Here is a 57,671-nt window from a genome sequence, read left to right on the forward strand (position 1 = left end):
ACCCGAAGGAATAAAATAGTCTGAGGATAAGATGAGGCTTAGATGAGGCTTTCATACGATATAGAAATAATCTATACTCTCACAGGATAAAGAGAAATTTATAATATCTTAATTTTAGTTCCATATTTTTGCTGGAGGTAAGAAAAATATGAGAGATGGTCCGGACCCGTATGGGGTAAGAGATACTATTGAAACAGCTACCGGAAGTGCTAAGATCTACAGATTGAGTAAACTGGAAGAAAGGGGTTTTGAGGGAATTTCCCTGCTCCCTTACTCCATAAGGATACTGCTGGAATCCTTGCTCAGACATGCGGACACTGAAAAGCGTTTAATAACCGCTGAGGATGTGGAGGCTCTTGCTCGCTGGAATCCTGAAAATGTAAGTGGTAGGGATATTCCGTTCATTCCATCAAGGGTAATTATGCAGGACTTCACAGGCGTTCCGGCTGTAGTAGACCTGGCAGCACTCAGATCGGCAATGCAACGTCTGGGAGGCGATCCTTCAAAAATAAACCCTGTAATTCCTGCTGATCTTGTCATTGACCATTCCGTCCAGGTTGATTCTTATGGTACGGCTTATTCCCTTGAGGAAAATGAGAAAAAGGAGTTTGAGCGCAACACGGAACGTTATTCCGTCCTGCGCTGGGCACAGAAAGCTTTTGACAATTTCAGAGTTGTGCCCCCTGGAAGAGGAATCATCCATCAGGTAAATCTTGAATATCTGACCCCTCTTGTGCATCTTAAGGAGGAAAATGGGGAGCTATCGGCATTTCCTGACACCCTTGTAGGGACAGACTCCCATACAACAATGATTAACGGGATTGGAGTACTCGGATGGGGAGTCGGAGGCATAGAAGCCGAAGCTGTAATGCTCGGACAGCCTTATTATATGCCTGTGCCTGAGGTAGTGGGCTTCAAACTCTACGGAAAACCTGCACAGGGCGTCACTGCTACCGATATTGTCCTGACAATCACAAGAATCTTGAGAGAAGAAGGAGTTGTCGGCAAATTCGTGGAATTTTACGGTCCAGGATTAAACTCGCTGAGCCTTCCGGATAGGGCGACAATCTCCAATATGGCTCCAGAATATGGGGCAACCCTTGGAATTTTCCCGCCTGATGCCGAGACTCTCGACTACCTGAGAAGGACGGGCAGAAGTGAAGAACAGGTTGACCTTGTGAAAAAATATTTGGAAGCCCAGGACCTTCTTTACTCAGTTTACAAGCCCGATCCTGTATTCAGCCGCACCCTGGAACTTGATATGAGCACTGTAAAGCCCTGCCTAGCAGGCCCGAAACGCCCCCAGGATCAGCTATTTTTTAACGAAGTACCTGGGAACTTCCGTGAAATTATGCGACAGACCTTCGCCCGAAAGAAGGAATCAGGCCTTGAACTTTCCAGAGACCCTGCTTACCAGCGCTGGATAGGAGAGGGAGGGACACCTGTAGAAGAACCCGAGATTCCTGGCATAGAAGAGGAAATAGTAGAGTCTCAAGAGAAATCTTTCAGGGTAACACATGGTTCTGTGGTAATCGCAGCAATTACTTCCTGTACCAATACCTCAAACCCTTCAGTTCTGATAGGAGCAGGGCTGCTCGCAAAAAAGGCTGTCGAAAAGGGACTGCACGTAAAGCCTTTTGTAAAAACAAGCCTTTCCCCTGGCTCAAGAGTGGCTACGGAATATCTGAGAGCTGCATGCCTTTTGCCCTATCTTGAAGCCCTGGGTTTCCATCTGGTTGGTTACGGCTGTACAACTTGTATAGGAAACAGCGGACCTTTAACTGAAAGCGTTGCTAGAGAAATTCAGGAAAATGACCTTACTGTTGCAGCTGTACTCAGTGGAAACCGAAACTTCGAAGGGCGGATTAATCCTCTTATAAGGGCGAACTACCTGGCATCTCCGCCTCTTGTTGTCGCTTATGCAATTGCAGGTACTGTGAATATCAACCTTGAGAGCGATCCCCTTGCTTATGACCCCAACGGACGGCCTGTTTATCTCAGGGATATCTGGCCTTCAGAGGAAGAAATTAGAGAGGTTGAAAAGAACAGCATCAAACCTTCAATGTTCGAAAAGGAGTATTCCGGCGTTCTGGAAGGTCCAGAGCTCTGGAGAGAACTGGAGGTTCCATCAGGGACCCTTTATGACTGGAATCCGATGTCCACATATATTCAGGAGCCTCCTTATTTTGTGGATTTCCCGCTTACTTCGCCTTCGCCGGAAGATATAAAGAACGCAAGGATCCTCGCTCTTTTCGGGGACAGCATTACCACGGATCATATCTCACCTGCGGGAGACATTCCTGCAGATAGTCCTGCAGGCAGATACCTGATCTCTTGGGGTGTGAGCCCTGAAGACTTCAATTCCTATGGATCTCGCAGAGGTAATCACGAGGTTATGATGCGCGGAACCTTTGGGAATATCCGGCTCAGGAACAAGCTCGTGGACAGGGAAGGAGGCTGGACTTTATATCATCCAAGGAAAGAGGATTTCCCGGAGGAAGCTTGCGGAGGAATCCCTATTTTTGAAGCAGCTATGCTTTATGCAGAAAATAATATTCCTCTGATAGTTATAGCAGGAAAGGAGTATGGGACAGGCAGTTCCAGAGACTGGGCAGCCAAAGGTACATTCCTGCTCGGAGTAAAAGCCGTTATTGCCGAATCTTTTGAGCGTATTCACAGAAGCAACCTTGTAGGCATGGGAGTTCTTCCGCTGCAGTTTAAAGAGGGCGAGAATGCCGAAACTCTGGGACTCACAGGAAAGGAGAGCTATGATATTCTGGGCATTGAGTTCCTGGAGCCTCACGGAGAGCTTACAGTAAGGGCAAAAGACGAAAATGGAGTAGAGACTCTGTTCCAGGTAATCGTGAGGCTGGATTCGGCTGTAGAGATAGAATACTACAGGAACGGCGGGATTTTGCATAAGTTCCTGCGGGATTCGGTGAAGAAAAAATAATATGCTACAATACTAAAACTATACGCGGAGAACTCTTTAAAAGGTTCCACAAGCTTTACACAAAGCTTTTTATTTTTTGGAACCTTTTTAATCAATAAGAAACAAAGTTATTTTAATCATCTTACTTGTTTTGAAAAAGACAGCGTTCTGAAGACAATAGTTTTTAAACTTAATATTACTAGGCTCTGTAGAAATCCTCTGAAATAACCAATCTTAACAAATTAAAACTGAATTGCCTGATTCAATTTTGCTGAGAACTTTAAGTCTATTAATGACGATTAAGTAGGTTTTCTACAGAGCCTATTACTATGCAATTTAGAGCCGCAGCTTATTTAAGATGGAATATAATTATAAAGCTCTTGAGATACAATTTCAACAAATTTAATATACTTATTCGATATAATAGGAATGCATTGTCACCCTATTTTTGGGTCCTATAAGGCCCTTCGTGTTAAACTCTTCCATGTATAAGCAGAGGATTCCCCAAACTTCAAAGTTTTTTGAAAATCCTCTAGGCATAACTGTGAGGTAGAAAATGAGTAAAAATATAAGTTTCATTGACGGGTTGGAGGGCATTCTGAAGTACAGGGAGATAGACATTAACCAGCTGGTTGAGCTTCCTTATGATGCAGTTTCCTATCTGCTTATCCTGGGAGAACTCCCTGGAGATCAGGAACTTGCCGAATATTCAGCCCGCCTGCATGGGGAACGTGAGATCAACAGGGAGGCGATTGATGTTATCCGTATGTGCAATCTCAGCATTGACTCTATAGAAGCGCTGCGTACAATCGTTTCTTTCATATCACAGTTCGATCCGGATATTAACGACAACTCTCCTGAAGGAAATATGAGAAAAGCCATACGGTTAATTGCCAAGATTCCAACCATAGTTGCTGCATATCATAGAATTGCAAATGGGAGAGAACCCGTGCCTCCTGACCCCTCCATCTCCCATGGAGCTAACTTCCTTTACATGATAAAAGGAAGCAAACCAAGTGATTTGGAAGCTGAGGTCATGGAAAAAGACTTTATCCTCAGCGCTGAACACGAACTAAATGCATCTACTTTTTCTTCAAGAGTTACTGCCTCTACCCTTTCTGACCTCTATTCTGCTGTTGTTTCCGGACTCTGTACCCTTAAAGGCCCTCTGCATGGAGGGGCGAGGGCAGAAGTTATGGCCATGATTGAAGAGATCGGTTCCTCGGAAAACGCAGAAAAATTTGTTCTTGAGAAAGTTGCAAATAAAGAAAAGATCATGGGTTTCGGGCACCGCGTATATAAGACCTATGATCCAAGGGGCAAGGTGTTCAAACAACTCTCCAGGCAACTTGCAGAGGCAAAAGGGGATATGCACTGGTATGAAATAGCCGAGGCAATAGAAAACACAGTCCTCCGCGAGCTTGTAGAGAAAAAAGGGAAGCCAATCTACCCCAATGTCGATTTCTATTCGGGAGTTATTTATAAGTATTTGGATATTCCCCCTAAACTTGCAACATCCATTTTCGCAATCGGCAGGGTCTCCGGCTGGATAGCTCATTGCTTTGACCAGTATGAGAAGAAAAGGATCATAAGGCCCAGAGCTTTCATGCTTGATGAATGTTGAGATAATTTTTTGGTCAGGCGAAACCGTTCCCTAAACCGTTGTACTGCGACCGTTGCGCCGGTTGATCACCAACTGTTGCGCCACTTGACCACGCCGACCACGCTGTTTTAGTTAAAGCATGGTTTGATCAAACTCTTTCTGCAAAAGTTTTCGGTCAAGCTTTTTTTGAAAAGGCTTGTGGTCAAGCAATTTGTTAAATGGTTGTCAGACAATCTTTTTATTATCTGACAGCTTTTTGATATCCAGATACCCATGAGTTTTAGAGCTTTTATCGACCAGTTAAAGGAAAATGGAAGACTGGTAGAGATTTCTCAGCCTGTTTCTCCGAGGTTTGAAGCTTCAAGAATTGCAAAAACTGCAAAGAGCCCGGTTCTTTTCCATGATGTTTCGGGTTCGAAGGTCATCATGAACCTGCTTGGATCAAGAGAAGAACTGGCTTCAATGCTAGGAGTTCCTAAAAAAGAAATCATAAGGAGGCTTTCTGAAGTTTCTCCTGAAGGTGAGGTGAGGCTGGTGTCAGAATCTCCAACCCTTGAGGTTATAGAAGACGAGGTTGACTTGACAAAACTTCCTATCCTTACACATTTTGAAAAAGACGGAGCCCCTTATATAACCGCGGGGATTGTAGTTTCCGAGTACAGGGGTACAATTAATGCTTCCATTCACCGTCTTATGCTTGCAGGAAAAGATAAGCTCGCAGCCCGTCTGGTTCCTCCGAGACATACTTATCTACTGTATAAAAAAGCCGCGGAAAAAGGAGAACCTTTACCTGTTGCAATTGTGCTTGGCTGCGACCCTATAATTATTTACGCGACCTCAACAAGGGTTCCTGTTGGGAAAGAATTCGAGTACGCAGCCGCCCTGAGAGGAGCCCCTGTTGAACTTTTTGAGTGCTCAAACGGAGTAAAAGTTCCTCACTCGGAAATCGTGCTTGAAGGTTACGTTGATCCCGTGGAAATGGTTCATGAGGGACCTTTTGTGGACATTACGGGAACTTACGACGTGGTGAGAAAAGAGCCTGTTATCCATATAACCCGAATTATTCATAGAAAAGACCCGATCTACCATGGAATTCTGCCAGCAGGCCCTGAACATCTCCTGATGATGGGGGTGCCTTATGAACCAAGAATCTACAGAGCTGTCGGAGAGGTCACTACCGTAAGAAACGTAGTGTTGACAGAAGGGGGATGCTGCTATCTTCATGCAGTCGTTCAGATCGAGAAGCAGACTGAAGGAGACGGGAAAAATGCCATTATGGCAGCCTTTGCAGCTCACACCAGCCTTAAACATGTGGTGGTTGTGGACGAAGATATAAATATTTTCGACCCGAATGATGTTGAGTTTGCAATTGCCACGAGGGTCAAAGGGGATATGGATATTCTTATTATTCCTAATGTCCGGGGCAGTTCCCTGGACCCGCGAGGAGCTTCTGACGGAACGACCACAAAAGTGGGAATTGATGCAACAAAGGTTCTTACCGAAAAAGAAAATTTTGAAAGGGCAGTAATTCCCGAAGTTAACGAGTGAATCTCAATGTATCTTACAAAAGAAGAAGAACAGATCCTGAATGGAGAAGCAGGGGAGACTCTAAGGCAGGCTATCGGGATCCTGGTAACCCTTGGAGACATTTACGGTGCAGACCGGCTCATACCAATTAAAAGCGCACAGATTGCAGGGGTTTCTTATAAAACTATAGGCGACGCAGGTCTTGAATGGATTTCAGACCTCCAGGGCAGGGTTAAGGTTCCTGCGATCCTGAACCCTGCAGGGATGGATCTGGAAGACTGGGAAAGGCTAAGAATCTCTCCCGAGTTTGCGGAAAAACAAAAGTTGATTATCCAGGCATATGCAAAATTGGGAATTCGCTGCGAATGTACATGCACGCCTTATACCCTTGAGGGCTTTGACACTGGTTACGGCGATCATCTGGCATGGAGTGAGTCGTCAGCTGTTTCTTATGCAAATTCCGTGCTTGGAGCCAGGACAAACCGTGAAGGGGGACCATCAGCCCTTTCTGCGGCGCTTCTAGGGAAAACTGCAAATTATGGGTTCCATCTGGACGAAAATCGTGTGCCTGAAATCTCAATTCATGTAGAATCTCCACTTAAAGGATCGGATTATGGTGCACTCGGGTATATAGCCGGTAAACTTGCAGGAAGCAGAGTACCCGTTTTTCATCTCAGAACTACCCCCGACGCAGATGAATTGAAAGCGATTGGAGCTGCAATGGCAGCTTCAGGGGCAGTTGCACTTTACCACGTGGAAGGAGTCACGCCCGAGATTCGCAGGCTGAATTTTGAAGATCCTGAGGAAAAGATAACTATTGAGAGAAAGCAGCTTGATGAGGTTTATGAGACCCTGACTAAAGTTACCAGAGAGCCCGAACTGATAACTATAGGGTGCCCTCACTGCTCGGCAACTGAACTCGAAAAGGTAGCCAAACTCCTGAAAGGAAAAACTGTTTCGAAAGAACTCTGGATCTTTACTTCAAGGGAACTTGTAAAGCACTATCCTGAGTATATAAAGACTATTGAAAAAAGTGGAGCTAAAGTCGTCTGTGATACCTGTATGGTAGTCTCTCCTGCTACCAACCGATATTCCTGCGTTATGGTAAACTCAGGGAAAGCTCTTGCTTACGTGCCAGGGATGTGCGGGGCTGAAGCCGTATATGGAAATATGGAGATGTGTATTGAAGAGGCAGTCGGCGGCAGCACAGCAAAGAAAGAAGGTGGTTCCCATTAAACTTAAAGGCAGGGCAATCTCCAGAGGATGTGCAAAAGGGGAAGTACTGCTTTCCAGAGACCCTATTTCCTTCCTTGGAAGTATAGACTCGAAAACCGGGGTCGTAGTTGAGGAAAATCACGCCCTTGAAGGAAAATCAATTCAGGGTAAGGTTCTCATTTTTCCTCACGGAAAAGGCTCTACAGTTGGCTCATATGTTATGTATCAGCTGAAAAAAAACGGAACTGCGCCTGCAGCAATAATAAATCTGGAAACTGAACCTATAGTTGCAGTTGGAGCCATTATTTCCGAAATCCCACTTGTTGATATGCTCGAAAGAAACCCTTACGAAGTATTAAATAATGGAGATCTTGTTCTGGTTAACGGAAATGGAGGATATATTGAACTTATTAAACCGGAGGCAGGTAAAACTGAAATGAGCAAGACTGAAAACATGTAAAACTGAGAGCAGGCAAATTAAAAAGTTAATCCGCAAAATGAAAATGATGGTTCAGTTCTAAAAGCTGAAAATGAATAAACCTGAATATTAAATCTTAAGCTGGGAGTAGGAACTCCAAAATGAACCGGGAAAACCACAAGAAAGATAGAGGAAAATTCAACGCTGAGGAAACAGTTTCGCGTTTATATCCTTTTATAGTCAGAGTATTTGACGTGTATGAGATCCAGAACTCCGGAGAAACCCTTTATTTCTACGGAACTCCTAGAGTCGATGCTGAGACTCTCACCGGGGAACTCTGGGAGCCTTTACAACACTTTGGGTTCGAATGTGTGCTGAAGTACGAGCTTGGGGAGTATATACTGCTGGTCTCTCCTGAAAAGAAGGCAAAGGAAAAAATCTGGCTAAATCTTGTCCTTTTTATAACGACTTTTTTTACAACCATGGTTTGTGGAGCCTGGATGTTTGGAGTAAACCTTGAAGAAGAACCTTTCCAGCTTTTCCAAGGATTATCTTTTACACTTGCGATAATGGCGGTTCTCGGTTCCCATGAGATGGCTCACTATGCTATGGCCAGGTATCATGGAATGAAGGCATCCCTTCCGTATTTCATTCCTTTTCCCACTTTCATTGGCACTATGGGAGCGGTGATCCGCTACAAAGGACCTGTGCCCAGCAGGAAAGCGCTTTTCGACGTGGGAATCGCGGGGCCTCTGGCAGGTCTGCTTATGTCAGTTGCTGTTACTATTATAGGGCTTAACCTTGAGATGCCAGCAGTAAAACCCCTTCCTGATTCTATGATGTTTGATCTTGGGTTGCCTCCTCTTTTTGTATTTATCCAGACTCTTGTCGGAGCTACAGGGCAAAATCTGCATCCTGTAGCTTTTGCGGGTTGGGTAGGAATGTTTGTAACCCTGCTTAACCTTCTTCCGGCAGGGCAGCTTGACGGCGGGCACATCCTCAGGGCAATGATGGGAAAAAAAGCTGAAAAAATCTCATTTCTTATGCCACGTATCCTGTTCCTTACAGGGATTTATGTAATTTACTGGCTGAAAGAAGACGGTGCTATATGGATTTTCTGGGCTCTTTTCCTTTGGGTTTTTGCAGCAGCAGGGCATCCTTCCCCTCTGCATGACAAAGTAGAACTTGACAAAAAACGCATCCTTCTAGGGATCATTACCTTTATCCTGGGATTTCTTTGCTTTACTCTGATCCCCTTTAAGCCGATTTCCTGAAAAAAGACCTGAAATTTTAGAAAACGGAGGAAAAATAATGGACGTACACTTCCGGTACAACAAGAAGAACTCTTACAGCTTTGCAGTCCTTTCTCCTTTACTACCGGAAGCCGGTTTTGTAGACAAGCCTGTAAACGGAATAATGATCTACAGTTTTACAACACGCCAGGCAGCAAGAGTTTTCATGGAAGTGAAAAATGCAGGCACGGATTCGATTTTCATCGCAGGAGGCCCCCACCCTTCAGGGGCTCCGGAAGAGACGCTTGAATATTTTGACTATGTTGTGATTGGGGAAGGAGAGGAAACCCTTCCGGAACTTGTAAAAGTAATCCAGGAAAGGAAAAATCCAGGAAAAGTACCTGGCATTGCATACAGAGATAGAGAAACGGGTTCAGTTGTTATAACTCCGAAAAGAGCCTATGCAAATCTTGATTCCTATCCCTGTTTCAATCCTGAGAAACTCCGGGCTCCGATTGAAATTAGCAGGGGGTGCCCCTGGGGTTGCAAGTACTGCCAGACTCCCAGGCTTTTCGGAAGAGAAGTAAGGCACAGAAGCATAGATTCCATTGTAAAAAACGCAAGGCATTATAATGACCTCCGCTTTATAGCTTCCAATGCTTTTGGCTACGGAAGTAATGGGATCCATCCAAGGTTTGATAAGGTGGAGAAATTACTTTCGACACTTTATAAACTTCCTGATAAGAAAATCTTCTTCGGGACATTCCCTTCTGAGGTGCGTCCGGAATTTGTGACTGATAAGTCGGCTGAACTTGTGAGGACGTACTGCGCAAACGATACACTTAGCCTTGGGGCTCAGTCCGGCAGTGACCGAATTCTAAAAGAGATACGAAGAGGACATACCGTGGGTGACAGCATTTCAGCAGTTGAGTGCTGCCTGGAGCATGAAATTATCCCTGCAGTTGATTTTATCTTTGGTCTTCCCACTGAGACCGAAGAAGATCAGGAAAAAAGCCTTGACCTTGTCCGCTGGATCTGTAAGAAAGGAGGCACGGTAAGAGCCCATTACCTTACTCCTCTGCCAGGCACTCCATATGAGTCGGCTGTTCCGGCAGAGGTTAGTGACCGTGTAAGGCGAGAACTCGGAAAATTTGCCCTCAGCGGCAAACTCACAGGATATTGGGAGAAACCATTCAAAGTCTGAAAAAAGTCAAATTAAGGAGATCAAAAAAGTCAAATTAAGGAGATCAGGTTAAGTCGGTATCTTGAATCACGGTATCGGCTTTGAAACCAGACCTCATCTCTGATTCGTAAACTTCCTGGGAACAATTTGCACAAGTTATTTATTTTAGAGATATTCCGCATATGTTGTTTGTTTCTGATCTGTCAGTATCCTGGCTATCAACTCCATTAACCTGAGTTCGGATTCAGGTCAGTATTTTTTCTACTTTTTTCCAGTTTGTATTACATCTTAGGATATGCTTTACTCACTCCTCAATTTTTACTGAATTTATATCCTCCAAATTAATTTACTGGTCTTTCACTTTTTTGATCTTGTATTTTCGATCGATCTTGTGTTTTTGATCTATCTGGTCTTTTCGATTGATCTTGTACTACCGGCTGTTCTTTTAGTCAAACAGCATTTCGAGTTCTTTGTATTTTTTCAGTATAGTGCAACGTTTTGAGCTTAGGAGGCTTTCATACTGACATACTTATATAATAAGGGAGGATTCTTCGTTTTTAGTCCCATTAGTAATACTGCAATCAATGTATTTATAATTTGTTGCTACGAATTTCAAATTAATACTTACAGGTCGACAGTTAATCTGCAAAATTGAGCTCTTCCGCCTGAACCATATTTTGGAAGTATTCGTTTCTTTCCTCAGGGATACAGAAGATAATTTGTTAACTTTCAATCTTGCAGGTTAAAAATATTTTTAGGGCTGTTAAATGCCTAATAGAACTTCCGCTATCCATATTGACAATATGGGTCATCCACATTAGCTGTATGGGCTGTCTATATTGGCTAATGGGCGCAGAGCACACATACCAGTAAGTCTGTGAAAAATATAAAAATAAGACGGTACAGCTTTTGATGTAGCTGTTTTCCGTGGTGCTATGCAGTTAATTTGAATCTTTATTCTGGTGTTTTGCAGATCAGTTACAGAGTTATTCACTTTATTCGGGGGCTGAGGCTTTTTCCGCTCTTATAACCATTTGCAAGCCTTCTTGCATGAGTTCCTCGGCTCTTTCCTGCTTTTTTGCTTCGGCAAAGATCCGGAAAATCGGTTCCGTGCCTGAGGGGCGAATGAGAACCCAGCCATCTTCGTACCAGATCTTAATTCCATCAATAGTATCCATCTTATATCCAAGACCAGAGGCTTCGTTTTTTACTATTTCCATCGTGGTATGGATATTTACAGAGGGAATTTTGGTTTTTGCGTTAAAATAATGAGGCACACTTTTAGCAAGTTCGGAAAGCCTGTTTCCTTTTGCCAGAATTTCAAGGATTTTGGCACAGGTCATTGCACCGTCCCTACAATACTGATGTTTGGGGAAAATAAGGCCTCCATTGCCTTCACCTCCGAAAACCGCACCTACTTCCATCATTTTTCGGGCGACATTGATTGAGCCAACCGCTGTCCAGTAAAGTTCAACTCCTGCGTCTTTTGCTACATCAGCCATGCGTTGCGAAGAGCTAACAGGAGTTACTAAAGGACCTTTTTCACATTCAAGCATATATTTTGCCATCATAGCAAGCAAAACTTCCTCATTTAGAAATTCGCCATTCTCATCTATGAAGACTATTCTATCCGCATCCCCATCGTGGGCAGCTCCGAAATCGGCTCCAGTCATCTTCACAAGTTTGGAGAGCTCGGTTAAAGCATCGGGCGTAGGTTCAGGATTTCGCCAGGGGAAAATCCCATCGGGTTGAGCTCCAAGAGTCAGCACATTGCACCCCAATTCCCTGAGCAGGAATGGAAGAGTTAGCGAACCGGCTCCGCAGCCGGTATCAATAACTACCTTTAACCTGCGGCTACGGATAGTTTCGGCGTCTACCGAATTGATAATGTTTCTGATATAGTAATCATTGGCTCCAGAATCAGTTCTGAAACTGCCGGTCTTTTCCCAGGATACAATAGAATATTTCCCTGAATAGTAAATTTTTTCAATTTCTTTTTCACCATCCCTGGGAAATTCCGTGCCATCACCGGCAATTAATTTAATCCCGTTATATTCTCTTGGGTTGTGGGAGGCGGTAATAACAATCCCTGCATCGGCATAGTCGCGCACATAAAACTGAATAGAAGGAGTAGGTAAAGTTCCCACATCAATTACATTCAAACCTGTTGAAAGAGCCCCGGCAATTGCAGCGGATTTCAGCATCTGCCCCGAGATCCGGGTATCACAGCCTATAGCAACAGTGCCTTTCGAGCCCATATACGTACCAAGACTTCTAGCTAAATTGACTGCCAGTTCTGGATTTATATATTCGTTGGCGATACCACGTACACCGTTAGTTCCAAATAATGCCATGTAAGGTCTCCTTCTTTGTGATTTGAGTGGATTATGCCATTGAGGCAGATTTGCTTTTTATTTGCAGCTATTATGGTAAACAAAGCTCAGCTTCTAATCAGAGCCTTTGCATAGGAATATTAAAACGATTTTAAAATGCTGCTTTTCCTGAAAATTCTAGAACCATGAAATATATTAAGTATTCAACACATTGATATTTTTTCCAATCATGTCAGGTAGCTGACTATAGGCTTGGCAAATACATATATCTTATTAGCTAAAATCCGTTACTAATGGTTGCTGAAAAGATCGAACTGATAAAGGAGGCTATAAAAGCCAGAGGAAGTGTGGTCGTTGCATTCTCAGGGGGAGTAGATAGTACGACTCTTGCAGCCCTTGCTTTTGAAGCCCTTGGGGAAAAAGCAATCGCCGTGACCATAGATTCCCCACTCTTTCCAAGGAGACAGCTTGAAACAGCTGTCAAGACTGCCTGTGAGATCGGAATTGAGCATAAAATTCTTCCTTTCTCCCAGTTGAGCCTTCCTTATTTTTCAGCAAATACATTAAATAGGTGTTATTTCTGTAAAAAAGCCCTGCTTGAAACCCTTCTGGATTTCGCGGAAAAAGCGGGATACCACGTTGTGCTTGAAGGCACAAATTCCTCCGAACTGCAGGGAGAATACCGCCCGGGCTACAGGGCAGTACAGGAAGCGGGAGAAAAGATTTTTTCTCCTTTTATGGAATTTGATGTAACAAAAGAACAAATCAGGGAGATTGCGTCGAAGCTTTTTCTTTCAGCAGCCAGCCGACCTTCCGCAGCCTGCCTTGCTACACGTTTTCCTTACGGGCAGCCGATAACTGTCGAATCACTTCAGAAAGTCGAAAAAGCCGAAGATTTTCTCTTTTCCCTGGGTTTTTCCCAGTTCAGGGTCAGGATGCATGAATACCTTGCCCGGATCGAGGTGATTCAGGAGGAATTTGAGGATGTTCTGCGGAAAAGAGAAAAAATTGTGCGTCATTTAAAATCCCTGGGCTTTGACTACATAACCCTTGACCTTGAGGGTTTCCGAAGCGGAAGCATGGACGAGCCTTACATCCGGGAAAAAGAGATTATAAAACGCTGAGAGTCTCATCCTGATAAGATAAAGGGATTTTGTGAAATTAATCTGGGAAAAAATAAGCAATCGCGAGAAGATTAGAGAAAATCTAATTGTTAAACGTTTTATTGAAAAGACATGAAAGAAATTCTGATTCGAAAAGCTGGTAAATCAGACCTGCAAGAAATTCAGAGGCTTCTCTCAACTTATTTTCTCGATATGGAGGGGCTCAAAGCCGAGGATTTCTTTGTAGCTGAGATTGATGGACAAATTAGAGGATGCGCTGCTCTTATAATGTCTGGGTCTCAAGACAAGAGATTTCTGGAGCTTCATTCCATTGCTGTCCATCCCAACTTTCGGGGAAAAGGTATCGGAACCAGGCTTGTTAAGCGTCTCCTGACAACAATTGACGAGCCAGCCTGTGATCTCTATGTCAGGACGACTGCGCCCCAATTTTTTGAGAAGCTTAATTTCGAGAAAATTAAAAATCTCAAAAAGTTACTGCTCTGGGAAGATTGCAAAATGTGTGAGCATTTTGAAAAATGCACGCAGTTCGCAATGAGATATTCCTGCAACTAGACTTTGATCTTAAGTCTTTATTTTCTGAGTTAAGTCTAATTGGCAATCCTTAATATAAAAAGTCTGATAATTCATGATTTTGAGGATAGGGGGAAAGCAATCTTACCAGAACTTGCAGGACGAAACATTATTTACGCAAAAGCACATGAGGCAGCATATGCTTACCCTTGGAATAGTAAATACCTATGATAAGATTAAAATTCTCGATGCTCACTACCGTGCAATTGCAAGAGCTGCTCCGATTTGCCATGCTTTTGGATTCCACCTTGCTCTTTATGATTTTCCTTTTAAAATGACTGCAGAAGAACTGGTAGCCTACGTGATGGAAAAAACCACAATAGGGGAATCGGGAAGTTATCTAAAGATCCTTTATGAAAAGAACCACCTGTCGGTATCCGAACTTCCAAAAAAAGGTTTTCCATCCCATTTTGGAGAAATCGTAATTACTACCTCAAAACCTAACCCAAAAAAGCAGGTTACACCCGTAAAAATCGCCGAAGAAGCCTTTAGAAACCGCTCTTTTCTATTTCTTGTAGGGCTGGGACACAAAGGGCTTCCGAAAGAACTTTTCGAGAGAGGAAAATATCATCTTGACATTACCGGCAAAGGCCTTTCTTTTGAGACCTGTACTGCAATTGGGGCAATTCCGGCCTATCTTTCAGGGCTCATGGCAAGTCTTGAAACTAAAAAGTGAACTCCCATTATAATATTTTGAAGTCGAGTACAGGAGAGTCACTTCAATCATTTACTTAAAATATTTGGTTTCGCTAAAAATTTTAAGATAATTTAAAAGAAATTCCGGAATGAATATATATTGCAACTGACAATTAGTACTTGTTGTGGGTAAGTACAACGCTTGTCGCGCTATTATGGGGTTTTTAGCCCAGAGGAAATAGAATTCCGGCTTGCTTTCAGGTTTTAATCCAGAAAAATCGAAGGGTTTGACCTTAATGCAGGTTTTTGTCTTCAGGGATTTAGAGAATTAATTTTACTGAAATTCGTTTGAAAGACTGGGAATTCTAACCTGCACTCAACGCCGCATGTGAAAAGGATGGGAACTTTAACCCGGATTGCAGGGCTCTCGTATCCAGAAGGACTAACTCTGACCCGCATGTAAGCGCAAGATTTGAAGAGACAGGAGGAAAATTATGAGTGAATTAAAGCACGAAAACAGGAAAAGAAACGGATATGGAAATAAGTGCCGGGAAAGCAGTTATCATTCTGTGGTAAAAGGCTGTACTGACAACCTGGACTCAGACGAATTAGACCTTTACCGCTTTATGATAGGCGGGATGCAGGGGAAATAACCTGCACAACCTTTTTTTATTCCTCGTTCCTAAAAAGAAGCATGTACGATGTATATGCGGTCCGTGAAGATTTCCCTGTTTTAAAAGAAGTCGTGTACCTTGATAGTACGGCAACTACTCAGACACCGATACCTGCAGTCGAAGCCATGGTCGAGTACTTTTACAGGTATGCTGGCAACCATGGGAGAGGTGCACACCGTTTAGCAAGGGAAGCTACAAATCGTTATGAAGATGCAAGGGAAACAGTTGCGAGTTTCCTGGACGCAGAGCCTTCAAAAACCGTTTTTATGAAAAATACCACTGAAGGTATAAATCTCATTGCAAACAGCTATCCCTGGGAAGCTGGGGATCATATTATTACGACCCTGCTAGAACATCATTCAAATCTTCTTCCCTGGCTGCGCTTACAGAAAAAAGGCGTAAAAGTTACGGTTATAAGTCCTGACAGCGAGGGAAAGATCGATATCTCTTCTATAGAGGAGGCTTTTACTGAGAAAACAAGACTGGTTGCCATAACTCAGGTTTCAAACGTCTTCGGTTCCATTCAGGATGTAAAAAAAGTCACGAGACTTGCCCATCGAAATGGCATAAAAACCCTGATAGACGGGGCTCAGTCCGCAGGGCATATGCCAGTTAGTCTTAAAGATCTGGATTGTGACTTTTTTGCAACTGCAGGGCATAAAGGACTACTTGGACCGCAGGGCACTGGCGTACTTTATATTAAAGAACCAGATGTTCTCGATAGTGCCTCAGTGGGAGGAGGTACGATTTCGGATATTGAAGGGTGCACTTACGTACTGGAACCTTCTCCTGCCTGTTTTGAAGCTGGCACTCCAAACATTCCAGGAGTTATAGCCTTAGGAAAAGCAGTCGAATATGTAAAAAAAATAGGAGTTTCGGAAATAGAGTCGCACGAAATAAAATTGTCCACTGAAACTGCAAAAAGACTTTCCGAACTAGAGCATGTAGAGGTTTATGGGCCTGATGATAGGGCAGGAATAGTACCTTTTAATGTAAAAGGGCTTCATGCCCATGATGTTGCCCTGATTCTTGACCAGACCAGGAAAATCTGTGTAAGAAGCGGACATCACTGTGCAATCCCAATTGTACGTTTCCTGAAGGTGGACAGCACTGTAAGAGCTTCTTTTGCATTATATAATACAGAAGAAGAAGTAGATATACTGGTAAATGCAGTTGCCGGCCTTAAAGCTCTCGTTTCTTAAAAAAGCGTTTACAACCTTCGCATTTTTCTTATAACCATATTTCTTAATTTTATTATTGGTTTTTAATTCTGTTCTCAGTAAGAAAGAATATCCTCTGACTGTCTTCCTGACAAGAGACTCTTATAATACTTTTAACAAAAATCTGTACTTTGCTGCATGAAAGCTTATCATTCTTCACCTTATCATTCCCTACCTTCCCCACCAATAGTTAAGTTAATATTCATATAAAAATAATCCAAAGACAAATGAATAATTTTTTGAAGTTGTTCTCTATTTGGAAGGGCTCTAAAAGCAGTGCAATTAGACAGGACTGCGATGCAGTCTCAGAGGTAATAGGTCAAATGTTAATGATGACTGTAGTAGTTTTGGCTTTTTCTGTAATAGCTCTTATGGTATATTCTGATGGCGGGGCTGGAATCCCGGAACATATTCCGCACGTCGACTTTTGTGAAAGTATTTATGCAGTTAACAATACTGTGCAGATTGTCCATGCTGGGGGAGAAGCTATTGATAAATTCGCAATCAATATAATACTTTCCGGCAACTATGGGATGCCAGATGAGTTTAGCAGGACTTATAGTATGTCCGACTCCGAAGTTAAAATCCTGAAACCTGATGGAAAAGTCTCCATTGATGATGCTCTCTCTGATAATACTCTGACTCTTGGAGACCGCATAATAATTAATACTAAAGAAAGTAGAATTTCTCTCACCAGCAAGGATTCTATAGACCTGCTCATCGTGCACATACCATCTCAGCAAGTGATCCAGAAAACCGTACTCCAGCCAGTTCCAGTGAAAACTCTGGGTTGGATAACTCCTTATCCATATGGGAGTGTTTATGACAGTACTTTAGGGTGGTTACCCATGGAGCAGGTTGGAACAATAAATGATGGAGTTTTGTAGAAGCTCCTCTCCCAAATTCAGATTGGTACGAAGTGTATGAGTTTGGAATAGATGCGGATGAGATGGGTATTTCAGACTTTTCAAAGATCCTGTTAAAATAATCTACTCATCTCATGACTGCAGCGTCGACAAGTTAGAACTGGAAGTATCTACTGATGGCTCTAACTGGACGCAAATAGCTTCTAATCATAGAGGTAATATGGGAGTGTACAAATATAAGGGTAATAAAAATAATAACGAAGATTATTTTCACGCGTGTATACTTGCTAATGTTACCTACACTCTCTATGACCCAACTGATGATCAACCTGAGTATATAAAAAATACCGACGAGCTTGAAAAACTCCGGGTCAGGTTCTTAGCTTCTGGAAATGCAAACGAAAGCAGTGGAAAAACTGTTATGATTGATTATGTGGGAGTTTACATAGAATATTCCGGGAAAACTCTGACTTATGAATTAGAGGTTGAGGCAGGGAGTAGAAAAAACTTAAAATTCTCCTTTTATTGTTCAAAAGATCTGAGGAACACTTTATGAAATAGTTTTCTAAGTTAATTGCCTCCTTACGCATTATCATAAGCTTCTTTAATCCGAAACAAGACCTGTTTTTCGGTATTTTCGCTTCCCTTATAGAAAGAAGTGTGATAAATTTCTTTTTAGTTAAGTCCGTTCACTCTTTCGACTGAGTATGTATTTTGAGGTAAGAATTTGATTGAGCTTTGATTCCAGAATCAACTCCTTAAAATATAATTATGCTGCCATGGAAAGTAGAAAGTTTTTAAAAGAGATTGAGCTTATATATCTTAATTAAAAAACGAGGGATGTTTCATGGATGAAGTAAAACAAACGCTAGCGAAGAGTAAGTTTATTTCGGGGTTATTGGGGAAAAAAGGTGATTACACCTCCATTTCAGAGGTCATAAAGAAGGTTAAAGTTTACTTTGACAAGCCACTAAGAACTCTGCCAGCCTATGATCCTGAAAAGGATGGGCCTCTTGTAGATTTTATAGTGCCTGATGGATTCAAAGAAATCGAAAGGTACTGGCTTCAGGAGCCTTACAATTTTGTATCAATTCTGGAAGATCGCAGAACAAGATACTATAGACTTATCGAACCTTCGCTTACAAAGTTTGAAAAAGAGATTCTTGAACGGATTTATGAAGATTTTCAGGATATCCTAGTTTTAGGCTCTACAAATTCTGTTTCCGAAAAGGATGCGTTTCTTGTGGATAAAGCTCTCTTCCTTCTTGAAAATTACAGGGCTGAAATCTCAAACGCAGCCCTTCATAAGATAATATATTATCTTAAAAGAAATATGTTAGGTTACGAAAAAATTAATCCGCTTCTTTATGATCCTTATATAGAAGACATTTCGTGTGATGGAGCAGATATCCCACTTTTCATTTATCATACAAAGTATCTCAATATTGAGAGTAATATTCATTTTAAAGACGAAGAACTTGATGCCCTTGTAGTTAAAATGTGCCAGTTGAATAACAAGCATGTATCTGTAAGCCAGCCAATTGTAGATGCAAGACTTCTGGAAGGATCGAGACTTCAGGCTATTTTAGGAAGGGAAATTACTCCTAGAGGCAGTTCTTTTGCCATCCGTAAGTTCAGGAAAGACCCCATTACTCCGATAGACTTGCTTAGCTATAAAACGTGTGATCTTGACATGCTAGTATATCTCTGGTTGGTCATTGAGAACGGTCACAACATTCTTTTTGCGGGAGGAACAGCATCGGGGAAAACTTCTATGCTCAATGCTACGTCCCTGTTTATGCCTTCAACAGCCAAGATAGTCTCTATAGAAGATACGCGGGAACTCCTGCTCTATCATAACAACTGGGTTTCCGGGATTGCAAGGCAGAGTTTTGCCAGAGACTCAACGGGAGAAATTTCCATGTTTGACCTCTTGAAAGCTGCTCTCAGGCAGCGTCCCGATTTCATTATTGTGGGTGAAGTGAGAGGCAGTGAGGCTCTGACTCTTTTCCAGGCAATGTCAACAGGGCATGCAACAAGTTCAACTATGCACGCAGGAGATGTGCAGACTGTTATAAACAGGCTTACGCACGAACCAATAAATGTACCAAATGTAATGCTGCAGTCTCTTGATGTACTCTGTATTCAAAAACAAGCATACATCGGAGAGAAAAGAGTTAGAAGAACCCAGAGTCTCGTGGAAATTCTTAATGTTGACCCTGAGACAGGGGATCTTGGCATAAATGAGCTTTTCAACTGGGAACCTTCTGAAGATTATTTCATCAAAGTGGGAGATTCCCACATCATGCAGGAGATTATGTATTCTCGAGGTTGGGATACCACTCAGCTGAGAACTGAAATGGACAATCGAAGAAAAATACTGACATACATGTATGAAAAAAACATAAGGGACTATATCCAGGTATCTATTGTAGTCCAGGCATATCAGAGCTATCCTAAGATGGTTATGGAATGTATCGAGGACGATACCTTGCAGACTATGATAAAGGATATGGCTGCTCAAGAGGGGGGAGCATGATTTATACTGCTGTGGATAAACTTGCATACAGATACTTTGGAGATTTCTTTTACAAAAATAGAGAAAGCTTTAAAGATTTAAAAGTAAAGATACGCCAATCCCATATTTCCATGACAGTGGATCAGTACATGGCTTCTGCCTTAATGTATTCTATAATAGCAGGAACTGCTGGAGGTATTTTCGGCTTATCGCTGGGACTTAAAATTTTTGGTGATCCGGTTTCCCGCCTCAGCCTTTTCCTGAATTCTACAAATGCAGGTTATGCAGCAAAATATGTTTACCCTCTTGCAATTTTAACCGCTATTGTAGTGTTCATTATATGTTCTCTTATTGTTTTTTTTCTGGTATACAGTTATCCCTACTTTCAGTCAAATAACCGGCGAGCCTGTATAGATAAATCCATGCTTCCGTCAATAACCTATATGTATGCTCTGACGAAAGGAGGCATGTCGGTTTATGACGTGTTCAGATCCATTAACATGTATACCCATATATTTGGTGCGAGTGCGGAAGAAATATCCTATATTGTGAGAGATATGGACTATCTTGGAAAAGACTTCATAAGCGCTCTCAAATCTGCAAAAGAACGTACCCCTTCAGATGTTTTTAAGGACTTTATTGACGGGCTAATCATTATTTCAAGCAGCGGAACCATTAATGAGTATATAAAAAGCAAGGCTGATCAATATCAGCATATGGCAGAACTGGCGAATAGAAGTCTATTGCAGAGACTTGATGTTCTTGCCGAAGTTTATGTGACAGCACTGGTTGCAGGTCCTCTTTTCATAATGGTGACCCTTGTTGTACTGCAGTTCTTCAAACCTGCTTCAACCCAGGTTCTTTACATGCTTATCTATGTAATATTGCCTGTTGCAACCCTGCTCTATTTGGTAATTCTCGATACTGTGGGAGAACTTTCTTTCAACCCTAAGAAAGGTAAGGTCTCCAGTTTTTCAATAAACCTTTCCGACATCCCGGAAATCGAGTCAGGGCTCACCAAAGAGAAGGAAGAAGAGAGGAGTAAGAAGTACAGGATGTACAGGCAGCTCTCTATTATCAAAGATATGCTGCTAAATCCCTACAGAACTCTTCGGGACGAACCAAGATACACGTTTTTTATTGCAGTTCCGGCTGGTCTACTTTATCTCACCAATCTTCCAGAAAGTATTGCAAATCATCTCAGTTTTAGCCCTCTGTTGAACATAAATTTTGACCATGTCAGTGAAGGTGCTATCAAGCTGGCTACCTCAGTTGATGACTATATTATTATCTTTACTATCATTCTCCTGATTCCCTTCATTATTTTTTATGAGATCAAAGTCTGGAGAATACGCAAGATAGATGAGAGGATGCCTGACTTTTTAAGAAATCTCTCCAGCATGAACGACTCTGGAATTTTACTTGCGAATTCTTTAAAATTAATAGCAGAATCGAAAATGGGCATTTTAAGTAAAGAACTCATGAAGTTAAAGGAGGATCTATCCTGGGGTACTTCCACTTCAAGAGCTCTCATGAAGCTTGAGAACAGTATCAGAACAGCTTCTTCAAGCAGGATTATTCATATTCTGGTAAAAGCAAACGAATCTACAAGTGACCTTACAAGTGTACTCTCTATCACTGCTGCACAGGCTAAGATCGAACAGGGACTGAAGAAAGAGCGCTCATCACAAATGGTGATCTACATTGTCACTATCTATATATCCTTTTTTGTCTTCCTTTTCATAGTCTATATTCTGGCTACCGACTTCTTCCCGCAAACCGCCTCGTTCACAACTGCTTCCCAGTCAGGGGGAACCGGAGGAATAGGAAACAGCTATTTCAATATAGATGAATATAATATGCTCATGTTCCATTCAGCCCTGGTACAGGCTGTTACTTCGGGGCTTATTGCTGGAAAGATGGGACAGGGTTCTGCTTATCTGGGCCTGAAATATAGCGTCAGCATGGTGATAATTACTTATCTGGCATTTACTTACCTTGTTTGAGCCTGTTTAGTTTAGAGAATGAAGGGCTTCATTCGGAAAGCCCTGTCTCACTTTTTTATCTGCCGGAGCAAATGATGCTTCAAAATCATCTGCGTAGAAATAAGGTTGCATAGAAAATAAAAGTCTGCGAACTGTTACATAAACTGAGCCCTATTAATGATTTCCTCGAAATAAGGGCAGTAATTTTAGCCAGTACAGGTAAAATATTTTCCCTTTTACAAAAACATGGAGTTCTAAAGCTAGAGGCCGATATCACTCCAAAAGGCATGAGAGCGTTTTTCGTTTATTCTTTTTTCATGCCAGTTCATAGCTTGGATCTACCAGACTTCGATTATAGAAGCATTTTCTTCATATGAATAAAATAGTTTTAAATCTTTGACAAACTCAGGTTAAACAATGAGGAAGGAATCTGGACACAAACTTTTGAAGATTAGTGTAATGAGGAACCTTACTTTATTCCAACTATCGGTTAATCTACTTTTGATCACACTGTCTGGATTATTCGTTATACAGGAGGCCTTCATTACCAATAAATTTTGGCGCACGTAAACTAGTTTTTGTTATCATCCGCTTTACTTCTTTAAACGTTCCAGAGTAATCTGGACTCACACCTTCGATAACACTATCTCCCCTGATTCTTGCAATTGTCTTTATGCCGCAGTTAATATGCTCTTTTAAAACATGGTGAGTATAGTAGACACATGTCTTTCGGGTATCTTCGTCTATTTCTTTTGTAGGCTCAAATCCAAAATGTTCTCTGATAGCATCATCGGTTACAGGATATTGTTTGCCGGATAAGTTTTTAAGCTCTACAATAAGCGTATGTAACATCTTGTCATCCGGGGTTTCTTCGATCTTTTCAACTACTGTTTTTAGTTTTATCAAATTGGCTTTTTCTGTTTCTTCAGCAGTTGTCATAGCAAATTATCTCCTGTAAAGATTCTCTAACACAATTTGTAGGGGTGCGACATATACCGATTTCTGAAAAGAAGACAACTCAGGACTTTCAAAAAGAATCATTTTTAGCAGTATTAATATCTTTAATATTCGTAATTAATTAAACTACTAACAGGTATAAATAAATTAGTGCGTAAGATACAGGAATTATCATCGATAGATTTTATTTTCTCAAAAGCAATCTTTTTATAAGGATCTCTTTTGTCAATTCTCCAGATCAGTAACTTCTTGGTGTACAATAACCATATTATTTCTCTGCCTTATAAGCGATTTCACCATCTACCAAAACCATGTGAGTGGTAGAAAATGTATCAAATGGGTGACCATCCATAATGACAATGTCAGCATCCTTACCCTTTTCAATACTGCCAATTCTGTCATCTATACCCAGTATTTTGGCCGGATGTATGGTTATTGCTTTGAGAGCTTCATATTCATCCATTCCATCTTTAACAGATAGCGCCGCGCAAAGAGCAAGATACTGAATTGGAATTACAGGATGGTCTGTCATAATTGCAACCATTATGCCATTTTTTGATAATAACCCCGGATTTTTAAAACTTAAGTTTTTAAGCTCTATCTTTGTTCTTCCAGCGAGATTGGGTCCAATTATACATGGATACTTTTCTTTTTTAAGTTCATCAAGCATCAAATATCCATCAGTTACATGCTCTAATGTAAGTTTCAGGTTGAACTCTTTGGCGATTCTAATTGCGGTATAAATATCATCAGCCCTGTGTGCATGAGCTTTTAATGGGATTTCACCTTTCAGGACTGGAATCAGGCTTTCATACTTTATATTATATTCAGGTACTTCTTCATTTTTTGCAGCAGATTTCTCTTTTTTAGATATGTATTCAGCTGCCTTAAAAAGGACATCTCTTAACATAGCTGCTGTTGCCATCCGAGTTACTGGAGTCTTATTTTTTTCTTTATAAACTCTTTTTGGATTTTCTCCAAAAGCAATTTTCATTGCAACAGGTGCTTTAATTATCATATTGTCTATTCTTGTACCATAGGTTTTTATTGCAGCAAACTGCCCACCAATAACATTAGCACTGCCTGGACCTGTTGCTGTTGCAGTTACCCCGGAGCTTAACGCCTCACTGAAACAAATATCGAGAGGATTTATTCCATCAATTGCTCTGAGATGTGGTGTCACAGGATCAGTATCTTCGTTACCGTCTGCTCCTTCAAAACCCATAGAATCTTCAAAAATTCCTACATGTGAGTGAGCATCTATAAAGCCAGGGAAAACAAATTTACCAGCGACATCAATTATATCGTCTGCTTCTACGTCTTCTTCATTTATTGTGCCTATTTCTGCTATTTTATCATCCTGTATCAGTATGTCTGCATTTTCTAATATCCCAGCTTCTGACATTGTATAGATTTTTGCATTTTTAATTATTTTTTTCATAAATATTCCCTCCCCTGATTATAGAATTTATATTAGCTTCGATTAAATAAATTAATATAATTTCCTAGTAAAATATAAAATTAAATCTTCTAGAATGATGATAAAAGATAATAATCTAGAAAAATCCTGGAACATAAGTGACGAAAATACAGATTCAGAAATGAAACCGGAAAATACACTGTCAGCCTGACAGTAAAGAACGAAATCGGGACAGATACGGAAAACAAGAAAAAATACATTTCAGTATCCAAAAAAGGAGCATTCGAGTAAAAATATAAAGAGGAGACTAATATAGCTCCTTTTACTCTTTTTTCCTGCTATTGAACCTATCCTGAAACTTACATCCAATAGATCCTGCAGTTGTAAGAATGAAGAATGCAAGAGGAAGAAAAGGTAGATCACTTGCATTAGTATAGAAAGATTTGAAATCGGATATACTTTTAAAAATTAAGCCTGAAGCACCTTTCTGATATTAATTTCATCTTTATACCTTTCAAGAAAAAAATAAGTTTTAAGAAAGCTCAATGCAAATTTCTAATATTTCCGACGCATTAATATAATTATGAGATTTTCACAACTGACTGCTGCAGCCTTCGTCCTGACCCTGGTACTCATTGCAGCCGGGTGTACGGATCCAGAAGAAACTCCTCTTGGAACAGTTTCGGAACAAACGTCTCCCTCCACAGTAGCTGCTCAAAATACTGTCACTGTATCAGGCCAGAACCTTACCGTACATTTCCTGGATGTTGGTCAGGGTGACTCAATCCTCCTGGAGCTTGATGGAAAATTCATGCTAGTCGACTCAGGAGAAAGGGACCAGGGAAAAGTTGTCACAGCTTACTTGCAGAACCAGGGAATTTCAACACTGGATTATGTAGTTGCAACCCACCCACATTCGGATCATATTGGCGGTATGGATGATATTCTTAACAACTTCCCGGTAGAACATTTTGTTGACAGTGGATACCCTCATACTTCTAAAACCTATGAGAATATGCTGATCATTATTGATACGAAGGATATTCCTTTTGAGGTAGTTCAGGCTGGTCATAAAATTGACTTTGACCCTGCTGTTGATATAGAAGTGTTAAATCCTGCAAGCATATACTCCGACGAGCTAAATGAAAACTCCGTGGTTCTCAAAGTAACGTATGGCGAAACTTCGTTTTTGCTCATGGGAGATGCAGGTCTGGAATCAGAAGAATATATAATAGAAGCTGGATATGATGTAGATTCTGATATTCTCAAGGTTGGACATCATGCAAGCAGATCAGGCAGTGGAAGAACCTTTATTTCAGCTGTAAGTCCTGAAGTAAGTATAGTCGAAGTTGGAGCAGGAAATGACTATGGGCACCCTCATGCCGAGGTTCTTGACAGGCTGCAGAAGGTCTCAACAGTATATAGAACGGATCTGGATGGCACAATAGTAATTACAACAGATGGATCAACTTATACTGTAACAACTGAAAAAACCAGAAATACCTCCAGTAGAAATGAAGCTTACGCCTCTACAGATTCAACAGCAGAGGTACAATCCGAAGAATATGTGGATTCAAGCTCCACCGAACCAACCGTGTATGTGAGCGACCTGAATCTTCAGGACGAATGGGTTCAGATATCAAACACAGGGGCTTCTCCCGTTTCTCTGAACGGCTGGAAGATTGAAGATGAAGGCAGTAAACACACCTATACGTTTCAGTCTTACACCCTGAATGCAGGAACAACAGTAACTGTGTTTACCGGAAAGGGTGCGAACTCAGCTACTGAGCTTTACTGGCAATTAGACAACCCTGTATGGAACAACAATGGTGACACAGCATATCTCTACGATGATAGTGGAAAACTTGTTTCAAAACTGGAGAGCTGAAGATGAAGAACTTTAGAGAGAATTTCAAAGTTACCCTTGACCGCATAGAAGAAGGTAACGCAGTGCTGCTTGTAAGGGATGGTGAGTCAATAAAAATTAATATACCTCTTTTTTTGCTGCCTGCTGAAAGTAAAGAAGGTGATATTCTGGATATTACCATCACCAGAGATGTGCAGGAGATTGAGGATGCTAAGGAAAGAGTATCAGGCTTGCTTGAGAAGCTTAAGAGTAAGAATCAAGGAACGAAATAAAACTGTTTATTAGATTTGTTTCTCTGATAATAGCTTGGGTTATAGTATTTGAATTGAGACTTTAAAGTATCTACTCCAGTCTACATATAAATTTGAGATAAGACTCGCAAAAACAAGGATTAAAATTTTTTATCTTCATCGGTAATCTCACGAATAACCCTGCAGGGATTCCCAACAGCGACAATCCCAGGCGGAATATCTTTTGTCACAACACTTCCGGCGCCGATAACGGCATTATCTCCGATAGTTACGCCGGGCAGTACGACAACATTGCCACCTATCCATACGTTGTTGCCGACTTTAATCGGATGAGCATACTCCAGCCCTGCGTTACGACGCTCTGCGTCAAGCGGGTGTCCAGCTGTATAGAAACCACAGTTTGGAGCGATCATTACATTATCCCCAAAAATAACCTTTGCTGTATCAAGGATGATACAGTTGTGATTTGCATAGAAATTGCTGCCTATTTCGATGTTGTAACCGTAGTCGCATATAAATGGAGGCTCAATAAGAAAAGGACCTCCGATTTTGCCAAAAAGTTTCTGGATTAAAGCTTCCCTTTCCTCAGTTTTTGCTGGATGGAGTTGATTATATTCGTAGCAGATTGCTTTACAATAAGCTCGTTCTTCGATCAGTTCTTTATCATACATTGCATTATATAATAATCCCCGAGCTGCTTTCTCTTTTTCAGTCATTTCAGGCACTATTGTTTCCCTCCTTAGTAAAATGGTAATTCTGTTTATTTAATTGCTCTTGAAGAACTGTTTATTTAATTACTCTTGAAGAACTGCTTAGTTGTAAACTTAAAATCACACAATTCAAAGAAAAATCTGACCTTAAAATAAGAATTAAAATATAGGAAAAGAAGGTTAAGCTGGAGATCAGAAATAGTGATTTGGAGTCGATGAGCTACAATTCAATCTCCAGTATAACCTCAAGGTCATACCTTTTTACCTGGAATCATTGTTTACATTATTTTTCCAAAGATCATTGAGGATATTTTTATCAGCACATAAGCTATTGGCAAAGATGCTAGAAACAAGTACAGAAAAAACCCAAGTGAGCGAAGACCTCTCATTATCCGAACTTCAATGCTGTTCCCCCCGCGAATTACAGCACCATCATAACCTATTGCGTTGTCAAACCGCCTGAAATATGGATCATTCTGTTTCATGTATTTACCCCACTGTTTTTCTCCCCACTGTAAAGTTCTCTTTAATTTACTTTAATAGTAAATACAGATACTTCCTATAAATAGTTATCTTATTGAACTAATGTTAGTTCAATAGTGTTTCAGAGATATTGATAATACCAAATTAGTCAAATGGGTACAAAAAGCAGGCGAAATAGATGATACTGTCTCATTTACATATTGTTTTTGGTCTTCGCCACAACATCTATTGAGGAACTTTTCCAAAAATTATTTTTAAAGTTTTAATCAATAACTTTAATTAGTAGCTTCTTTATTTTCAGCCTTTAGAGAGGCTATTCCTTCAGGATAAGAGATAAGGCATGCATGTCTATTTAATGTCCTTGAAGAAGAGCTTAACTTCGAACTTAAAGTTTCACAACCAGAATCTAAATCCGACCTTGAAGCAAGACTTGAAGCACTAGAAAGCTCTATACACACTTAAAATCAGAAAATAAAAATAATAAAAATCAGAGTGGGCCCGCTGAGATTCGAACTCAGGACCTCCGCCGTGTGAAGGCGACGTCATAACCATCTAGACCACGAGCCCATGAATTGAAATTGAAAATTAAGAGGGCTAAGCAACCATAAAATAGAACTTCCTATGTATAAGCTTATCGCTTGTTAATGATGCTCAGGGCTGCCTCCATGCGGTATGAAAGATTTTTTTTATATTTTACTCGATCTGATCCGGTTTTTATCCACGTTTTTTATCCACTGCCCAGCTTTTTTTTTCACGCCGGCTGAACCAGCATTAATAATCTAAGATTCTATCTGTTTTGCCGGAGAATTTTTCCTCAGTATCAATAAAGTAAATAAGTAATAAATGTTAATAAATCTAAAGACATTAATTTCAGTAAAGGGTTATAAATGATAGAAATCCTCAAAATTCTCTTCAGCATGCCTTTTTTGCTGTATTCATGTTATTCCGACCTTGAATCCCGCATGGTCTCAAATAAGGTCTGGAAATACATGCTTACAGCAGGCTCGATATTTATATTCTATGAGCTTTTTACCGTGGGGATTTCATATCTTATGCAGCTTGTTTTTTCAGGAGTCATTGTTTTTACTGTCGTTTATATTCTTTTCCAGTTCGGGGCTTTCGGAGGCGGGGATGCGAAGGGGCTGATAGTGCTTTCCATCCTTTTTCCGACCTACCCAGTTTTTAAGATCTCAGGAGAAATATATCCCCTTCTCGGGCTTCCGCCTGTGGGGCTTTTTACTTTTACGGTGCTTGGGAATGCTCTCCTGCTGACGACAATTGTCCCGCTAGGAATGTTCTGCTACAATCTCCTGCATTTCTCGCCCGAAATGGTCAAAAAACCGCTTTATATGTTCATAGGCTACAGGACTGAGATCTCTTCCCTGAAAAATAAGAAACATCTTGGCTTGCTTGAAAAATTTGAGCTTGACGAAACCGGAAGTCTCAAAAGAAGGCTCGCCCGTACAGGACTTAATTTCGATGCAGACCAGAAGCCTGAACTTGAAGAATACCTGAAAAAAGGGTTGATTGGGAGAGATATCTGGGTTACTCCAGGTCTGCCGTTCATGCTTTCAATTACAGCGGGCTTTATAACCGCTGTTATTTTTGGAGATTTAATCTTTTATACGGTTATACACTTTATAACAGGTTAACAGGACAATTATCGTTCTCATTCGATTTAGCAACCTGCTGCTAGCCAGATTCAGTTTAAGAGAATCTCTTTTTAGAAACTTACCTCTTCTGTACAACAAGCAGTCCGTAAAGCATTGTCTTAGGTACAGGCGGATTTTCAGGCGTGCCTCTTGCAATCCTTTCTTCAGGATAGCCCAGGTTTTCGCAAGTATAGAGTTCGGCTTCAATGCCCAGCTCTCTCAGGACTTCTGCGACCTCAAGCGAGCCGAAATTCTCATCCGGCAGAAGAAATATATTTCTTCCATTCTTCAATTCCCGGATTAGTTCGGCTTTTGCAGGCTCGGGGTCTCTGCCATGAGCTGTAATTGCACAGAGATTTGTCAGGTTCACCCTGGTACGCGCACAGGCTACCTGCATTGAAGAAATCCCCGGAATCACCTTATCCTTCTCCCCTGCAAATTTTCCGAGCCCTGAAAACATTGGATCACCTGTGGACAACACAACTGCATCGGCTGGCAGGAGATGAAGCGATTTATAGTCCTTAATCGGTTTTGCTTCACAGTTAATGTATTTCTCAGCAATTTCAAGGGCTCTTTTTGCGCCATAAACCACAGAGGCTTTCCTTATGGCTTCTATTCCTTCTTCCGTGAGCATTCCCGGCCCAACTCCGACTCCTACCACAATCATTATTTTTCCCCTTTATCTGTCTATTTTTAGCCTTTCCATTCTTTCGTTTTAATTTTTCAGTAATTCCTGCTTAACTTTCTCTTTTGCTGTCCATGAGGACCGAGCCATCCCTGTCAATTACCACGATTCTTGCACCCTTCCCTTTCTCTATAGCCATCTCGAAGGCTTCTTTCAGGCGTGGGTGTTCAGGCTTTTTCTCAAGCATCTCGACAACAGTTGCATATCCGCTGCCTTCAAGCATATCAGGGTTTCCCCATTTAAGGACAAGACCGGGGAGCCCACAAATAATTACATCGCCAGAGGCATACTCAAGCCCTTCTGAAATCCTGCTTCCGACCATAACAACGGTGTAATCAGGGAAAAGCATATGGGAGTAGCGCATTCCTATCCTGCCTGTGGTCAGGACAACTTTATCTGTGCAGCGGATAAGGTCTCCTTTCATCTCTCCAAGATGGTCATTCCAGGGCTCAACAAAACCCGTGCTCCCAAGTATGGAAATTCCGCCTTCCACACCTATCTTGCTGTTCAGGGTTTCCTTTCCGATCTTTTCCCCATCCGGAATTGAGATTATAACCTCGGCTCCTTTCAAACCCAGTTCATCTACGGCTTCCTTCACTGCTGCCTTTATCTGTTCCATTGGCTTCGGGTTAATAGCTGGCTGGCCTCTTGGAACCTGGAGCCCGTCCCTTCTAACAATTCCTATGCCTTTTCCTCCGAGAATGCGGATTCCTTCGGATTCCCTGGCTTCGCCCACAAATTCAAGCCCCCGGGTAATGTCGGATTCGTGATCGTTCTGAATCTTTTTTACAACTGCACGCCCCTTTGAGGCTTCGCTGACCTCAAGCTGAGCTCTCAGTCCAACAGGAGTGGGGACGGACACGCTGTCAACTGTTTTCCTGAGAGAGAGAACAGCGGCTTTTGCAGCAGCACTTGCTGTGGTTCCTGTAGTGTATCCTCTTTTGAGAACAGATCCATCACTTAGAACCACAACCATCCCGGATGCTACTTTTTTTTCAAGTTCTTCCCTCGGAATGCCAGTGCGGAGAATCCATTCTTCAGGGATCTTGAAATTGTTAACAGGATCTATCATGGAAGAATACTCGTAGGTTTTTTATTATAAATGTATTGACGTGAAAATCAGAAAATATCTCAACTAATTTCCGGGGGAAGTCTTGCCGGACTTCATGAGGAAGATCACTGAGTTTCGTCAGAAGCTAAGCCTGAACCAATTAAAAACTAAAGAATTATAGAAAAAAAATGTATAGAAAAGAGGTGGCATCATTCCAGGATCGGGGGATTTGTTTTTCGGAAATGGGGTTTTATCCTGGATTCTGGAACGATTGGAGGGCGTTCCTTTTGGGATTTTTGGGGGTTGGTGTGTGAAAAATAGCCTTGTGGAATGATGCCTATTCGGATGCCAGAACTCGCCTGACACCAAGTACTACATCATAAGTTATGTTATATAAATGTATAGGAAACACAGAACATTTTTTAATATAAGAGTATGTCAGCTGATTATTGAAATTTCACTTATATGTTATCTGTATAATCTGTGTATATCAGGTTTATGATTATGTTTCTAACTCAACGGAGCAGGCGTCTCTTTAGAATCCAGTTAATTTACTTTAAAGTAATTTTACTGGATTCTTGCAAACATGCGGTCCAGTTCTCCTTTCGTAAATGTGATCACAGTTGGCCTGCCGTGAGGGCAAGAGTAGGGATTTTCAGCCTTTTTAAGCTGCTCTATGAGTTCCTCCATCTGCCCTGGGCTGCAGGCTGCTCCCGCTTTGATTGCAGCCCTGCATGCAAGGGTTTTGCAGACTCTCTCCGAGATTCCTGTATCCTTTTTAACTCTCCCTGAAGCTAGAAGATCAGAGACTACATCATGAATAATTTCCGAACCTTCGAGCCGTCCGAAAACCTCAGGCACGAAGGTAACCACATATGTATTATCGCCGAACTCTGAAATCCCGAAACCGTAGTCTTCAAGATAGGGAATATATTCTTCCATAAGCACTTTTTCTTTAGGGGTAAGATCTATTGTTATAGGTGTGATTAGTTCCTGCACCCTGGATTTTTTCATTCTCAGGATCTGCTCGTAGAGAATTCGTTCATGAGCAGCATGCTGGTCAATAAGCACTAGGTCTTCCCCTTTTTCGGCAAGGATATACAGCCTAGAAACCTGCCCAATAACCCGCAAGTCTTCAAGAGAGTCCTTATTTATTTCCAGTTCGTTCCTGTTTTCAGGATTTCTATTATCCGGAATTCCCAGTATTCCATCCTTAGAGGTAAAGTCCAGCAGCCTTTCAGATTTTTTCAGTTTCCTTTCAGTATCTTTTACCGGATAGGAGTATCTTTCAGCTTTTTCTCTCAGAGCCCCACCGCTTTCAGGAAAGTTGGAGGTCCCATGAGTACTTCTTGTCTTTCCGGTCACGATTTTTCCAAAAATTTCCGCAGCTTCTGAGACCTGTAATCTACCCGAAGATTCTGGAATTTCGAAGGTTTTTTGAATCCGGTCTCTTCTTTCTCTGATCTCGGTAACAAGATTACTTTCAGAAAGCACCTTCTCAATTGCAAGTGTGACCGCATCTCCAATCTCTTTTTCCCGGCTGAAGCGCACCTCGGCTTTACGGGGATGAACATTCACATCTACTTCCCCGGGATCAATATCAAGCGAAAGTACTGCCACTGGATAGCGTTCTTTTGGAATTCTGGTGTAATATCCTTCAAGGACAGCTTTATTGATAGCTCTTGAAATCACCGGACGGGTATTTACGAAAAAGAAAAGCTGGTCACTATCTCTTCGCGTGGTTTCGGGTTTTGAGATATATCCTCTGATCTCAAAGTCTTCTGTCCTGTACTCCAGGGGAAGCATTGAACGCGCTGTATCCGGTCCAAGCAGGTTTACAATACTCTTAAAAGGGTCGTTTGAGCCCGCATTTCTTATGACTGGTTTTCCGTCACTCAGCAGGGTGAAAGAAATCTCCGGGTTTGCCAGGGCAAGACGCATGACCGTATCGGTAATATGGGCAAGCTCGGTACGGTCGCTTTTGAGATATTTCTGCCTTGCAGGTGTATTGTAAAACAGGTCTTTTACATGTACAGCCGTGCCCGGAGCCGTGCCCGCATCCAAGGTTTCCAGTACTTTCCCCCCATGGATCACTATCCTGGTGCCTGTAATTTCTTCCTGCTGCCGGGTAAGAATTTCCACCTTTGCAACGGCTGTAATAGACGAAAGCGCTTCTCCCCTGAAACCCATCGTGGAAATAGTATTAAGATCTTCGATATACATGAGCTTGCTCGTTGCGTGCTTTTTATATGCGAGCAGGGCATCTTCCCGGCTCATCCCGCAGCCGTTGTCTCGGACAAGGATCGAACGTTTTCCACCTTTTTCAATTTCGATGCGGATATCCGTAGCTCTAGCATCGATTGAATTGTCTATTAATTCCTTTACTACTGATACAGGACGCTCTATTACTTCTCCTGCTGCGATTTTATTTATAGTATCTTTATCAAGGATTCGGATTCTATTTCCCTGAACTTTTTCCTTCCCTTCAGGATATTCTTTCTTCATTGCTTTACTCCGTCCAAATTAGAGAGGTTTTATCGGATATCCTTTAATCGACCCTTCAATAAGCAGCTTTTCAGCTCATTGGGCTTATTCAGAGCCTTCTCAATCGAGTAATCTTTTCAGCTCATGAAGTTTATTCAGAGCCTCTATTGGTGTCATTTCTTCCACATTCAACTTTTTCAGAGCAACTTCTACGGGACTGGGTCTGTTTTCCTCTAATTGGTTTCCACTGCTGCTTCCGGGATCAAAAAGCATCATCTGGGTATAACGTGTGGATGCTTTGCTTTTTCTCTTTTTCCCATTCTCGCCGCCTTCAGCTTCCTCAAGCACGTTTTCTCTTTCGAGTTCCTTAAGAATCTCATTTGCCCTTTCGATTACCTTTTCCGGGACGCCAGCAAGCCTTGCAACATGGATTCCGTAACTCCTATCTGTTGCACCTGGCACGATCTTTCGCAGGAAGATAAGTTCGTGACCTTCTTCTTTTACTGCAATATGGTAGTTTTTAACCCTTTTCAGTTTATTTTCGAGCGATGTAAGCTGGTGGTAATGAGTTGCGAACAGTGCCCTCATTCCAACTCTTCCTCTATTATGCAGGAATTCCACAACGGCTTTTGCGATGCTGTATCCGTCATAGGTACTTGTTCCCCTGCCGATCTCATCAAGCAGCACAAGACTTCTTGGGCTTGCATTATTCAGAATATTTGCGAGCTCAATCATTTCTACCATAAACGTGCTTTGCCCACTTGCAAGGTCATCAAAAGCCCCTATTCTTGTAAAGACCTGGTCAATAATCCCTATTGAGGCATAGGATGCAGGGACAAAGGAACCTGCCTGAGCCATAATAGCGATAAGCGCAGTCTGTCGCATGTAGGTAGACTTTCCTGCCATGTTCGGGCCTGTTACCAGCAAAAACTGATTTTCCTTACAGTCCATTTCGGTGTCATTAGGCACAAAGCCGCCAGATACTGTTTTCTCAACTACTGGATGCCTTCCGTCCCGTATAAGAATCCTGCAATCGTCAGTAAGCTGGGGCCTTATGTAATTGTTAGTTTCTGCAGTTTCAGCGAGAGCTGCAAGGACATCAAGTGAACCTGTTCTCTCGGCAATCTCCTGAAGTTCTCTTGAATGGGCTGACAGTGTATTCACGATTTCGGTAAAGATTTCATATTCGAGAGCTATAGCTTTTTCATTGGCAGTTAAGATAAGGCTCTCTTTCTCCTTGAGTTCTGGGGTAAAAAAACGCTCGGCATTTGCCATGGTCTGCTTTCTGATATAGTCTTCAGGCACCTGGCTGCTATTGGCATTGGTTACCTCTATGTAATATCCGAAAACCTTATTGTACCCCACTTTAAGGGATTTTATCCCACTTCGTTCCCTTTCTTTCTGCTGAAAATTTGCAATCCACTGCTTGCTGCTGCTGGCGATATTCCGCAGCTCATCAAGTTCTGCACTGTACCCCGGCTTTATCATACCTCCTTCACGGACCGAGACAGGCGGTTCGTCAACAACTGCTCGGCCTATTGTTTCTGCCAGGTTTTCAAGTTCGGAAAATGATGCAAGTTCGACTGCAATCTCATTTAAAAGTTCAGACTTGACTGTCTCCATGAGGGAATCGCGGATAGGAGGCAGGACACCAAGTGATTTTTTCAGGGCTACAAGATCCCTTGCATTTGAGTTCCCGTACACTATCCTGCCTACAAGGCGTTCTATATCCCTGACCTCGGAAAGCCAGCTCCGCAGGTCGTAGCGGAGCAGAGGATTTGCTGCCAGCTCTTCCACAGCATCGAGCCGAAGGTTGATCTTCTCTACGGAAAGTAGAGGCTTCAAAAGCCACTTTTTCAGAGTACGGCTCCCCATTGGTGTTTTTGTGCAGTCAAGAATGCGATAAAGGGAATTTGCGTCCCCCTCATCCCGTACGTTTTTTACAATCTCAAGATTCCGCAGGGTTACGGAATCAAGAATCATGAATTCGGAGTTTGAGTAGGTTCTCAATGTATTGATATGAGTAAGCTCCCTCATTTGCGTTGTCTGGGCGTATTCGAGAGCAGCCCAGGCTGAATAAATTGCAAAGCCAAGTTTCTCACAGCCCATGCCTTCAAGGGTTTCAACTTTGAAATGTGCTTTCAGTCGTTCTTCGGCTTCCTCGATTTCTGAAACCTGAGGAACAAACTCTTGCACAATAGTCTGAGCTTTCAGTCGGTCTGTAAGGTCGGAATTTCCATAAAGGGATGGAGGGAGGATGCATTCGGAAGGCCGCATGCGGGCAAGCTCGCTTAGAAGCTTTTCAAAATTTTCCGAGTCTCGAAACTGCGTTGTAAGGAATTCTCCTGTCGAGATGTCCAGAAAGGAGACTCCAAGTTCTATTTCTTTTTCAGCATTCCTGCTGGACTTTCCGATTTCCCGCCCTGCAACTGCCATCAAGTAATTGTTAGAGGCATCCGAAAACATGGAAGAATCAATTGCCGTGCCGGGTGTGACCACCCTGACAACCCCTCTCTTTACAACTCCCTTTGCCTGCTTCGGGTCTTCAAGCTGTTCGCAAATTGCCACTTTGTACCCTTTATTTATTAGCCTCGGCAGATAAGTGTCAACTGCATGGTAGGGTATTCCTGCAAGCGGCATTCTCTTTCCGGACCTGTCTTTTCCCCGGGCTGTAAGAGTGATTTCAAGTTCTTTTGCAATAGTTTTTGCATCTTCTCCGAATGATTCGTAAAAGTCTCCCATACGGAAGAAGATCAGGGTGTCAGGATATGCTTGCTTGACTTCATAATACTGGCGCATTGCAGGGGTCAACGTTTCTTTCATTTTTTACTCACTGTAAGTCTTGAATGTTTCTGTGTAAAGCTGTGAATTTTACAAAGAGTTCCGGGTATTTCAGGACTCCCTGAATACAGCCTTATCCTTATCAGGGTTCCCTGAAAAATAGTTAGTACCCTTTGGTACTTGATAGTTAGATGCTATATTTTTATTAAAATCATCCTTCTTATATATATTTAACAATTCGGTATTGCAAGCCGTCTTGAAGGAGGATTTGCTCTGGAAAGGGAAAAACTCATTGAAGTTTGCCCTGTATGCGGAAACGCAGATTTATACTATGAAGTTGGCGGGTATGCAGGCACAGTTTACCACTGCAAGGAGTGCGGGTATATAGGAGCTTTCGTTATTGAGGCTAATGAAGAGATGATCGAAAAAATTCGAGAGAAGTATAAACGTGAAAGAATAAGTGAAATGAGCAAAGATAAACAAGACTAATAATATTTATTGATATTTCATAGTAGTGAATATATTTTTCTAAATAACTTTACATCCTACTAAATTTTTATAATTCAATTGAGTGATCTTTGGATTTCATATATTTTTTTAGAAAATGTAGATTGCTTTGTACCAGGAAGGATGCAATGTATGAAAAAAATTATTCAAAATTCTACATAAGGCTCCAAAATCATACTCGAGCGGTGATAAAACAATTAAATGTTTGAAATTTAACTGTGGGCTAAAAAGCCAATAATATCGAGAATAATGTAGGACAATGAGTAAAGAAGTGTTAAAAATAAGATCTAATAAAAATTTTGGTGGGGCCGCTGAGATTTGGACTCAGGTCGCAAGACCCCCAGTCTTGCAGGATGGACCAGGCTACCCTACGGCCCCACAGGGTAGGTTATACTTCTCAATGGCAAATCTCTTTCTTTGTTTGCCTCGTCAACTATTGTAATCAAATATGTAGTATAAATGAGTATCGGTAGAAGAAAGTCAAGATATTCTCTTTAACCTTTCTTCAGTTATAATTCGGAATTTACAGATGTCACTATTTCTGGCTTTTCTAACATTACCTGCGCTGTCAAGGTTTTTGAAAATCAGCTTCTGAAGCCTTGCTCAGTATACTTTTTGCCCGCAGGACTCTCTGGATAATGGTAATGTGGGAAAATACGGCTATCAAAACTAGAGCCCAGCCAAGAAAACCTGAAAGCCCTCCCAGAGCCAGAATAATCATCCTTTCCGTGCGTTCGGCAACACCGACAGACAGTTTCCGGCAGCCTGCGGATTCTGCGCGGGCACGGGTGTAGCTTACAAGGAAGGAGCCAATCAGGGCATAGCCTGCCCATAGCCAGACTTCTATTTGCAGGATTGGAGAGAGAACAAGCCTGCCGTTAACCGCACCTGCGATTATCCCCAGGAACACTATGCCATCAGAGTAACGATCGCAAACCGAATCAAGCACGCCCCCAAAAGGTGTGATCCGATCTTTTGCCCTTGCGACTCCCCCGTCAAGAACATCGAAGATCCCGCTGAAAAGGATCAGAAGCCCTCCCGCAAAAGGTTTTCCCAGAGTGAATGCTGCTCCTGCAGCCACGCTAACGGCAAAACCCAGTAAAGTAAGGGTATTTGGAGACAAGGGAATCAGGCAGGCAAAGGGTATTATCAATTTTCTTGCGCTGTTCTTGAGTTCGTCGAAGATTTATATCCCATCCTTTTGCCGACTACATATATAGCTACTTATATAATGATGATATCGTTGAACATTAGCTTATCTTTTTTGGAAAAATCTGTCAAGTTATTTTAATTTCCTTCTGAAGATTTCTCACAGTCCTAGAGACAATTCTCCGTACAGAATACATACTGGACAGTGAAAAAATCCCATCCAGACCGAGAGTTTTAGTAATTACCCTATATTACCCTACATGTTTCTGGTAGTTTTCCAACGATTTCTTATTAGAAAGAACCTTTAAGATTTCATATTAGAAGGAATGTTTAGTGATATTCTATCAAAAAGGTAGTTTCAATGACCATATTAAAGATATCTTTAAAAGATGCCTGTTAAGATAGAATAAGCTTCACTAGCTTAAAATGATATGGAGTTGAAAAATGGAAATAGTAGAAAAGCACAGGTCAAATTGTACGGAATGCGGACAATGTCTTGAAGTCTGTCCTCGCTACAATGACCTCTGCTTGCTTGGCCGGCTTTACAGTTACCTTGAGGGGAAAGCAGAGATTGATCCCAAGTCCCTGTTGCGTTGCCTGACCTGCGGGCTCTGTGTGGATGCCTGCCCCGAGACCCTGGGAATTAAAATGCTTATTTCTCCTGCCAGACAGAAATGGGCTAATGAAAACGGGCTTACCGACAGGCAGACGATGGTAGATCCCGAATCTAAAAACAACCTTTTCAGGAAAATTGCCGAGCTTGATGAAACCCCTATATATAAGAATAGCCCAGGCTCGGTAGTGTATTTTCCCGGTTGTGCAGGCACATATATCAACAAAATCATGGCGCAGTCTGCAGTTGCACTGCTGGAGAAAGCAGCAGTCGATTATACTGTCCTTAGCGGGGTTGAGTACTGTTGCGGAGCTGTGTCCGCAGGCGCAGGCGATCCTGGACCTATGCGCAGAAACGGACAGCGCAATATTGAGGAAATTAGAAAAAGAGGAGCGAAAATTCTTATTACTGCCTGTCCAGGCTGCTTTAAAGCGTTTAAAGATATCTATCCGAGAATGTTTGATAAACTTGATTTTCAGGTGCTGCACGTTTCCCAGTACCTTGAACTTCTGGTAAGAGAAGGAAAACTTATTCCTGAAACTGTCCTCAAGCATAGAGTCTTTTATCACGATCCCTGCCATCTGACCAGGGCAATGGGCGTATACCAGGAAGCGAGAGATGTGCTTGAGAGTATACAGGGTACCGAACTTGCCAACGAAACCACGGAAAATTCAGCCTGCTGCGGTTTCGGAGGTGGGGTAAGGGTCAATTACCCATCCGAATCGCTAGATATAGCTTCCGATCGCTACAGGGCTGCTGAAAAATTGGGCTGCGATGTAATTATCACAAACTGTGGGGGCTGCATGCAGAATCTTATTGAAGCCGGGAAGGGTGAAAAAATAAAAGTTTTCGACCTTGCAGAATATCTTTCCCTCGCCTGTGGAATAAAAATTGAGAGGGAAGATACAAGAATGCTTGAACTCATCAACAAAGCTTACAGACTCTGCATTTCAGGATACGGGAAATCTGACGATTTATAACGGAAAGTTTATGATTTGTGCTTACATCTGTACCGCGTAATCTGTATTTTGCTGCCCGCACCCTGTTATCCATATTCTTTATTCTTTATAAGATATCGTGATCTGAGAAATGTATATATATTTTTTCATTTTTAGGAAATTTCAATTAGTAGCATAAAATAATTGAAAAATTAAATATGCCTTATCAAAAAAATGAACTTCAAGATTTCTCTTAAAATATATAAATAAAGACAAAATCAAATTAGAATCAAAACTAGCAGTTATCGCCTTGTTTATCCTTCATAATGTTTGGAGATTAACAGGATGCCAATAATTTATTTACAATTAATTCTTGATTTATTGTGTATATTTTTTATAAAGTTCCTATTTTGGATTTACTTAAGGAGTTTTATAAAAATCCAGTTTGAATATCTAATATTTATATTTTTTGGTAATCTCATTTTGATTTCTTCCTCAATATACTTATAAAATGTGCAATACCGAAAAATATATATACATCCCCTAATTTTGATTCAATTTTTTTAAAAAAATATATATAGGGGAAAAGTTACCTGTTTATTGAGACATCTATAAGATGAGTGATCAGACGGGATTAAGGTGGCACAAAAACGCTACACTGTTAAAATGCTCATTAATCCCTGTCAGCATAATCATGAATTCTTCATGATTTCATTGTCTCGCTTATGGTATCATGGTTTCCCACCCATGATAATCGTGAGTATCTTCCTGTATATTTCATTGTTTCATTCTGTGGCATAAGCTTACGGCTTAAATATCACATATGATCATGATATTCAGGAAGAAGTGTCTTTAAAATTTAAAAATTAAAACGGAGGATGCAATATTAGCAAAGAAGAATTGCTTCAGGAACTTGCAGATGCTATAATTTCCTGCAAGAAAGATACAGTACTCGCTGCTGTTGAAAAAGCTAAAGGAGAACTGGAGCCTTCCGAAATAATTGAAAAAGGGCTCGCTGCAGGTATGAATGAGGTAGGTATCCTTTTTGAGAGAGGAAAACTTTTCCTTCCACATGTAATGATGGCCGCCGATGCAATGACTGCAGGAGTTGAAGTTCTTAAGGATCTTATGCCTGAAGGGGCTTCCGGCTCAAAGCTCGGTGTTATTGTGAACGGTACCGTAGAGGGAGATGTGCACGACATTGGAAAATCAATCGTGTCCACAATGCTCCAGTCTGCTGGTTTTGAGGTGTATGATATCGGACGTGACGTTCCAACCAGGAATTTTATTGAGAAGGCAAAGGAAGTCAATGCTGATATGATTGGAATCTCCGCCCTTATGACCACAACTCTTCAGGGACAGAGGGACGTAATCGAGCTCCTCAAGGAAGAAGGGCTCAGGGACAAAATAAAAGTCATGGTCGGTGGCGCACCTGCAACCCAGGCATGGGCCGACAAGATTGGTGCTGACTGCTATGCCGAAAACGCAAGTGAGGCAGTGGCAAAGGCAAAAGAGCTGCTGGCTTAAATTATTCTTATTCGGAGGCTAAAAAGTGGCAAAAAATAATGCAGTTGCAGGATTTAATGCACTTAATGGTGTAGAATTAAACCTTTTTACTAATGACGAACTTAAGGCAATTCACTATGCAACCATGGAAGTTCTGATGAACCCAGGTGTTCAGGTTTCTGATCCCGAAGCAAGGCAGATCTTCAAAGAAAATGGCTGCGAAGTCGACGAGAAAACCAACGTTGTAAAAATCCCTGAATATCTTGTAAGAAAAGCTCTTCAGCTTGCGCCTTCCAGATTTGTCCTCTGGGGCCGCGATAAAAAGAACAATACTGTCCAGGAATGTGGTGGTAAAGTGCACTGGACCTGTTTCGGTACCGGTGTCAAGGTCTGCAAATACCAGGACGGCAAGTATGTAACAGTTGACTCCGTTGAGCAGGACATTGCAGATATCGCAAAACTCTGCGACTGGGCAGAGAACATTGACTACTTCTCACTACCAGTTTCTGCAAGGGACGTTGCAGGCCAGGGTGCACAGGATGTCCACGAAACCCTCACACCACTTGCAAACACCTCTAAACACTATCATCACATCGACCCCGTCGGCGAAAACGTCGAATATTACTGGGACATTGTAAAAGCATACTATGGCGGTGACGAAGAAGAGGCAAGGAAAAAACCGATTTTCTCCATGCTGCTCTGTCCGACCAGCCCGCTCGAACTCAGTGTCAATGCCTGCCAGGTTATTATTAAAGGCGCCCGTCTCGGAATTCCGGTTAACGTTCTGAGTATGGCAATGTCAGGCGGATCTTCTCCTGTTTATCTTGCAGGCACTCTTGTAACCCACAATGCCGAAGTGCTTTCAGGAATTGTGCTTGCCCAGTTGACTGTTCCAGGAAGCAAAGTCTGGTATGGAAGTTCCACAACTACCTTTGACCTGAAAAAAGGAACTGCTCCTGTCGGATCTCCTGAACTCGGCTTGATAAGCGGCGCTGTCGCGAAACTTGCCCAGTTCTATGGCCTACCCTCCTTTGTGGCAGGTTCCTAGTCTGATGCGAAGATCCCGGACAACCAGGCAGGACACGAAAAAACCATAACCACCCTCCTTCCAGCCCTTGCAGGAGCAAACACTATCTACGGAGCCGGAATGCTTGAGCTTGGAATGACCTTCTCAATGGAGCAGCTGGTAATTGACAATGATATTATCAGTATGGTCAAGAAGGCTATGCAAGGAATTCCTGTCTCAGAAGAAACGTTGTCAGTGGAATCCATCCAGAAAGTAGGCATCGGAAACAATTTCCTTGCCCTCAAACAGACCAGGCAGCTTATAGACTATCCTTCCAGCCCAATGCTCATTGACAGACGCATGTATGGAGATTGGGCAGCAGCAGGCTCAAAAGATCTTGCAGCAGTTGCGCATGAAAAAGTAGAGGACATTCTTAAGAACCACCAGGTAAAACCAATTGATGCAGATATCCTCAAGGATATGCAGGCTGTCGTGGACAGGGCTGATAAAGCCTTCAGAGGTATGTAAAGACAGGATATCAGGAGATCTAAAAATGGCAAGCAAAGAAGAAATCATTGCAAAAGCAAAAGAAGCGATTACCGAGTTCGACGAGGAAATGGCGGCTGAAGTCGCAGAAGAAGCCCTTGCTGCAGGGATTGATCCTGTAGAGCTTATTGAAAAAGGATATACTGCAGGCATGGAAGAAGTAGGGGAACAGTTCGAACAGGGATCTCTTTTCCTGCCACATGTGATTGCAGCCGCAGAGGCGATGAAAGCAGGAATAAATATCATTACACCGGAAATGGAGAAGCGTAAGTCCGAGACAAAGAACCTTGGAACTGTTGTTATCGGAACCATAGAAGGTGACATTCACTCCATTGGAAAGGACATCGTAGCCTCCATGCTCAACATTGCAGGTTTCAAAGTTGTGGATCTTGGAAGGGATGTCCCGATTAAGACCTTCGTCGAAAAAGCAAAGGAGCTCAAACCCCAGGTTGTCGCATCCTCCGCACTTATGACAACCACAATGGTCAACCAGATCCAGATTGAAGAACAGCTGAAAGAAGCAGGCATCCGCGATCAGGTTAAAACCATGGTAGGAGGTGCTCCAGTTACCCAGGACTGGGCAGACAAGATCGGTGCAGACATCTACGGTGAAAGCGCTAACGATGCAGTCGCTAAGGTAAAAGCAGCCCTGAAGGTCTAATAATCAAAAGAGCAGGCAGTTCCGGGAATTTGTGGTAGGTTATATAGACCCGGTTCCCGGCACACCTGCTCAATAGCTCTGATAAAAGAAGGAGTGAGCACGGATCGGAAGACTTTGAAATGCATGAAAGTAAAAGGAAAATCAGTAAAGGGTATATGTGTATCCTCTTTTGTGCGATATTCTGGGCATCTGGTATTTGCCTGTCACTGTTGTCTGGGTACTGAACCCATTTGATCGAATTGATTTTGATAGAATTTCTACAAGGTAGATATTTATTTTATTTAAATTAGAGAGTTACGGGGGAGGTTTAAAAAAATTCAAAAGATGTGTATAAAACGATTATAAAAAACATTATATCATAAAAAAGATTTGATTTAAGGCTCTGTAGAAATCCTCTGAAATAACCAATCTTAACAAATTAAAACTGAATTGTCTGATTCAATTTTGCTGAGAAATTTAAGTCTATTAATGACGATTAAGTAGTTTTTCTACAGAACCAAATTAACATCAGTACATTATTCTACTTTTTTAATTCTTGCTTCAGAATCCTGTTTTTAATTTTTCCTCCTACAGAGCCTCAGAGTATGGCAACGCAGGCTACCTCCTCCCGCAAGCATGGCATCCGGGTGGAAAGGAATAATTTCAACGCCTTCTTTTTCAAGGTTTTTGGTGGTTTCTCGGTCAAGTGCGGTATCATAATGAAAAATAGTTCCACTTTCAAGAGGGACGAAAGAACAGGCCAGGCGACTTTGCTCGGAATCCGAAACAGGAATAATTTCCATCCCTTTTTCCTCCTGTATGAAAGTTTTAAAATCGATTTTTTTTCTGGAATCTTCCGTAAAGAGGCAAGTTTCCTCAAACGCAGGTAGATAAGCAAGGGCAAGATCTTCCCGCACTCGATTGAATACAGTATCTGGGTGCATATATCGCCTGGCTTTCGGAACCCGGGTATAAATAACCTCATCAAACTCTTTCAGAATGTTTGAAATAAATTCCCGGATAAAAGGATAAGTATGTCTTTCCGTATCAGCTACAAATATTGTTTCTTTTGAGAGCAGAAGGCAGCCTTCGAAAAAACCCTCTCCTTCATTAAATTCACTGAGAATTGGGATCCCCAGATTATTCAGGGCTTCCTTTACAACAATATCTTCATTTTGTCGTGCAGGTGGGCGCATTCTTGAGAGAATAGCCCCTTTGCCTGAGATAACCGCAATATCATGAAGAAAAGTTAGATTTGGCAGTTTCTTAATCTGATCTTTATTCTCATCCACGTAATCTTCAAGCTCATAGACCTTGACACCGTTTGATTCAAGCAACTCCTGATAACTTTTGTGTTCTTTGATATATCCCGAGATCTCAGGAACCTTATCGTAAAGCCAGTACTCATAATTCGATTCGTTGATCAGGGACAGTTCTTCTCCTGGTGTGTGTATTAATACACTTTTCAGCCTGCCAAGCTCATCGCACCCATAAGCTATATCTTGCTTTGTTTTCTCGTTTCTGCCCAGTTCCTCTATCTCGCAACCCATACCCCAAACCTCCTTTTGATTAATTTCTTTCTGGTTAGTGTCATTTCATGTACTTCTTTTTGCAAGGATTATAGTATTTGTCCGGTCTTCACTCAAGAAAGCCTTGAGGATATCGAATCCGCAAATATCCAGAAAAGCCGTAATCTGGTCACAGGTATACTTGTAAGTAAAACCCATACGAATGACATCTCCTCTCCTGAAGCGTATGACCTCTGCTCCAATTGTAATTTCAGAATCTCTCAGGATATGCAGATTCTTCCTGGTTCTGCACACTGATCCTATCCTTGAATCTACATGTGCAAGCAGGAGTTCAAAATCGAGGTCTTCAGGGTTCATCCCATAATGAAGCAGAGGGTACATATTGAAGAGCGTATTCTCTCTTGAGGCATATGTGCCAAGTATGGATTTCCTTGCAGATTGTGCTTCCAGACCTTCAGCAGGGAGAAGGCTGGCATCAAAGAGAAATAGGTCTCCCGACTCAAGAGTTTTACGGACAAGCTGAAGAATGAATTCTGGCTCGTAATTGCAAAAGGTGTTTCCCAGAATGCAGAAAAGAACCGGCAAGCGCCAGTTCTTTTTAAAGGTTGCTATATCCTCTATGAAGCCAACTACTCCTCTCTTTTCGACAGGCAGGTTCCTGACCCTCGCAAGGGCAAGATCCACAAATTCGCTGTTTATATCAACAGGATAATAGCATATCGGTACTTCTCCTGAACCTGGGGTTTCAGCCAGATTTTTCCTTATGAGTGCTTTGAGAAGAAGTTCCTCCTTTTCTCCACTTCCCACTCCAACACTTACGAGGCTCATGCCTGTCGGAATAAATCTCAATATTGATTCAAGATTTTTCTCCAGAAGGGTTTTGAGCTGCCTGGCTACAGGAAATGTCCTGGCCCTGTCAAGTTCCAGCCAGTTTTTTGTTCCGCCGGCTCCTGTATATAAGAGATAATCAGGAAGTTCGTGATTCTTCAGGTATTCAAAGAGTTTTTTCTCTATCCCCATCTTGCTGGTAATTACTATCTTTTCCTTATTTTCCGAAACCTATCCAGACTCCGTTTTTCCTGTACTGCTCAATTCTCACCTTACCCCCAAACCATTCAACAGCACTTATGTTAGATCACTTCTTTCAACCTCTTGCCTGAACTCTGCTTTTTCCCATCCTGCAGTTTATTTGAAACACTGCTGGCACTCCATTCTCAGGGCTTCGAGAGGGTCGGCACCATTGTTTACTCCTATGCTGTAGGCATATCCCCGGCAGCCTATGCACTCTTCCATATGTTCACAGTTCCTGCATCTTCCCTCAAGCACTTTATCGATGTTTCGGACATATGTGAAGAGATCAGAATAATAAATCTCCCGAAGGCTCATTTTGTTTATATTGTAGGGATATTCCCCGTCAACTCTGAGCGCAGGATGTACATCAAGCTTTGTAGGCGCACAGGGCCGGACATTCCCTTCTATGTTGATATACAGGCTGTAAAGATGCTGAAGGCAACCGCTCGCAGTAATCGGTGTGTAGGGCAGCCAGTCGTACCCGTAATACTTACGGTCAATTTCCAGCAGTTTTAACTTATATTCCTTTATCTCGTCAGCTGTCAGCAGCTTATCCTCGAGTTCATTATTTGCCCTGCCTGTCGGCGTTAGAATCTCCATATTGGGGAAGATATTGTTTTGCCTGCAGAAATGCCAGATCTCTTCTATCTCTCCCAGATTCATTTTATTACTGACGAAAGAAACTCCCAGGCGGAGCTCCCCAGGCCCTGCCGGCTTTGAAAAGCCTGCTTTAAGAAGGTTTTCAAGCCCTTTTCTGATCTTTTCTGAGGCTCCTTCTTTCCCTGCCAGATAATCCTGAACTTCAGGCTTAAGGGAATCCAGCTTTCCCATTACTGAGACGTTGTGTTCGTGCAGGAATCCTGCAAGTTCCTCAGTTATTAAAACAGTATTCGAGAAAATTACAGAGATTAATCCCAGGGAATCAATATAAGCAACCAGATCTCTGAAATTCGGATGCAGTGTCGGTTCTCCCCCTCCTATCACGACCACGGACCTGATCCCCAGTTCTTTTGCTGCCGAAACTATCTGTTTGAGGGAACTGAAATCTGCTATTTTTGCCGAATCCTCTCCACTCTGTGCATAGCAGTAGCGGCAGCGAAGGTTACATGATTTGTTCGTTTCAAGGCGTATGGCTAAAAGTCTATTTGAGTTACGAGCCTCACGGGCCTCCTGCGCCCCATACATATAGCCCTTCAATATCGGAGGCGGTAAAAAAGGACTTAATGCGCCAGAGTTCTTCGATTCTTCCTTCCGCATATTAAAACCTATATTTGGCGTCCCTTATCAAGTTGTAAGAAACTAAGTGCTTTTTAAGTATGATCTCCTACTGAAAAAAAGTAGTGTACTGCCAGTAAAAGATATGTTCCAGTTACTCTGGTTTCGTTTCGTAAAGCATTTAATGCAATCTACAAATTCATAAATATTCTTCTTGTTAAATTGAGTAAGGTTTAATTCTCTTTTTCACATATCTGTTTTCAATATTTCTGGGAGGGTAACTGACAATGAACAGGAACATAACAATTCTTGGAGGATTTGCGTTCTTTATTCTCCTGTTGTTTTTATTGTGTTCAATACATCTGGAAAATAGATACGAGGAAATGTACAATGACAGTCTCATGAGCAATTATGAATACGATATAACTATAGAAAGTAACAGAACGCTGAAAAATGTAATATTATACTTACCTGTTCCGGTTTTTGAAAATGAATCCAAGATCGGACTGGAAATGGTAGAAGGAAACTATTACAATAAACCTTTCGAATGGAATCTCAGCCTTGAAGATACTGAGTATGGATTAATGTTCAAAATAGAAGCTGCCGAAATTCGACCGATTTATCATTCCCTTCCTGTAGCTGTACCCGAGCCTGAGCCTGGATCCGAGAATATTGAAGATGAGGATCTGGAAAAGAATCAGATAGTGGAGTCCACTGAATATTCGGAAGAGACCCCAGTTCTGATACCAATTGATTTTGGAACCTCTTTAAAGGTTGACCACCTGATTAATACCAGATTTCCTGTTGGCAATGAATCCCTGCTCCTGCCTAAATATAACCTGCGAGAATCCGAAGAAGACCCAGTGCTTCCTCTACATGAGCATGTCAATCCCGAATATTTTGATTACGAAAGCCTGGTATATGCTCATTATGATACGTCTTCTGATGCCGATGTTCAGATTTTTGTCCGGATGAACGGTCGAAATGAATGGTGGATTTACGGTTGGAAATATAATGACTACAGTGATGGAATTTCTGTTCGGCTTTCAGGCCCGCAGGAAGGCTGGATCCAGGCAGAAGGGAAACTTGTTACAGGAGATGGAGTTTACAGAGAATAATCCAATTATTTTTTCCAGGAAGCAGATTGTATAACTCATGGTTCTGATTCTCTTAAGTTTATTATGGTTTTATCTCTATCTTACTAAGAGATGTTTGAGGAAATCGAGGTTAAAAAAGCTCTGAACCGGATAAAAGATACTGGCAGAATCACATTACCATTCCACTGGGATCTCAATATCTACAGGGGATGTGAACATGGTTGCAACTACTGCTACGAAATGTATTCTCACCGCTATCTGGAAAAAGAAGAAATGAACTCTTCTCCGGTTAAAGAACCTCCAGGGGCAAAAAACTGTGCTTTTTTTCAGAGAATCTGCGTAAAAACAAATATTGCAGAAGCCCTTGAGAAACAGCTTGGAGCAAAAAGCTAGAAAAAAGAAGTAATCAATATAGGGGGAGTATGCGATAGTTATCAGCCTGCAGAAGCGGAGTACGGATTAATGCGCCAGGTTCTACTGCTGATGATAAAATATCGGAATCCGGTTATGATTTCTACAAAATCCGACCTTATTCTCAGGGACTTCGATCTTCTTAAAGAGCTTGCTGAACTTACATATGTAAATATTGCAGTCACGGTTACGACAATAAATGAGGATTTAAGTGCCCTGCTGGAACCCTTTGCCTCGTCTCCAATAAAGCGATTTTCGATCCTCAGGGCATTTAAAAATACAGCTGCTGTTACCGGACTTCACATGATGCCGATTCTTCCTTTTCTTACAGACAACCCTCAGAATCTGGAGCAAATTCTTTCTCTTGCAGCCGAGTGTGAGGTGGATTATGCCCTGCCAGGCATTCTTTACTTGAGGGGCGATACCAGAAAGCATTTCTTCGACTTTCTTGAGCTCAAATTTCCCGAACTTGTGGATCCATACTGCAAGCTGTATGCAAAAGGAGGAGCTGATGGTGCGTATAAAGCTGAACTTTATGGAGTGCTCAATTCTCTTATGGAAAGATACGATCTGTCCGGAAATTACATGAAACCCATGCAGATGAAACTTTCCCGCCCGAAGCAACTTAAACTCACTGATTTTCACGAAAATTCAATGTAGTTCACATATACGCTATAAGTATGCCTGTTCTCTATCCAGAAAGTAACTGAATTATCCTGCTCTATATTGTAACTGATAAACTTCCCTGATGTATTATCGTAAACCAGTGTATTTTTTCCGGCCTTTATGTTTACATTTACAAGAGCAATGGCTCCGTTTGTGTGTGCATCAAAAGTGACAGAGTGTTCAGTATATCGCAGTTTTTCAAAAGAGGCATCAAATGTGTTTCGGTTTATTTGACCATATTCATAAAAAGATACTATGGATATATTATTTGAATTGTAGTTATCTACCCAACTTCTAAATTTTGAACTGCTGATTGAGTATTTTATAGCAGGATCCTTATCAAGTTCGTGGGTAAAAACAGGGTGTATCATACCTGCTTTGGATGCTTTTTCCCACCATTCCCAGGTAGTATCGTCCAGATTCCCAATATCTCTTTCCGCATGGATTCCCGAGTCTCCATTTCTCCAGAACATCCCTAAGTTTTCGTATGCATAGATAGCATGTGCAACAGTATCTTTATTTCTCATGGAGCACCAGCTTGTTGGCTTTCTCCCGATTTTCTCATAAACATAGGAATACCCCTTATCTATTACTTTATATGCCTCTTCAAGTGGGAGGCTATTCAACTCTTCAGAGTAATGTACTCCTACATCCCACGAATCGTTAATGACCAGACTGCGGAGGTATTCAAGATCGGTTTCACTGCATTGCTCAAGGAGCTCTATGTCAAACCATATAGTTCCTATATTATTTTTGCTATTGAGGTAACGTATACCCTGTTCTGTTGTACTTCTAACATGTGGCCCATCAAGTCCAAAAGCCAGTATCCTGTTGCTTCCAATCGCAGTTACGAGCTTACGGTCTGCTGTCTGACCAATGCTGTATAAATCAACATCTAGGTACGTACCTTTTCCAGCTATAAAAGAGGTGAATTTGATGTATCCGTTTGAAAAATCAATATATGGTAATCTCTGCCTGTCGGTGCTATAAAATGGGGTTACGATAAAGCTGCCGTCATTTGCGCAGATAGTGTTAGTTTTATTGTACCCGTCAAACTTGATTTCGAAATCAAATTTCTCTGCCGCATTCCCGACACATATGGTTTTAGACCTAATCTCCTCAGAAGAGTCTTTAAAATAGCTTCTTAGTACGATATTATCATTATCTATTTTTTGGATAATCAACTTTGAACCCGGGCTATTGAGCTCAACAAAACTTTGAAGATCGTCCGTTTTTATATTCATCGAGATTTGATACGTACATTTAACCATTGGTATAAGCCCGCAAATGTAAAGTGATCCAGTTTGCCTCTGCTGTTCCCTGTAGTGAATTAAAGATATAAAAGCAGCTTCACAGAACCTGTAAGTCTCTAGAGATTTTGTTAAATCTACTGTATATCCGTTTACTCCAGACTGTAAAATAGTATCTACAATGGGAAATAAACTGTAAGGAAATAAGCAGGAGTCTCTTGCGGTTTTATAATTTAGTGCTTTTGAAGTAATGAGAGAAATCTCTGATTTCAATGTCCCGTAAATTGCAGAATATAGTTTATCATATATCTTATTACCTTGAAGTTTTGCAATAAAAATATTATTCGGGACACTGTTAGTTTCAGTGTAATTTTGTGAAAATAAATTGAGAATGCCCTGATCAGGATTTTCACAGATTTTTAAAGTGTTTTTGTCCATTAAAGTTTTACTTCCTTCCACATATAAACTACTTGACATAGATAACGTGGGAAAAAATATTTCTAGATGGCTACTGCTCTTCACTGGATCACCACATCAATTATATCTCTCAATCCGACTCTATTCTTAATTCAATACTCATCAGAGTAGCCGTTTAAGCTCGAAACATTATTGCATGGTACTTGTACTCGTAATACATCGAGCATACATAAATCATTCTAAAGCCATGCTTATTCGCAATTTTTTCGATCTTATTAGGATTGTAGGCAAACCCGAGAATATCCTTTGGGCGATTTTTAATGCTTGCCAGTACGACAGTCTGGAGCTCAAAACCAGCTTTACGTAAAATTTTGAGACCATTCGCATCTTTTGAGAACAACCCTACCTTCCATAATGGATATAAACGGGAATCCAACAGGTCAAACAATACTATTTTGCCCTCTCTGTTCAGATACTTTGATGCATCAAAAATGAATTTATCAATTTCTTGAAGTGTCAGGTACTGAATTACCCCGGCTGCAGTTATCCTATCAAAACTAAACTCCAATTTCTCCCAGAGGGTTTCATGATTAGCAAGAATCAGGTCGATGTTATCGCATCCTTTTTTCCTGATCCTCTTACTTGCTTCGCCAAGCATGGATGGGGAAAAATCCACTCCTACAAGCTTTTCATACTCAGGAGCATAGTATGTCAGGAGTTCTGCGGACCCACATCCAAAGTCGAGAAGGGTTTTGCCTCCATCAAGGTGAAATAATTTTTCCCTTGCTTCCATAGCAAGAAATTCCTCAGATGAATACCTGTGCCCTCCATGCTTCTTATCCTTAAAGAACTCTTCCCAGACATTTTTTGGTTTAGACATGTTCCTCGGACTCCCAAACTTTGGTTTTTCCTAATATTTTCCCACACAATCTGTAATTTTAGGCTAGCAATTCTTCAATTGTTACTTGAGCTAGCTAGTAACCCCGTAAGGGATAAAATTCCGATTTCACACATATGTACATAATTATTTATAATTTTCGAGCGTGAGTTGTGCGGTTAATATAATAAAAAGTTCGGAAATTTAAGCATTGCCTTATACAAAATCGAACGGACTTGACTATTTTTAATAAATCTACCCGAAACTCAAAATTTTATTTGGAAACTAATATTTTTAACAGTAAAATTGGATATCTTATCATGTAATATAATTCTAAAAATATAATGATTTAGGATAATGCAGGTTTTGGGATACTCAATAAGTGTAATTCTTAATATTATTCTAAACTCAAAATCTATTATTTGATATGGCAGCCACTTTTACACCTTTATAATAATGTAAGCATGTCTTTGACAATCTTCTTCCAATTAATTGTTATTATTTTGACATTTTTTATAAATAACATTTGTATATACCCTGATGGTCTGCTCACATATCCGATTCCAGTCATATTTTGAAAGTCCCCGAGCCGCCTCCATAGCAAATGAGATACGCAAACTCGGTTTTTCTATTAAATCTTGGAGGAGAGAAGAGAACTCAGTAAGGTTGTCTGCTAGGTATCCGTTCACACCATTCCTGATTATGTCCGAGACCCCACTGTTATTCATTGCTACAACAGGAACTTTTTTTGAGATTGCTTCCAGAATCGAAACTCCAAAAGCCTCATGAATTGAAGGAAGCGCAAAGATGTCAGCCTGTTCCAGGTATCCCAGTACTTTTTCCCTGGGAACTTCCCCCGTAAAGTAGAAGTTTCTGGATAAACCTGATTCCTCTACTTCTTTCTCCAATCTCTTCTTTAGAGGACCATCTCCTATCATTACGAATAATAGATCTTCATGTTTTCCCAGGAGTAAAGGGGCGAGGTGTACAATATTCTGGACTCCTTTCTTTTTAATCATGCGTGCAACCGTAATGATTATGGTTTTTCCTTCAGTATCAACAGGAAAAGGAACTTTGATGGTTTTACCTTCAGAATCAATACCATTGGAAATGCGATAAATAGGTTTTTCAGTCATTATTTTTGAGTCTTTTTCAACTGCCGAGCTGACCGCAATTACGGCATCAGCATTCCTGATAAGTAACTTCCCAGCCTGATACAGAAAGGGACTGAGTGGTGTGTCTCCTACAAGGGAGTGATTGGTAACTACGGAAGGAAATCCAAGTTTTCTAGAAACGATAAGAGCAGCCATACTGAGCGGTGAGTCAAGTCCGTGAGAATTGATAATATCGTATTTTTCAGATTTCAAAAAATTGTAGAGTTCTTTATAAGCTGTCGGCATTATGAAACGCTGTTGTCCGGGAATTGGGCTTCCTTTTATTCTTATTATTTTTACTTTGTCCCTTATGCTGTATTGAGGGATGTCGGGATAGCTCCTGGTAATAATATGGACTTCATGCCCCTTCTGAATTAGCTTTTTTGCAAGAGAATGCATGGAATACTCTATCCCTCCCACTTTTGGAAAATACCAGTCACTAATCAATGCGATTTTGTGTTTTTCCATATCTCAAATCCCCCATAATAAAAAAGGCACAGACCACCTATCAGACTGCTGAGTCCATAGGAGACAAACCTCTCGAGAAGCACAAAGCTACCTGCTGAAGCAAGTGATAACCCAAAATACAGAAGCAAGGAAACCAGGCCTCCTTCTACCACCCCAAGTCCCCCTGGGGCAATTGGCAGGCATCCTAATAATAGGTACAGGACTGAAAGTATTATGATGGAGTCCATAGGCAGGGAAAGCCCAAGGGCTGAAGCTATGAGTTTGAGGCGCAGCACATCAAGGGCCCAGACACCGCAGGATAGCAGGAGAACAGGAATAAAGGACTTATTAATCTGTTTTCTATTCTGCTGCACGTCCCTGAGGAGAAAAGCAAATTTTTCTCGGAAAATCCATGTTGCCACTCCTGCTGTGAGGACGGCTACAAGTACCAGATAGATTGAGTTTAGCGTTAAAGCGCTTTTCTGAAGCAGGAGTTCAATCTCAAGTGAGGGGAATGAGTACAGAACATAAATTGATAACATGGCCACAGGAATTGCCTCTACCAATCTTTCGAAGACGATCGCTATGAAAGCATGTGTATAACTGACTCCAAAGCTTTTATTTGCCCACACCATCCGGAGAGATTCTCCTCCTGTCCTGCTTGCCGGGGTGATATTGTTTACGAATGCTGCCCCCAAAAAAATAGGAAGAAGACTTGTGGCTTTGAGTTTATACCCAATAGAAGAAAGCACCTGTTGCCAGCGGACTGCAAAAAAGTAAATACTCAGCAGGTAGGCTGAGGAAGCCAGAATAACATAACTGATCCGGGTTTTGCTAAGTATTCTCCAGCTTTCCCCCATTATATAAAGAATTTCTGTCCAGTAGGTGCGTATTAAAACTACTGCTGCTATGAGTAGTAAAAGAGCGAGAACGACTCTCCTAAGGCTTCCAAGATTCAACAAAGCACCTTCGTAACCAGGTTCAGAACAGGTCATTTTAAATATTTTCTCCGTCAACTAAGACTAGCCTCAGTTCAGGATTCTTCCGTTAACTGATGAGATATTTTTATAGCTGATCTTATTGCAGACCAGAAAAGGATAATCTAAAGTGTTCCTCTACATGCTCAACTAGAATTACATTAAAAGCGCCTTTCTGCCCCCACAGAATTCCTACACTAAATTTAAGCTCCTTTTATATTATATATATCATCATAGTTTTTTCCAGACTCTTATCTCTTAAAAAATGCGGTTTCATGTTGAGATAACTAACTTCATGCATCTTTCCTGTCACGTACTTTTTTCGTGGCTGAGCCGTTTCCTGCTTGTATTTCGACTGTTCGTAATCTCACAAAGTATTATCATATATCATGACAAAAAGGTAGTAGGAATTTAATTTGGGGTGGATTCTTCTTTTGCATTGAGGGGTTAAAGTATATGTTATATAGAGAGCTTGGTCAAACAGGTAAAAGTGTCTCAATACTAGGGCTCGGTACAATGCGGCTTCCTGTTCTTGGAGGTGATGACTCAAAAGTTGACGAGGAAAAAGCTGTACAAATGATCCGTTACGCTATAGATAACAGCATCAATTATATTGATACTGCCTATTCCTATCATGGGGGCATGAGCGAATTCGTTATTGGGAAAGCCCTTCAGGATGATTACAGGGAAAAGGTCTGTCTTGCGACAAAACTTCCAAGCTGGCTTGTTACTAGCAGAGAGGATATGGACCACTACTTAAACGAGCAGCTTGAACGGCTCAGGACCGATTACATAGATTTCTATCTTCTTCACGCGCTAAACAGGGATTATTGGTCTCTTGTAAAAAAGCATGGAGTTTTTGATTTCCTTAATTCCGCCCTTAAAGATGGAAGAATAAAATACACAGGTTTCTCTTTCCATGATAATATTGATCTGTTTAAAGAGATCGTTGATTCCTATCCATGGAATATGTGTCAAATCCAGTATAATTTCATGGATGAAAATTTCCAGGCAGGAAAAGAGGGGCTGATGTATGCAGCCTCAAAGGAACTTGGAGTTGCTATTATGGAACCTCTGCGCGGAGGATACCTTGCCTCAAAAGTCCCCCAGGAAGTTCAGGAAATCTGGGATAGTGCCGAAACCACACGAAGCCCTGTTGAATGGGGACTGCGCTATCTCTGGGACTATCCTGAGATAAGCGTTGTCCTGAGCGGTATGTCTGATCTGGCGCAGATAGAGAATAACGTAAAATTTGCAGCAGATGGCTTCCCGAATTCTTTGACAGAGGAAGAGAGAAAGCTGATTTCTAGAGTAAAAGAAATCTACAGGTCAAAGACAAGAGTTAACTGTACTGGCTGTCAGTACTGCATGCCCTGTCCCTCCGGAGTAAATATTCCAGAGAATTTTAAGTGCCTTAATAATGCTGAGATGTTTGATAAGATAGAAGAGGAGAAGCTTTTATATAGCAGCCTTGAAGGCAAGGCTTCAAATTGTACGGAATGTGGGCAATGTGAGAAAAAATGTCCGCAAAAAACCCCTATAAGGGAGATATTAAAAGAGGTTTCAAAATTATTCGAGAAGTAATCTTTTTTCATTTTCCCTGAAACCTGGGCTATTCCAATCCTCTTAGTTCAGGATGATTATGGTTTTTCCTTCAGTATTTTACTTTCTCACTCTTTCTGTTTTAATAAATTAATTTCTTTATAAAAAGACTCATATAATAATAAGCCAATTTAGAAATGGGGAAGTCGGAATGGGGAAGTTGAGCATGCATATGTACTCAATTGTGAGCTGTAAATCGAGCTAATCCTGAATGTATAGATCTAGTCCTGGCCTATTTAGAGTTAAAGTCATTCCCTGGTCCCCAGTCAGGATCTATCATGGACTTGATTATGGATTGGACTTGAGGATTCCTCATTTCAGGCATGGTCATCACTTACTTGAGATATGCCTCTGCTCGCCTTTGCTTCCTTAAAAGCCCATGAAAATTTAAATTTCAGTTTTTGAGATCTGGAAACCAGAACAAATAGGTAAGGTGCTAATAGTGGAGAAAAAGAGAATGGTCGATGAAAAGAGCAAAGATGAGCAGTTAGAGATGTTCCGTGAAGACCCTGAGCGTGAGTTCCTGACAACAAATCAGGGTGTCAGGGTCATTAATACAGATATTTCGCTCAAGGCAGGGGAAAGGGGTCCAACCCTGCTTGAAGATTTCCATTTCAGGGAGAAATTAACTCATTTTGACCATGAGCGAATCCCGGAAAGGGTTGTTCATGCCCGTGGTTCCGGAGCACACGGGTATTTCCAGGTCTATGAGCCTATGACGGAATATACGAGTGCAAAATTCCTGCAGGATCCCAATAAGAAAACGCCTGTCTTTGTACGGTTTTCGACGGTTGTGGGTTTTAGAGGTTCGGCTGATACCGTGAGAGATGTTCGGGGTTTTGCGACAAAGTTCTACACTGAGGATGGGAACTATGATCTTGTCGGCAATAACATTCCTATCTTTTTCATCCAAGACGCAATCAAATTTCCTGACCTTGTCCACGCAATTAAACCCGAGCAGGATAACCAGATACCTCAGGCTTCGGCAGCTCATGATACATTCTGGGATTTTGTCGCCTGCCACCCAGAAAATGCACACATGATCATGTGGGTTCTTTCCGATCGTGCGCTCCCCAGGAGTTACCGCATGATGCAGGGCTTTGGGGTTAACACCTTCCGCTTCGTTAATTCGGAGGGTAAGGGAAGATTTGTAAAGTTTCACTGGAGACCTCTGCTTGGCATTCACTCGCTTGTCTGGGACGAAGCTCAGAAGATAGCAGGAAAAGATCCTGATTTTAACCGACGTGACCTGTGGGAAGCAATTGAGATGGGAGACTTTCCAGAATATGAGTTTGGAGTGCAGATCCTGGAGGAAGAGGATGAGTTTAAATTTGACTTCGATATCCTCGATCCCACCAAGATCTGGCCGGAAGAAGACGTGCCCATTAAATGGATAGGGAAAATGACCCTTAACCGCAACCCTGACAACTTCTTTGCTGAAACCGAACAGGTTGCGTTCTGCCCGGCAAATGTGGTTCCTGGGATCGACTTCTCTAACGATCCGCTTCTTCAGGGACGCCTTTTCTCATATCTCGATACTCAGCTAATCCGCCTAGCCGGTCCGAATTTCCATGAAATTCCGATTAACCGACCGCTGGCGCCTATAGCCAATAATCAGAGGGAAGGTTATCACCGTACAAAGATAAACAAAGGCAAGGCAAGTTATTTCCCTAACA

General features: G+C 41.6%; 44 protein-coding genes, 2 tRNA genes and 1 pseudogene (1 of these 47 cut by a window edge). 28 read left to right on the forward strand and 19 right to left on the reverse strand.

The genetic code is table 11. From position 1 onward, the window contains the following. Nucleotides 1–148: 148 nt before the first annotated feature. The 7 genes from acnA to AOB57_RS09475 all read left to right on the forward strand — a co-directional run bounded on the left by acnA (nt 149) and on the right by AOB57_RS09475 (nt 10,131). On the forward strand, nt 149–2,953 hold the full coding sequence (gene acnA, locus AOB57_RS09445) for an aconitate hydratase AcnA (RefSeq protein ID WP_054298290.1): 2,805 nt from the start codon (nt 149–151) through the stop codon (nt 2,951–2,953). 535 nt (nt 2,954–3,488) lie between these two features. Then, on the forward strand, nt 3,489–4,556 hold the full coding sequence (locus AOB57_RS09450; protein WP_054298289.1) for a citrate/2-methylcitrate synthase: 1,068 nt from the start codon (nt 3,489–3,491) through the stop codon (nt 4,554–4,556). A gap of 252 nt (nt 4,557–4,808) precedes the next feature. Then, complete coding sequence (locus AOB57_RS09455) at nt 4,809–6,083, forward strand: UbiD family decarboxylase (protein WP_054298288.1); 1,275 nt, start codon at nt 4,809–4,811, stop codon at nt 6,081–6,083. A gap of 6 nt (nt 6,084–6,089) precedes the next feature. After that, nucleotides 6,090–7,298 carry an aconitase X gene (locus AOB57_RS09460; protein WP_054298287.1) on the forward strand — a complete coding sequence of 403 codons (1,209 nt, stop codon included), beginning with the start codon at nt 6,090–6,092 and terminating at the stop codon, nt 7,296–7,298. After that, the gene (locus tag AOB57_RS09465) at nt 7,285–7,737 is read left to right on the forward strand and encodes a DUF126 domain-containing protein (RefSeq protein ID WP_054298286.1); all 453 of its coding nucleotides are present in this window, start codon (nt 7,285–7,287) and stop codon (nt 7,735–7,737) included. The genes AOB57_RS09460 and AOB57_RS09465 overlap by 14 nt, the downstream gene beginning before the upstream one ends. Before the next feature lie 119 nt (nt 7,738–7,856). Beyond that, complete coding sequence (locus AOB57_RS09470; protein ID WP_054298285.1) at nt 7,857–8,969, forward strand: site-2 protease family protein; 1,113 nt, start codon at nt 7,857–7,859, stop codon at nt 8,967–8,969. Between the two features lie 37 nt (nt 8,970–9,006). After that, nucleotides 9,007–10,131, forward strand: a complete 1,125-nt coding sequence (locus AOB57_RS09475) for a TIGR04013 family B12-binding domain/radical SAM domain-containing protein (protein ID WP_054298284.1) — start codon at nt 9,007–9,009, stop codon at nt 10,129–10,131. Nucleotides 10,132–11,105: 974 nt separating this feature from the next. Here the strand turns inward: AOB57_RS09475 and glmM are convergent. After that, a complete protein-coding gene (gene glmM, locus AOB57_RS09480; RefSeq protein ID WP_054298283.1) occupies nt 11,106–12,464 on the reverse strand; it encodes a phosphoglucosamine mutase in 1,359 nt (452 codons plus the stop codon). A 272-nt stretch (nt 12,465–12,736) separates the two neighbouring features. Here glmM and larE point away from each other — a divergent pair, with 272 nt between their 5' ends. From larE to AOB57_RS09525, 9 genes are all read left to right on the forward strand, one after another. Next, nucleotides 12,737–13,567, forward strand: coding sequence for an ATP-dependent sacrificial sulfur transferase LarE (gene larE, locus AOB57_RS09485; protein ID WP_054298282.1), 831 nt, complete (start codon nt 12,737–12,739; stop codon nt 13,565–13,567). A gap of 111 nt (nt 13,568–13,678) precedes the next feature. Beyond that, nucleotides 13,679–14,119, forward strand: a complete 441-nt coding sequence (locus AOB57_RS09490; protein ID WP_054298281.1) for a GNAT family N-acetyltransferase — start codon at nt 13,679–13,681, stop codon at nt 14,117–14,119. A 157-nt stretch (nt 14,120–14,276) separates the two neighbouring features. Further along, nucleotides 14,277–14,813 (forward strand): DUF531 domain-containing protein, encoded by a 537-nt coding sequence (locus AOB57_RS09495; protein ID WP_054298280.1) that lies wholly within the window; start codon nt 14,277–14,279, stop codon nt 14,811–14,813. Nucleotides 14,814–15,267: 454 nt separating this feature from the next. Beyond that, nucleotides 15,268–15,426: a hypothetical protein gene (locus AOB57_RS09500; protein ID WP_167829589.1), complete on the forward strand. Its 159-nt coding sequence runs from the start codon at nt 15,268–15,270 to the stop codon at nt 15,424–15,426. A gap of 41 nt (nt 15,427–15,467) precedes the next feature. Continuing rightward, entirely contained in the window at nt 15,468–16,649 is a 1,182-nt protein-coding gene (locus tag AOB57_RS09505) for a cysteine desulfurase (RefSeq protein ID WP_054298279.1), read from the forward strand. Nucleotides 16,650–16,894: 245 nt separating this feature from the next. Next, nucleotides 16,895–17,554, forward strand: a complete 660-nt coding sequence (locus AOB57_RS09510; RefSeq protein ID WP_082384120.1) for a type IV pilin N-terminal domain-containing protein — start codon at nt 16,895–16,897, stop codon at nt 17,552–17,554. 199 nt (nt 17,555–17,753) lie between these two features. After that, on the forward strand, nt 17,754–18,089 hold the full coding sequence (locus AOB57_RS09515) for a hypothetical protein (RefSeq protein ID WP_054298277.1): 336 nt from the start codon (nt 17,754–17,756) through the stop codon (nt 18,087–18,089). 291 nt (nt 18,090–18,380) lie between these two features. Beyond that, nucleotides 18,381–20,072, forward strand: coding sequence for a type II/IV secretion system ATPase subunit (locus AOB57_RS09520; RefSeq protein WP_054298276.1), 1,692 nt, complete (start codon nt 18,381–18,383; stop codon nt 20,070–20,072). After that, nucleotides 20,006–22,057 (forward strand): type II secretion system F family protein, encoded by a 2,052-nt coding sequence (locus AOB57_RS09525; RefSeq protein WP_226999463.1) that lies wholly within the window; start codon nt 20,006–20,008, stop codon nt 22,055–22,057. The genes AOB57_RS09520 and AOB57_RS09525 overlap by 67 nt, the downstream gene beginning before the upstream one ends. A 498-nt stretch (nt 22,058–22,555) precedes the next feature. Here AOB57_RS09525 and AOB57_RS09530 read toward each other — a convergent pair whose 3' ends face one another. Both AOB57_RS09530 and AOB57_RS09535 read right to left on the reverse strand, forming a co-directional pair. Continuing rightward, entirely contained in the window at nt 22,556–22,975 is a 420-nt protein-coding gene (locus AOB57_RS09530) for a hypothetical protein (RefSeq protein ID WP_054298274.1), read from the reverse strand. Nucleotides 22,976–23,261: 286 nt separating this feature from the next. Then, complete coding sequence (locus AOB57_RS09535) at nt 23,262–24,434, reverse strand: amidohydrolase (protein WP_054298273.1); 1,173 nt, start codon at nt 24,432–24,434, stop codon at nt 23,262–23,264. 562 nt (nt 24,435–24,996) lie between these two features. On the opposite strand from AOB57_RS09535, the gene AOB57_RS09540 reads away from it, so the two are divergent. Next, entirely contained in the window at nt 24,997–26,301 is a 1,305-nt protein-coding gene (locus AOB57_RS09540) for a lamin tail domain-containing protein (protein ID WP_054298272.1), read from the forward strand. 2 nt (nt 26,302–26,303) lie between these two features. Then, nucleotides 26,304–26,552: a DUF3006 domain-containing protein gene (locus AOB57_RS09545; RefSeq protein WP_054298271.1), complete on the forward strand. Its 249-nt coding sequence runs from the start codon at nt 26,304–26,306 to the stop codon at nt 26,550–26,552. Nucleotides 26,553–26,671: 119 nt separating this feature from the next. Here AOB57_RS09545 and AOB57_RS09550 read toward each other — a convergent pair whose 3' ends face one another. From AOB57_RS09550 to AOB57_RS09560, 3 genes are all read right to left on the reverse strand, one after another. Then, nucleotides 26,672–27,256, reverse strand: a complete 585-nt coding sequence (locus AOB57_RS09550) for a sugar O-acetyltransferase (RefSeq protein ID WP_449405487.1) — start codon at nt 27,254–27,256, stop codon at nt 26,672–26,674. A 263-nt stretch (nt 27,257–27,519) separates the two neighbouring features. Then, entirely contained in the window at nt 27,520–27,726 is a 207-nt protein-coding gene (locus AOB57_RS09555; protein ID WP_054298270.1) for a hypothetical protein, read from the reverse strand. 491 nt (nt 27,727–28,217) lie between these two features. Further along, a tRNA-Val gene (locus AOB57_RS09560) sits at nt 28,218–28,291 on the reverse strand. Nucleotides 28,292–28,611: 320 nt separating this feature from the next. On the opposite strand from AOB57_RS09560, the gene AOB57_RS09565 reads away from it, so the two are divergent. Further along, a complete protein-coding gene (locus AOB57_RS09565) occupies nt 28,612–29,376 on the forward strand; it encodes an A24 family peptidase C-terminal domain-containing protein (RefSeq protein ID WP_054298269.1) in 765 nt (254 codons plus the stop codon). Between the two features lie 79 nt (nt 29,377–29,455). On the opposite strand, the gene AOB57_RS09570 is transcribed toward AOB57_RS09565, so the two are convergent. From AOB57_RS09570 to AOB57_RS09595, 6 genes are all read right to left on the reverse strand, one after another. Beyond that, nucleotides 29,456–30,043, reverse strand: a complete 588-nt coding sequence (locus AOB57_RS09570; protein WP_054298268.1) for a cobalt-precorrin-7 (C(5))-methyltransferase — start codon at nt 30,041–30,043, stop codon at nt 29,456–29,458. 70 nt (nt 30,044–30,113) lie between these two features. Then, the gene (locus tag AOB57_RS09575; protein WP_054298267.1) at nt 30,114–31,133 is read right to left on the reverse strand and encodes a cobalt-precorrin-5B (C(1))-methyltransferase; all 1,020 of its coding nucleotides are present in this window, start codon (nt 31,131–31,133) and stop codon (nt 30,114–30,116) included. 546 nt (nt 31,134–31,679) lie between these two features. Beyond that, nucleotides 31,680–33,617 (reverse strand): DNA mismatch repair endonuclease MutL, encoded by a 1,938-nt coding sequence (mutL, locus tag AOB57_RS09580; RefSeq protein ID WP_054298266.1) that lies wholly within the window; start codon nt 33,615–33,617, stop codon nt 31,680–31,682. Nucleotides 33,618–33,716: 99 nt separating this feature from the next. Then, nucleotides 33,717–36,419: a DNA mismatch repair protein MutS gene (gene mutS, locus AOB57_RS09585; RefSeq protein WP_054298265.1), complete on the reverse strand. Its 2,703-nt coding sequence runs from the start codon at nt 36,417–36,419 to the stop codon at nt 33,717–33,719. A 765-nt stretch (nt 36,420–37,184) separates the two neighbouring features. After that, a tRNA-Pro gene (locus AOB57_RS09590) sits at nt 37,185–37,262 on the reverse strand. 190 nt (nt 37,263–37,452) lie between these two features. After that, a complete protein-coding gene (locus AOB57_RS09595; protein WP_394339711.1) occupies nt 37,453–38,013 on the reverse strand; it encodes a CDP-alcohol phosphatidyltransferase family protein in 561 nt (186 codons plus the stop codon). Between the two features lie 464 nt (nt 38,014–38,477). Here AOB57_RS09595 and AOB57_RS09600 point away from each other — a divergent pair, with 464 nt between their 5' ends. The 4 genes and pseudogenes from AOB57_RS09600 (at nt 38,478) to AOB57_RS09615 (ending at nt 43,303) form a co-directional block, all read left to right on the forward strand. Then, nucleotides 38,478–39,626 carry a (Fe-S)-binding protein gene (locus AOB57_RS09600; RefSeq protein WP_054298263.1) on the forward strand — a complete coding sequence of 383 codons (1,149 nt, stop codon included), beginning with the start codon at nt 38,478–38,480 and terminating at the stop codon, nt 39,624–39,626. An 843-nt stretch (nt 39,627–40,469) separates the two neighbouring features. After that, on the forward strand, nt 40,470–41,111 hold the full coding sequence (mtbC, locus tag AOB57_RS09605) for a dimethylamine corrinoid protein MtbC (RefSeq protein ID WP_054298262.1): 642 nt from the start codon (nt 40,470–40,472) through the stop codon (nt 41,109–41,111). A 25-nt stretch (nt 41,112–41,136) separates the two neighbouring features. After that, nucleotides 41,137–42,624, forward strand: a pseudogene (mttB, locus tag AOB57_RS09610) ([trimethylamine--corrinoid protein] Co-methyltransferase). A gap of 25 nt (nt 42,625–42,649) precedes the next feature. Further along, nucleotides 42,650–43,303 carry a cobalamin B12-binding domain-containing protein gene (locus AOB57_RS09615; protein ID WP_167829590.1) on the forward strand — a complete coding sequence of 218 codons (654 nt, stop codon included), beginning with the start codon at nt 42,650–42,652 and terminating at the stop codon, nt 43,301–43,303. 554 nt (nt 43,304–43,857) lie between these two features. Here the strand turns inward: AOB57_RS09615 and AOB57_RS09620 are convergent. From AOB57_RS09620 to AOB57_RS09630, 3 genes are all read right to left on the reverse strand, one after another. Continuing rightward, complete coding sequence (locus tag AOB57_RS09620; RefSeq protein ID WP_054297697.1) at nt 43,858–44,832, reverse strand: dimethylarginine dimethylaminohydrolase family protein; 975 nt, start codon at nt 44,830–44,832, stop codon at nt 43,858–43,860. 45 nt (nt 44,833–44,877) lie between these two features. Further along, a complete protein-coding gene (locus AOB57_RS09625) occupies nt 44,878–45,831 on the reverse strand; it encodes an L-histidine N(alpha)-methyltransferase (protein ID WP_167829591.1) in 954 nt (317 codons plus the stop codon). 165 nt (nt 45,832–45,996) lie between these two features. After that, nucleotides 45,997–47,067 carry a radical SAM protein gene (locus AOB57_RS09630; protein ID WP_226999464.1) on the reverse strand — a complete coding sequence of 357 codons (1,071 nt, stop codon included), beginning with the start codon at nt 47,065–47,067 and terminating at the stop codon, nt 45,997–45,999. A 317-nt stretch (nt 47,068–47,384) separates the two neighbouring features. Here AOB57_RS09630 and AOB57_RS09635 point away from each other — a divergent pair, with 317 nt between their 5' ends. The 3 genes from AOB57_RS09635 (at nt 47,385) to AOB57_RS14565 (ending at nt 49,265) form a co-directional block, all read left to right on the forward strand. After that, the gene (locus tag AOB57_RS09635; RefSeq protein WP_054297699.1) at nt 47,385–48,215 is read left to right on the forward strand and encodes a hypothetical protein; all 831 of its coding nucleotides are present in this window, start codon (nt 47,385–47,387) and stop codon (nt 48,213–48,215) included. Between the two features lie 90 nt (nt 48,216–48,305). Further along, nucleotides 48,306–48,587, forward strand: coding sequence for a radical SAM family protein (locus tag AOB57_RS14560; RefSeq protein ID WP_226999465.1), 282 nt, complete (start codon nt 48,306–48,308; stop codon nt 48,585–48,587). A gap of 69 nt (nt 48,588–48,656) precedes the next feature. Continuing rightward, nucleotides 48,657–49,265 carry an SPL family radical SAM protein gene (locus tag AOB57_RS14565; protein WP_226999466.1) on the forward strand — a complete coding sequence of 203 codons (609 nt, stop codon included), beginning with the start codon at nt 48,657–48,659 and terminating at the stop codon, nt 49,263–49,265. Here AOB57_RS14565 and AOB57_RS09645 read toward each other — a convergent pair. From AOB57_RS09645 to AOB57_RS09660, 4 genes are all read right to left on the reverse strand, one after another. Beyond that, nucleotides 49,247–50,980 (reverse strand): hypothetical protein, encoded by a 1,734-nt coding sequence (locus tag AOB57_RS09645; protein WP_226999467.1) that lies wholly within the window; start codon nt 50,978–50,980, stop codon nt 49,247–49,249. The two genes, AOB57_RS14565 and AOB57_RS09645, sit on opposite strands and share 19 nt — an antisense overlap. A gap of 133 nt (nt 50,981–51,113) precedes the next feature. Further along, nucleotides 51,114–51,818 carry a class I SAM-dependent methyltransferase gene (locus tag AOB57_RS09650; RefSeq protein WP_054297701.1) on the reverse strand — a complete coding sequence of 235 codons (705 nt, stop codon included), beginning with the start codon at nt 51,816–51,818 and terminating at the stop codon, nt 51,114–51,116. 485 nt (nt 51,819–52,303) lie between these two features. After that, nucleotides 52,304–53,437, reverse strand: a complete 1,134-nt coding sequence (locus AOB57_RS09655) for a glycosyltransferase family 4 protein (RefSeq protein ID WP_054297702.1) — start codon at nt 53,435–53,437, stop codon at nt 52,304–52,306. Continuing rightward, nucleotides 53,413–54,411, reverse strand: coding sequence for a lysylphosphatidylglycerol synthase transmembrane domain-containing protein (locus AOB57_RS09660; protein WP_082384037.1), 999 nt, complete (start codon nt 54,409–54,411; stop codon nt 53,413–53,415). Before AOB57_RS09660 ends, AOB57_RS09655 begins: the two co-directional genes overlap by 25 nt. 438 nt (nt 54,412–54,849) lie before the next feature. Between AOB57_RS09660 and AOB57_RS09665 the strand changes: the two genes are divergently transcribed. Both AOB57_RS09665 and AOB57_RS09670 read left to right on the forward strand, forming a co-directional pair. Then, nucleotides 54,850–55,977, forward strand: coding sequence for an aldo/keto reductase (locus AOB57_RS09665; protein ID WP_054297703.1), 1,128 nt, complete (start codon nt 54,850–54,852; stop codon nt 55,975–55,977). Nucleotides 55,978–56,452: 475 nt separating this feature from the next. Continuing rightward, nucleotides 56,453–57,671, forward strand: partial view of a catalase gene (locus AOB57_RS09670; RefSeq protein ID WP_054297706.1) — the 5' portion only. 911 nt of this gene lie beyond the right edge of the window; 1,219 of the gene's 2,130 nt are visible here — the first part of the coding sequence; it begins with the start codon at nt 56,453–56,455; its stop codon lies off the right edge, out of view.

Origin of the sequence: Methanosarcina flavescens (genome assembly GCF_001304615.2) — an archaeon.
Classification (GTDB): Archaea; Halobacteriota; Methanosarcinia; order Methanosarcinales; family Methanosarcinaceae; genus Methanosarcina; species Methanosarcina flavescens.

Bases quoted from the DNA above. Each gene is read 5' to 3' on its own strand.
- acnA (WP_054298290.1), top strand. From the start codon at position 149: ATGAGAGATGGTCCGGACCCGTATGGGGTAAGAGATACTATTGAAACA.
- AOB57_RS09450 (WP_054298289.1), top strand. From the start codon at position 3,489: ATGAGTAAAAATATAAGTTTCATTGACGGGTTGGAGGGCATTCTGAAG.
- AOB57_RS09455 (WP_054298288.1), top strand. From the start codon at position 4,809: ATGAGTTTTAGAGCTTTTATCGACCAGTTAAAGGAAAATGGAAGACTG.
- AOB57_RS09460 (WP_054298287.1), top strand. From the start codon at position 6,090: ATGTATCTTACAAAAGAAGAAGAACAGATCCTGAATGGAGAAGCAGGG.
- AOB57_RS09470 (WP_054298285.1), top strand. From the start codon at position 7,857: ATGAACCGGGAAAACCACAAGAAAGATAGAGGAAAATTCAACGCTGAG.
- AOB57_RS09475 (WP_054298284.1), top strand. From the start codon at position 9,007: ATGGACGTACACTTCCGGTACAACAAGAAGAACTCTTACAGCTTTGCA.
- glmM (WP_054298283.1), bottom strand. From the start codon at position 12,464: ATGGCATTATTTGGAACTAACGGTGTACGTGGTATCGCCAACGAATAT.
- larE (WP_054298282.1), top strand. From the start codon at position 12,737: ATGGTTGCTGAAAAGATCGAACTGATAAAGGAGGCTATAAAAGCCAGA.
- AOB57_RS09490 (WP_054298281.1), top strand. From the start codon at position 13,679: ATGAAAGAAATTCTGATTCGAAAAGCTGGTAAATCAGACCTGCAAGAA.
- AOB57_RS09495 (WP_054298280.1), top strand. From the start codon at position 14,277: ATGCTTACCCTTGGAATAGTAAATACCTATGATAAGATTAAAATTCTC.
- AOB57_RS09500 (WP_167829589.1), top strand. From the start codon at position 15,268: ATGAGTGAATTAAAGCACGAAAACAGGAAAAGAAACGGATATGGAAAT.
- AOB57_RS09505 (WP_054298279.1), top strand. From the start codon at position 15,468: ATGTACGATGTATATGCGGTCCGTGAAGATTTCCCTGTTTTAAAAGAA.
- AOB57_RS09510 (WP_082384120.1), top strand. From the start codon at position 16,895: ATGAATAATTTTTTGAAGTTGTTCTCTATTTGGAAGGGCTCTAAAAGC.
- AOB57_RS09515 (WP_054298277.1), top strand. From the start codon at position 17,754: ATGGGAGTGTACAAATATAAGGGTAATAAAAATAATAACGAAGATTAT.
- AOB57_RS09520 (WP_054298276.1), top strand. From the start codon at position 18,381: ATGGATGAAGTAAAACAAACGCTAGCGAAGAGTAAGTTTATTTCGGGG.
- AOB57_RS09525 (WP_226999463.1), top strand. From the start codon at position 20,006: ATGTATCGAGGACGATACCTTGCAGACTATGATAAAGGATATGGCTGC.
- AOB57_RS09530 (WP_054298274.1), bottom strand. From the start codon at position 22,975: ATGACAACTGCTGAAGAAACAGAAAAAGCCAATTTGATAAAACTAAAA.
- AOB57_RS09535 (WP_054298273.1), bottom strand. From the start codon at position 24,434: ATGAAAAAAATAATTAAAAATGCAAAAATCTATACAATGTCAGAAGCT.
- AOB57_RS09540 (WP_054298272.1), top strand. From the start codon at position 24,997: ATGAGATTTTCACAACTGACTGCTGCAGCCTTCGTCCTGACCCTGGTA.
- AOB57_RS09545 (WP_054298271.1), top strand. From the start codon at position 26,304: ATGAAGAACTTTAGAGAGAATTTCAAAGTTACCCTTGACCGCATAGAA.
- AOB57_RS09555 (WP_054298270.1), bottom strand. From the start codon at position 27,726: ATGAAACAGAATGATCCATATTTCAGGCGGTTTGACAACGCAATAGGT.
- AOB57_RS09565 (WP_054298269.1), top strand. From the start codon at position 28,612: ATGATAGAAATCCTCAAAATTCTCTTCAGCATGCCTTTTTTGCTGTAT.
- AOB57_RS09570 (WP_054298268.1), bottom strand. From the start codon at position 30,043: ATGATTGTGGTAGGAGTCGGAGTTGGGCCGGGAATGCTCACGGAAGAA.
- AOB57_RS09575 (WP_054298267.1), bottom strand. From the start codon at position 31,133: ATGATAGATCCTGTTAACAATTTCAAGATCCCTGAAGAATGGATTCTC.
- mutL (WP_054298266.1), bottom strand. From the start codon at position 33,617: ATGAAGAAAGAATATCCTGAAGGGAAGGAAAAAGTTCAGGGAAATAGA.
- mutS (WP_054298265.1), bottom strand. From the start codon at position 36,419: ATGAAAGAAACGTTGACCCCTGCAATGCGCCAGTATTATGAAGTCAAG.
- AOB57_RS09600 (WP_054298263.1), top strand. From the start codon at position 38,478: ATGGAAATAGTAGAAAAGCACAGGTCAAATTGTACGGAATGCGGACAA.
- AOB57_RS09615 (WP_167829590.1), top strand. From the start codon at position 42,650: ATGGCAAGCAAAGAAGAAATCATTGCAAAAGCAAAAGAAGCGATTACC.
- AOB57_RS09620 (WP_054297697.1), bottom strand. From the start codon at position 44,832: ATGGGTTGCGAGATAGAGGAACTGGGCAGAAACGAGAAAACAAAGCAA.
- AOB57_RS09625 (WP_167829591.1), bottom strand. From the start codon at position 45,831: ATGGGGATAGAGAAAAAACTCTTTGAATACCTGAAGAATCACGAACTT.
- AOB57_RS09630 (WP_226999464.1), bottom strand. From the start codon at position 47,067: ATGTATGGGGCGCAGGAGGCCCGTGAGGCTCGTAACTCAAATAGACTT.
- AOB57_RS09635 (WP_054297699.1), top strand. From the start codon at position 47,385: ATGAACAGGAACATAACAATTCTTGGAGGATTTGCGTTCTTTATTCTC.
- AOB57_RS14560 (WP_226999465.1), top strand. From the start codon at position 48,306: ATGTTTGAGGAAATCGAGGTTAAAAAAGCTCTGAACCGGATAAAAGAT.
- AOB57_RS14565 (WP_226999466.1), top strand. From the start codon at position 48,657: ATGCGCCAGGTTCTACTGCTGATGATAAAATATCGGAATCCGGTTATG.
- AOB57_RS09650 (WP_054297701.1), bottom strand. From the start codon at position 51,818: ATGTCTAAACCAAAAAATGTCTGGGAAGAGTTCTTTAAGGATAAGAAG.
- AOB57_RS09655 (WP_054297702.1), bottom strand. From the start codon at position 53,437: ATGGAAAAACACAAAATCGCATTGATTAGTGACTGGTATTTTCCAAAA.
- AOB57_RS09660 (WP_082384037.1), bottom strand. From the start codon at position 54,411: ATGACCTGTTCTGAACCTGGTTACGAAGGTGCTTTGTTGAATCTTGGA.
- AOB57_RS09665 (WP_054297703.1), top strand. From the start codon at position 54,850: ATGTTATATAGAGAGCTTGGTCAAACAGGTAAAAGTGTCTCAATACTA.